Source organism: Streptomyces sp. NPDC034111, assembly GCF_055575375.1.
The window spans coordinates 169,638-223,087 of the sequence record NZ_JBVIST010000011.1 but is presented as its reverse complement, the minus strand read 5'-3'; the positions used below and the strand labels follow the sequence as shown (position 1 = coordinate 223,087).

Below are 53,450 nucleotides of genomic sequence, written 5' to 3'. Positions count from 1 at the left end.
GAAATTCACCTTGATACCGGTCTCCTTGGTGAAATGCTCCGCGGTCAGCCGCTGAAGATCCACCATCTGCGGATTGTTGACCATCAGCACATTGATGCTGCGGCCGGCGTCGTTGCCGGCCTCGCCGGCGCCGCGGTAGCAGCCGGTGGCGGCCAGCGACAGGGCCAGGGCGACGGCGGTCAGCGCGCTCGCGCGGGGACCGCGGCCCGGTCCGGGGGGTCGTGCTCTCACGGCTCTTGCCTCTCTGGGGACGGATGCGGGTACGGCGATATACGGGGATGTCGGTTCGATCAGCTTTTGAGGAGGTGCGGCGGCGCGCTACGGGCACGGCCGGATCACCGCACGAAGGCCGGGGGTGCGGCCTGCGGGCAGCGGCTGTGGGGTGTCGTTCGGTGTCGTTGGGGATGTCGTACGGGGCCGGTCGTCCGGGCGGCCCCCGCCCGGGTCAGACCCGGAGCACCTGTGGCCCCAGGAGGGAGTAGCGGTGGGCCTCCGGCGCGGACAGCCCCGCGTCGGTGACGATCGTGTCGAAGTCGCCCACCTCGGCGAACCGGCAGAAGCTGCTGGCGCCGAACTTGCTGTGCACCGCCACCAGCACCCGCCGCCGCGAGGAGCGGACCGCCTGCTCCTTCACCTCCGCGACCGCCGGATCGGGGGTGGTCAGCCCGTGCTCCCGGGAGATGCCGTTCGCCCCGAGGAACGCCAGGTCGATCACGAACCGGGCGAGCATGTCGCGGGCCCAGGAGCCCACCGTGGCCTGCGTACCGGAGCGGACCCGACCGCCGGCCAGCAGGACGGTGGTCGACTCCGACGCCGCGACCAGCGAGGCGGTCCGCAATGATGCGGTGATCACGGTCAGCGGGCGGTCGGTGGGCAGCAGCATCGCGACCAGCTCCGGGGTGTAGCCCTCGTCGACGAACACCGTCTCGGCCTCACCCACCAGCGTGGCCGCGGCCGCCGCGACCCGGCGCTTCTCGTCCACCTGCTGGGTCTGCCGACGGGCCAGCGTGGTCTCGAAACCGGCGCTCTCGACCGGATACGCCGCGCCGTGGGTGCGCCGGACCAGGCCCCGGCGCTCCAGCTCGCTCAGATCGCGCCGTACCGTCTCGCGGGCGACCCCGAACTCGGCGGCGGCATCGGCGACCTCGACCCGGCCGGACTGCCGGGCGAGCGCCAGGATGCGGTGCTGGCGTTCCTCGGCCCTCATGGCTCACTCCTGCCCGAGTTCTGGATACTTCCGGCTTCCGTTCGGTCACGGGACTGCCCGTTTCCGCCCGCATCAGGTTTATAGCAAGCAGAAGCACGGGGATGGCTGCCCGTTATCGGAAAAATCCTGCCCGTTTTTGCCCGCCTCGGGGCGCCTCCGGGCTGCCCCGAGGCCTCGAGGCGTGCCCGTACGGCCCGATGGGCACGTCCGTACGGGCCGCCGGCCCCTTCGCCGCCGCCGGGCGCGGGCAGGGCGGCGGTCACGGGTTGCGACGGTGGTGCCACGGAAAACACGCCCTAGGCTGGACGCCATGAGCTCGGAGATGCGGTCGTTGGCGGTCACTGCGATCGTGCAGGCGGAGGAGTGCGCGGTGCTGAGGGTCAGCGGTGAGCTGGACCTCCGCACCGAGCAGGCCTTTCTCGACGAGGCGCGGTCGGTGGTCTCGGCCGGCCACCGCTTCCTCGTGCTCGACCTGACCGCCCTGCGGTTCTGCGACTCCCGGGGGCTGAGCTGTCTGCTCGCCCTGGAGTGGCTGTGCCGGCGGCTGGAGGGGCGGCTGCTGCTGGCGTCGCTCGGCGTACGGATGCTGCGGCTGCTGGTCGGCACCCAGTCCCTCGGCGTCTTCTCCTGCTACCCCACGGTCGGCCATGCGCTGGCCGCCGTCCCCGACGGCAGCCGCCCGGTGTGGCCCCCGGAGGCGGCGGACCCGTCCGTGTGATGCGGTGGTTCATCCAGGTGACGGTCAGGGTGTGGGGCAGTGCAGTCCCAGCCACGCCTCGTCGAACCGGACAAAAGCGATCTTCTGGTACGGCCCGGCTTCGTAGAGCAGCCCGAACGTGCCGTCCTTGAGCCGGGTCAGCGTCGAGTAGGCCGCCGGCCCCGGTGTGACGGACCGGGCGACCGGCCAGCTCGCACCGTCGTCACAGGACGCCCGCACGGTGAGGTTCTGCCGCGCGCCGGTGCTCGCCGTATTGCTGAACAGCAGCCAGTGCGCCCGCCGCTGACGGGCCGGTGCGGCGGGGTCGTAGCGCAGGACCGAGGCGTTGTTGGCCGGATCGATCAGCTCGTCGTCCGCCGCCGGGACGCCGTAGGTCAGCCCGCCGTCCCGGGAGTACGCGACCAGCCGCCTGGGGGCGCTGCTGGTACGGCTGTTGAGCATGATGCGGCCATCGGCCAGCTCGACGGTCTTGTTCTCATCCATCCGCGGACCCACCGGCGTCCCCATGTGCCAGCTCGCCCCATGGTCGTCACTGTAAGCGCTGGCCGCCCACATGCTGCCGTCGGCCTTGCGGAACGCGTACTGCTGAAGCAGCCGGCCGCCCGCGAGCTGGGTGCCGGCACCGGACGAGGCGAAGATGCCGCGCCACGACGGGTCCTTGAGCTCACGGGTGATCCGCCGGTGGCGCCAGCTGCGGCCGCCGTCGTCGGAGTAGCTGTAGTCGGTGTGCAGCACGCTGGAGCTGTCATGGGCGTTGCCCGCGCCCGCACTGCCGAACCCCACGCCCTTGGGCGCATACGCGTGGAAGAGGAAGACCCGGCCGGTCGTCCGGTCGACGAGCAGACTCGGATCGCCCGCGCCCACCCCGCCGCCGTAGTCCACCGCCGCCCGGGGCGCGCTCCAGGTGCGGCCCTTGTCGGTGCTCCGCCGCACCATCACATCCACATTGCCCGGCAGATCGGCCGCACTGTCGTTGCGCCGGTCGTACGCCGCGAGGAGGGTGCCGTCCGGGAGCGTGGTGAGTGCCGGGATGCGGTAGGTGTGCGCGCCCTGCCCGGACACCGCCAGAACGGTGCTCTCGTACAGGGCCGGCCGGACGGTGGCGCGGTGCGCCGCCGGGCGCGGCTCGGCGGCCGGCGCCGAAGGGGCGGTCAGCAGGCCTGCGGTGAGCAGCGCGGCCAGCGCGCGGGGACGGGCGGCGTTCACCGGGACCTCCGGGGCGGGACGCGGCGGGGGCTCCAGGGTGCGGGAGGTCCCCGAGAGGGGCGCGGCGAGCGGGCCCGTCGGGGTGATCCGTACGCCCTGCGGCAGCGCGCGGGCACGTAGCGGGAACCCTACGGTCCCGCGCCCGGCCCGGAGCCCGGGCCATACGGCGCCGCCCCCTCCCGGAGCGCGTCGATCAGCGCCGCCACCGACGGCCGGCGGCGCGCCGAGGCACCGACCGCGACCACGATGTGCCGGACGACCGGCTCTCTGAGCGGCACCGACGTGATGCCCTCCGACCGCAGCCGCAGCATCAGCTCGGTCAGCGGCGCCACCCCCAGCCCGGCCCCGACCATCGCCAGCGAGGTGGCGGTGTCGGTGACCTCGTGGACCACCCGCGGTTCGAAACCGGCCCGTCGGCAGGCCGCGCGGACCGCCTGCCCGTAGTACGAGCCGGCCGCCGGCAGGATCCAGTCACAGCCGGCGGCCTCCGCCAGCCGCAGCGGCGGTCCGTCCGCTCTCCCTTCATATGCCTCCCAAGGCGGCCGCCCGCTCGGTACCGCCAGCGAGAACCGCTCCGAGCGCAGCCGCACCAACTCCACCGCGCCGTCCCGGGCGAGCGGCGCATCCGGATAGTCCAGCCCGAGCGCCAGCTCCACCCGTCCTGCGCACACCTCCGTATACGCCTGGTCCACCTCCACCTCACGGCTCTCCACCCGCACCCCCGGGTGCCGGGCGCCCAGCCGGTGCAGGGCCGGCGGCAGCAGCACGGCCGCCGCCGTACCGAAGACCCCGAGCCGTAGCCGCGCCCGCAGTTCGCCCCGGGTGCGCTCCAGCGCCGCCACCGCCTCGGCCTGCGCGGCCAGGATCCGCTCCGCATGCGCGGCGAGGGTGTGCCCGGCGTCCGTCAGCTCCACCCGGCGGCCGGCCCGCCGCACCAACTCCGTGCCGGTGGCCCGTTCCAGCGCCGCGATGTGCTGGGAGACCGCCCCCGGCGTATAGCCCAGCGCCGCGGCCGCCGCGGTCATCGTGCCGCTGCGGGTCAGCTCCAGCAGCGTCCTGAGCTGCACCCCTGGCAGTTCCATGGCGGCACCCTACCCACGGGGCGCCGCCCCACCGCGCCCCGTACTCCGTCTCGCGAAACCCCGTCACGCCCAGAAGTCTTAATAGATCGCCTCCAGCAACTGTGCATGGACGCGGCCCGGCCCGCCCGGCACCATCTGAACCACCGGTGAACGGCAGGAACAAGCAGACGGGAAGGCGGCCCGGATGGTTCCCACCCCGGCCTCGGCGAACGCCCTGGCACCCCTCCCCGAAGAGGCCGACGTCGTCATCATCGGCGGTGGCGTCATCGGGGCGAGCATCGCATTCCACCTCGCCGAGGCGGGCGTCGCGCGGGTCCTCCTCCTGGAGCGCGACCGGCCCGCCTCCGGCTCGTCCGGCAAACCCCTCGGCGGCGTCCGCGCCCAGTTCTCCGACCCGCTCAACATCCGGCTCGGCCTGCGCAGCCTGGACGCCTGGCGGGACTTCGCGCAGCGGCCCGGCGCCGATGTCGGCCTGGAGTCCGTCGGCTACCTCTTCCTCCTCGGCGACGACGCTGAACTGGCCACCTTCACCGAGGGGGTGGAGACCCAGAACGCCCACGGCGTGCCCAGCCGCATCCTCACCCCGGGCGCGGCCCACGCCCTGTGCCCCTACCTCGACCCGGGCAGCATCGTCGCCGCCGCCTTCTCACCCACCGACGGCTACGCCCTGCCCCGCTCCGCGGTGACCGGCTATCTGCGCGCCGCCCGCCGGCTCGGCGCGACCGTCCGCAGCCACTGCCCGGTCACCGCCCTCGACACCGCGGACGGTGCGCACGCGGTCCGCACCCCGCACGGCACCGTCCGCGCCCCCACCGTCATCTGCTGCGCCGGCGCCTGGTCCGCCGCCGTCGGCGCGATGGCCGGCGTCGAACTGCCCGTCATCCCGCTCCGCCGGCAGATCGCCTTCACCGGACCGCTGCGCCCCGCACCACCCCGCATCCCCTTCACCCTCGACTTCGCCTCCACCCTCTACTTCCACAACGACGGCGCCGACGGCCTGCTCATGGGGCTCTCCGACCCACGCCAACATCCAGGATTCCAGCGGGAGTTCACCCGCGAATGGCTCGCCCCGTTCCATACCGCGGCCGCCCGGCGGGCACCGGAGCTCGCCCGCCTCCCGGTCGTCGACGGCTGGGCCGGCCTCTACGAGATGACCCCCGACCGCAATGCGCTCATCGGCGAGGCCGCCTGCCCCGCGCGGTTCCTGTACGCCACCGGATTCTCCGGCCACGGGTTTCTCCAGGCCCCCGCCGTGGGAGAGCTCGTGCGCGACCTCTACTTGGGCCGGGAGCCGTTCCTCGACATCACCCCGCTCGCCGCCACCCGCTTCACCGACGGCGGGACCCGCCCGGTCCGTCCCGAGGCCCACATCATCTGACCCTGTCCGCCCGCCGACCCCGTCCCCGGAGCTGCGTATGGTCCCCACCTGGCAACTGCGCGCCGCGTTCGCCCACCGGCTGTCCGCGATGTACGGCACCGAAGTCCCCGCGTACACCACACTGCTGGAGGTCGCAGGACAGATCAACGACGAGGTCGCGGCCCGGGACCCGGACGCCGCCCGGTTCGGCAGCATCAGCCGGGTCACCGCCGAACGCCACGGCGCGATCCGCGTCGGCACCGAGGAGGAGCTGCGCCAGGCCGCCCAGATCTTCGCCGCGCTCGGCATGCGCCCGGTCGGCTTCTACGACCTGCGCGACGGCGACGAGGGTGCGGTACCCGTCGTCTCCACCGCCTTCCGGCCGACCGACGCCGAGGAACTGGACCGCAACCCCTTCCGCGTCTTCACCTCGCTCCTGACCACCGCGGACCGCCGCTTCTTCGACCCGGACCTGGAATCCCGGCTCGACGCCTTCCTCGCCCGCCGGCAGCTCTTCCCGCCCGAACTCCTCACCCTCGCCGAGCGCGCCGAGGAAGCCGCCGGGCTCCCGGAGGAGCAGGCGGAACGCTTCCTCACCCTCGCCGTCGCCGCGTTCGAACTCTCTCCGGAGCCCGTCGACCGTGCCTGGTACGCCGAGTTGGAACGGGTCTCCGCGGTCGCCGCCGACATCGGCGGGGTGACGGCCACCCACCTCAACCACCTCACCCCGCGTGTCCTGGACATCGACGCCCTCTACCGGCGCATGGGGGAGCGCGGCATCACCATGATCGACCGGATCCAGGGGCCGCCGCGCTGGGACGGCCCCGACGTCCTGCTGCGCCAGACCTCCTTCCGTGCGCTGGCCGAGCCCCGGAAGTTCCGCGAGCCCGACGGCAGCGTCACCGGCGGAGCGCTCCGGGTCCGCTTCGGCGAGGTCGAGGCACGCGGTATCGCGCTGACACGGGCCGGCCGGGCCCGCTACGACCACCTCATGGCCGAGACGGACCGCCGGATGACGCTGCGCCCCGACGCCGACCGGCAGGAGACGGCCCGCGCACTGTGGCGCCGGGGCTTCCCCGCCACCGAACACCAACTCGCCGTCTCCCACCAGGCGTTCTTCAGCTACCGGCCGGTGGCCGGGCGGCCCAGGGACGGCCGCTGCCCGCCCGCCGACCTGGCCGGTCTGCTCACCCACGGCTGGCTCACCGCCCACCCCCTCGTCTACGAGGACTTCCTGCCCCGCTCCGCCGCCGGCATCTTCCGCTCCAACCTCACCGGGGAGGGCACCCGCGACGCGCACCTGGCGGGCACCCCCTTCGACGCCCACCGCCTCTCCGAAGCGATCGGCCGCCCCGTACTCGACCCGTTCGCCCTCTACGCACAGCAGCAGGACCACGCGCTGCGGCAGGCCCTGTTCACCCTCCAGGCGGGCGCGGCGCTCCGGGCACTGGACGACGGGGAACTGATCGACCCGGACCCGGGCAACACCGCCCCGGACCCCACCCGCTGACCCCGCCCGCCCCCAAGGAGCCGCACCATGTCCGCCAGCCCCGCCACCGCCGCCCAGCTCCCCGCCACCGCCGCGCTGCGCGCCCGCGCGGCGGCCGCCCTCCGCCGCTGCGGCGTCGACCTCGACGGCTACCCCGCGGCATCGGACCAGGCCGTCCTCGCCCGTACACCGCTCACCGGCGGCGTCCTCGCCCGCCTCCCCGCCGCCACCCCCGAACAGGCCGACGCGGCCCTCGCCGAGGCGCACCGTACGTTCCAGGACTGGCGTACCGTGCCGGCGCCCCGCCGCGGCGCGCTGGTCAAGCGGCTGGGCGCACTCCTCACCGCGCACCGGGAAGACCTCGCCGACCTCGTCACCATCGAGGCGGGCAAGATCCGCTCCGAAGCGCTCGGCGAGGTACAGGAGATGATCGACGTCTGCGACTTCGCGGTCGGTCTCTCCCGGCAGCTCTACGGGCGGACCATCGCCGGCGAACGCCCCGGCCACCGGCTCTCCGAGAGCTGGCACCCGCTCGGCGTGGTCGGCGTCATCTCCGCGTTCAACTTCCCGGTGGCCGTGTGGTCCTGGAACACCGCCATCGCCCTGGTCTGCGGCGACACCGTCGTATGGAAGCCCTCGGAGCTGACCCCGCTCACCGCGCTGGCCTGCGACGGGCTGCTCGCCCGGGCGGCCGCCGAGGAGGGGGCGCCGGCCGGGGTGCACCGGCTGCTGCTCGGCGCGCGGGACTGCGGCGAGCGGCTGGCCGACGATCCGCGGGTGGCGCTGGTCAGCGCGACCGGTTCGGTCCGGATGGGGCGGCAGCTCGCGCCCCGGGTGGCCGCCCGCTTCGGCCGCTGTCTGCTCGAACTCGGCGGCAACAACGCCGCCGTGGTCACCCCCTCCGCGGACCTCGAACTCACCGTCCGCGGGATCGTCTTCTCCGCGGCCGGCACCGCGGGCCAGCGCTGTACGACGCTGCGCCGGCTGATCGTCCACGAGGACATCGCCGACCGCCTCCTGGAGCGGATCGTGCACGCCTACGGTCAGCTGACGGTGGGCGACCCGTTCGACCCGGCCACGCTTGTCGGCCCGCTCATCAACCCCGTCGCCCACACGGCGATGTCCCGGGCGCTGGCCGCCGCACAGCGCGACGGCGGCACACTGCTGACCGGCGGCGAACGGTGTCTGGAGGCCGAGGCGCCGGATGCCTGCTACGTCCGCCCGGCGCTCGTCCGGATGCCCGCACAGACCGAAACCGTCCGCACCGAGACCTTCGCCCCGCTCCTCTACGTGCTGACCTACCGCACCTTCGACGAGGCCGTCGCCCTGCACAACGACGTCCCCCAGGGCCTGTCGTCCAGCATCTTCACCCGCGACCAGCGCGAGGCCGAGCGCTTCCTCGCCGCCGACGGATCCGACTGCGGTATCGCCAACGTCAACATCGGTACGTCGGGGGCGGAGATCGGCGGTGCCTTCGGCGGCGAGAAGGAGACCGGCGGCGGCCGGGAGTCCGGCTCCGACGCCTGGCGTGCCTATATGCGCCGGGCCACCAACACCGTCAACTACTCCGACCGGCTCCCGCTCGCCCAGGGCGTCAACTTCCTGTGAGGCCGCGGTGGAAGGCGCGTGCTAGGTGGCCCGGCCGAGGTCCTGGACGAGGGTGGGGGAGGGGCGCGGAATCGCGCCGAAGTCCTCGTCGTCACTGTCCACCACGAGCCGGTTGATCACGTTCTCCAGCGCCGTCGGCAGCGTCGGCGCGAGCCCGCTGTGCCACTGGACGAGGAGGTTGTGCCGGGCGGAGTCCGGCAGTAACTGCCTCTCGTCGAACGCGGCCACCGACCGGCGCTCCTCGTCGGGGGCGTGCGCCGCCTGCTCGCGCCAGTAGGCGGCGTCGCGGTACTCGCCGTTGCGGCGGTGGGAGAGGTAGAGACAGTACGCCGCGGTCCGGCTGCCGGCGCCGGCGCCGAAGTGCCACCAGAAGTGCGCCGCGTCGGTGCGCCCGGTGATGTGCAGCAGACAGGCGAAGACCAGCGCGCCCTCGGGGTCGATGCGGTGGTCGTTGACCAGCCGCTCCAGACTGGCGGCGGCCGCCGCGGCGTTGACGACCAGCGCACAGGCCAGCTGGAGTTCATGGGTGGCCTCGTCGCGCGCGCTGGGGTAGGCGCTGGGCGCCCCACGGTCGGTGCGGGCCGGCAGCACCGCCACCCGTGGCCCCTCCGTCTCGGCCCCGGCCCGCACCGGACCGGCGTGCGTTCCGAGGCCGCCGAGCGCCCCCGCCTCGTCGAGGTCGCAGAAGCCGGCCAGGCCATCGATCCCGGACACCGCGGCGGCGGCGCTCAGCAGTGTCTCAACGGTCTCCCGGCGGCCGGCCGGACGGTTGTACGACATGGTTCAGTTCCCCCTGCAATTTCCCTGATCGATGCCGAGCGCCGCGGCGAGCTTGCGCTTGCCGCGGCTCGCGTAGGAGCGGACGGTGACCTCGTCGACGCCGAGCAGCGCGCCGATCTGGGCGTCGCTGTAGCCGATGACATGCCGCAGCACGATCACATCGCACTGCCGCTCCGGAAGTCTGGCGATGGCCGCATACAGCCCCAACTGGCTCTCCAGCACGGCGAACTGCTGCTGGCACTCGCGCAGCAGGGCGTGCGTGACGACGGCGAAGGCGGCGGTCTCGGTGAGCGCGGTGGGCTGCTGGTGGTCGTAGAGCCACTCCACCACCCGCTCCTTGAGCACCGACCAGGCGTACGCCTCCACCGACGCCTGCCGCAGCGCATGCGCCCACAGCCGGCCGAGCTGTTCGTACGCCGCCAGCGTGACCTCGCGGGCCGCGGCCTCGCTGCCCGTATGCAGATAGGCGTACGTCAGCCACTTACGGGCATGGGTGGTGAGGAACGCCTCGAAGGTGATCGACAGCTGGCGGTCGCACGGGACCAGTGGGAAAGCCGGAGGTGGGCAACGGGCGAGCGCCGCTAACTGCGCGGTGCTGACGTGCGCCGGGGCGCACGCCGGTAGAAGTCGGTCCCGGTCTGCGCTCACAGGCAGTCCTCGTTCCGTTCGCCGTGCACAACTGGCCGGGCGCCGAGCCGCGGGCGCCAGCGGGAGGGCGGGTTGCCCTCACCCTCCAATGAACAGGAAAACAGGCCCGTTTGTGGCATGAGGGGCGCAAAAATCTTCCGCTCCGTATTCATATGACTACTCGCGACCATGTCATGTGAGGAACAGTGGCACCCTTCGGAGGCGGTGTCACGGCGGTTGTCGGACGTGCGCCCCGCATGATCAGGGACGGACCGGGCAGTGCTTCCAGAACCGAGCACACGGTGGCACGTTGTGCATCGGGGGCGCACAGCTTATAAATGTGCGCCCCTTTCGTCGGATCATGCCGGGCCGGCATGCCGTAATGGGGAGGCAGCGGACGATGAGCGAGCACGAGCCCGTGGTGGACCTACGGCTGGACCGGGCCCACTCCTCCCGGATCTACGACTACTTCCTCGGCGGCAAGACCAACTTCCTGGCCGACCGGATGGCCGCCGGCAGCGTCCTCGGTGTCTTCCCCGCCGCGCTGGTCGCCGCCCGTATCAACCGCGAGTTCATGCACCGGGCCACCCGCTTCCTGGCCGAGGCCGGACTGCGCCAGTTCCTCGACATCGGCACCGGCATCCCCCTCGCACCGAACCTGCACGACATCGCCCAGGGCATCGCCCCCGACGCCCGGGTCGTCTACACCGACAACGACCCGATCGTCCTCGCCCACGCCGCGGCCCTCCTGCGCAGCACCCCCGAGGGCCGCACCGCGTACGTCCAGGCCGACGTCAACCACCCCGAGGGCATCCTCGGCGCACCCCAGCTCCTCGACACCCTCGACCTGACCCGCCCGGTCGCGCTCAGCCTCAACGCCCTGATGCACTTCGTCACCGACGACGGCCAGGACCGCGCCCACACCATCGTCGAAACCCTCAAGACCGCGCTCCCCAGCGGCTCCGCCCTTGCCATGACCCATGCGACGGCGGACTTCGACCCCGAGGCCATGCACAAGATCACCGAGATCTACGCCGACGCCGGAACCGTCCTCCAGTTCCGCTCCCGCCCCGAATTCCTCCGCTTCTTCGACGGCTGGGAGCTGCTGGAACCCGGCGTCGCCCTCTCCCACCAGTGGCGCCCCGACCGGCCCGGGGACGCCACCCACGTCACCGACGCGGAGGCCGCCTGCTACGCGGCCGTCGCCCGCAAACCCTGAGCACGGCGCGCGGGCGCCGGCCCGCCCGCCTGCTCCGGCGCCGTACGCCTCCGCCGCCGGCCGGTCACTCCTTCCGGTACCCGTACGCCTCTCCGGCCGCCGCCGCGACCGCGTCCAGATCAGCCCCCGCCGAGGCGGTGACCACGGCGGCCACCGCACCCTCCACGAACGGTGCGTCCACCAGCCGTGCGCCCTCGGGGAGTTCATCCCCCTCGGCGAGCAGCGCCTTCACCGTCAGCACCGCGCTGCCCAGGTCGGCCAGGATCGCCACCCCCGCACCACGGTCCACCCGCCGCGCCGCCTCGGCGATCAGCTCCGGGCTCGTCCCGAACCGGCCGTCCTCCGTACCGCCCGCGGCCGTCACCGGCGCCGTGGCACCGCCCCCGGCCAGCCCCACGGCCATGGCCGCCAGCGACTCGGCGACCGGCCCGCTGTGCGACACCAGCACCACACCGACCAGCGCCGCCCCGTCCCCCTGCGCCGCACTCACTTCGCCACCTCCGCCAGCGCGGCGAACAGCAGCGCCGACGACGTCGCGCCCGGATCCTGATGCCCGATGCTGCGCTCGCCCAGATAGCTCGCCCTGCCCTTCCTGGCCTGCATCGGTACGGTCGCCAGCGCGCCCTCCTCGGCTGCTTCGGCCGCCGCGTCGAACGAGGTCGCCAGCGCCGCCACCGCCGGCACCAGCGCATCGAGCATCGTCTTGTCACCCGGCGCCGACCCGCCGAGCTGACCGACCGCCGTCACTCCGGCGTCCAGCCCGGCCCGCAGCTCCTCCGCCGACACCTGCGGAGCAGTACCGAGCGCCTTCCCCGCGCGCCGCAGCAGCGTCCCGTACAGCGGCCCGGCCGCCCCGCCCACACTCGAGATCAACTGCCGCCCCGCGGCGACCAGCACCGCACCGGGCGTGGCCGGCGGCTCCGCCTCCACCCCCTTCACCACCGCCGCAAAACCACGCTGCATGTTCGTGCCGTGGTCGGCGTCACCGATGGCCGAGTCCAGCTCGGTCAGCCGCTCCGCCTCCCGGTCGATGACGGCGGCCGCCGCCGTCATCCAGCGTACGAAGAACGCGGCATCCAGGGCCGTTTCGGACACGGGCTACTCTCCTTCGGTCGTTCGCGTCGTGATGTCGTCGCCCTGCGGTCCCTCAGCGCCCCCAGCGCAGCCCCGCCGTCTGCACCGGTGCGTCCCACAGCCGCAGCAGCTCACCGTCGACCTGACACAGCGTCACCGAGCAGCCCGCCATGTCCAGCGACGTCACATAGTTGCCGACGAGCGTACGGGCCACCGCCACCCCGCGCTCGTCCAGCACCCGCCGCACCTCCGCATTGAACCCGTACAGCTCCAGCAGCGGCGTGGCCCCCATGCCGTTCACCAGAACCAGCACCGGCAGCCGCGGTTGAAGATCCTCCAGGATCGCGTCCACCGCGAAGTCCGCGATCTCGTGCGCGGTCATCATCGCGCGCCGCTCCCGGCCCGGCTCCCCGTGGATCCCCACCCCCAACTCCAGCTCACCCGGGGGCAGATCGAACGTCGGACTGCCCTTGGCCGGCGTCGTACAGGCGCTCAACGCCACCCCGAAGCTGCGCGAGGACGCCACGACCTGCCGGGCCAGCGCCTCGACCCGCTCCAGAGGCATCCCCTCCTCGGCCGCCGCCCCGGCGATCTTCTCCACGAACAGCGTCGCCCCCGTGCCGCGCCGCCCCGCCGTGAACGTCGAGTCGGTCACCGCCACATCGTCATCGACCAGCACGCTGGCGACCTGTACGCCCTCGTCCTCCGCCAGCTCCGCCGCCATCTGGAAGTTGAGCACGTCCCCCGTGTAGTTCTTCACCACGAACAGCACACCGTTGCCGCTGTCCACGGCCGCCGCCGCCCGCACCATCTGATCGGGCACGGGCGAGGTGAACACCTCACCGGGACACGCCGCATCCAGCATCCCGGGCCCGACGAACCCGCCGTGCAGCGGCTCATGCCCGCTCCCGCCCCCGGACACCAGCGCCACCTTCTCCGCCACCGGCGCATCCCGCCGCACCACCACCCGGTTCTCGGCATCCACCACCAGCTCGGGATGCGCAGCGGCCATCCCGCGCAGCGCATCGGCGACCACGGTCTCGGCCACGTTGATCAGCATCTTCACGGGTACCTCCTGGTGAGGGGAGTTGTTCCGAGGTCAGTATCTGTGCTCACGCCCCTCAAGGTCACGTGACGCGAGGGGCGCGCCCGACGAGGGCTGTGGCCCCGGTCATCGCGGTCTCGTCGCGATCATGGCTTCCCCGCACCGGCCCGCACACACATGAGCCCCGCCGCACTTCCCATGAGCGGCGGGGCTTGGTGCGTCGGACCGAAGGCCGACGTGGTGTGCGTCAGCCGAGCGCCGGGGTCTCCTGCTTCGCCGATCCGGTGCCGACTGCACGCGGGGCCACAAGGCGTTGGGCCAGAAGCCCGAAGACGACCCCGAAGACCGTCCACAACACGGCCTGGATCGCCAGCGAAGCGACCCTGAACTCCCACAGCAGGGCCGCGGGGAAACTGGCCTTGACCGCGTCGGAGTTGGCCGGGAGGAACACGAACGCGACAGCCACCGCGACGATGAAGCCCGCACCGGCGGCCAGCGTCGCGTTCCAGTTGCCCAGCCGCGGCGCCAGCCGGCGCCCGGCGATGACCGCGCCCACGCCGAGCAGCACACTGAGCAGGATCATCAGGAAGAACAGCGTGGTGCGCTTCCCGATCGTGTCCGGGTTTCCCACCGCCGGTGGGGTGGCCGGGTACTTCAGGAACGGCACCAGATAGACGGTGGTGAAGGCGGCCGCCGCCGTGAGCGCCGCGGTCGCCCGTGGGCTGAACCGGCCCACGCGTCCCAGCGCGAAGGAGAACACCAGGGAGGCGAGGCCACCCAGCGCAACCCCGTACACCAGGACGCCGGTGGCCAGACCCGCGGTCGACTGCACCGGACGGCTGACCGGTTCCTCTTCCTCCGCCGCTTCCTCGTGAGCGGCGGCGTCGCCGTGTCCGGCGTGGGCCTCATGGGCGGCCGCCTGGGCTTCCTCCACCGCGATCGCGCCGTCCACGGGCGGCTCGCCCACCGTGTAGGCCACGGCGAAGGCGAACAGCCCGGCGATCAGGCCCGCGAGCATCCCGCGGACCAGCAGTCCTCTGACAGTTGAGGCGTGCATGTGCGTCACACCTCTCAGTGGCAGGGGAAGCCGAGCAGATGACGTCCGTCGTGTACCCATTCGTGCACATCGGTGCCCGAGAGCACGGACGTGGCGCCCTGTTCGGCGCCGACGAAGTACAGGGCGACGAGCATCAGGAGGCCGGCGAACACAGCCCACGGCAGTACCGCGCGCACCGGGAGAGCGGTCGGCACGGGAACGGATGGGGTGGAAATGGCAGCGGACACAACGGCCTCGGCCATGGTGGAACCTCCTCGGGGAACACGCGTCCCATACGGTGGTACAGGACGACGGTCCACGGGTCTGACTCGCCACGACCTCACCCCTCTTGGGAGGTTTGCCGCGGCATACAGTGGCGCGACCGTGCCGGATTCCCACCGGACTTCCGTCTCGCCGTCGTCGCGTTGTTGAAATGTCGACATGACCGTACCGTGTGCCGGTTCTCCGGCCAAGGGCGTGAGGCCCGCATCACTCCCGCCCGCTCTCTTCGGCACGGGACTGCGCGCGCTCCAGCGCGGCGGGCGCGGAGCAGCCTCAGTTCCGCTCCGCGCCCGCCCGACGGCAACCGGGGCCCTCACCCCGGCGGCGTACCGGGGCCCCTCAGCCCCGGTCGTCGGTGTGGAAGCCCCGGCCCGGCTTCCTGATCCGGCCTGATCGGGAAGACACCCCCTGGTGGAACTGCTCCTCTTCGGTGGACCCGGTCAGCGCGGTCGTGGCGGAGGCGGGGTTGACGGCGGTGGAGACGAGGTCGAAGTACCCGGTGCCCACCTCGCGCTGGTGCCTGACGGCGGTGAAGCCGTGCTCCTGAGCGGCGAACTCCCGCTCCTGCAGATCGACATACGCCGTCATGCCGTGCTCCGCGTAGCCGCAGGCCAGGTCGAACATCCCGTGGTTGAGGGAGTGGAAACCGGCGAGGGTGATGAACTGGAAGCGGTACCCCATCGCCGCCAGCTCCCGCTGGAACTTGGCGATCTGGTCGTCGTCGAGGGCGGCCTTCCAGTTGAAGGACGGCGAGCAGTTGTAGGCGAGCATCTGGTCCGGGTGCTCGGCGTGGATCGCCTCCGCGAACTCACGTGCCTGGGCGAGGTCCGGGGTGCCCGTCTCGACCCAGATCAGATCGGCGTACGGCGCGTAGGCGAGGCCGCGGGCGATGACCGGCGCCATACCGTTGCGGACCCGGTAGAAGCCCTCGGCGGTGCGTTCCCCGGTGACGAACCGCGCATCGCGCTCATCGACGTCGCTGGTGAGCAGGCTGGCGGCCAGCGCGTCCGTACGGGCCACGATCACGGTCGGCACATCCGCGATATCGGCCGCGAGCCGGGCCGCGTTGAGGGTGCGGATGTGCTGAGAAGTCGGTACGAGCACCTTGCCGCCCAGGTGGCCGCACTTCTTCTCGGACGCGAGCTGGTCCTCGTAGTGGATGCTGGCGGCACCGGCCGCGATCATCGCCTTGGTCAGTTCGAAGGCGTTCAGCGGGCCGCCGAAGCCGGCCTCGGCGTCGGCGACGATCGGCGCCAGCCAGTCCGTGGTGTCGGTACCGCCCTCCGCCGTGGCGATCTGGTCGGCGCGCAGCAGCGCGTTGTTGATCCGACGCACCACCTGCGGCACGGAGTTGGCCGGGTACAGGCTCTGATCGGGGTAGGTGTGCCCGGCCTGGTTGGCGTCGGCGGCGACCTGCCAGCCGGAGAGGTAGATCGCCTGAAGGCCCGCCTTGACCTGCTGCACCGCCTGACCGCCGGTCAGCGCGCCCAGCGCATGGAGGTAGTCCTGCTCATGGAGCTGCCGCCACAGCCGCTCGGCGCCGCGCCGGGCGAGCGTGTGCTCCTCACGGACGCTGCCGGACAGCCGTACGACATCCTCGGCTCGGTAGGTCCGCTCGATCCCCTCCCAGCGCGGATCCGTAGCCCACCGCCGCGCCAGCTCCTCGGCCGTCGCTGTCGTGGTCCCTGCCTGCGTCATGACCGTCTCCCGAATCGCGTGAAGTCGCTTGTGCATGTGAAGGGTGCGAACGCCATGTCACTTGGTGCCGCTGGTGCCGCTGGTGCCGCATCGCTGGAGCACGGCCCGCCGCCCCGTCCGGTGTGTGGAACGGTGAGCAATGCGTCCGGAGAGCCGGGCCGGGACGCCAAGTCGTGCGACGTCAGGGCATGAAGTCGCTGCGGAGTCCCGGTCCCGTTGCCGGGGTCCGGCGGGCCGTACGAAGACTCTGGCAGTGGCACTGAGTGCCATCAAGCGTGGCCCGATGCCAACTTCTGCGCATCTTCGGAGGCTCCTTTGCCAAGTCTGCCAAGCTCGATCAGGGGTTGCCGCGCGCATAGGCTTGGGCGTCGTCGAAGGGGAGTTGCGGTGAGCAAGATCTATGCGGGCGCACGGCTCAGGCGGTTGCGTGAGGAGCGCCGGCTCAGTCAGGCCGAACTGGCGCGGCGGCTGGAGATCTCGCCCAGCTACCTCAACCAGATGGAACACGACTCCCGGCCGCTCACCGTCCCGGTGCTGCTGCGGCTGACCGAGACCTTCGGCGTCGACCCGGGCTTCTTCTCGGAGCGGGACACCACCCGGCTCGTTGCCGACCTGCGCGAAACCCTCGCGAACGAGGTCGCCACGGCCCAGGTCTCACCGTCCGACCTGGCGCAACTGGCCACCCGGCTGCCGGCCGTGGCGGCGGTCCTGCTGGAGCTCGGCCGACGCAACCACGCCCTGACCCAGCAGCTGGCCGTGGCCGCCGAGGGCCGGGACAGTGACGCGTTGGCTCTGCCACGATCGCCGCACGAGGAAATCCGGGAGTTCTTCTACCGGCGGCAGAACTACCTCCACGACGCCGACCTGGCCGCGGAGGATCTGGCCCGCGACATCGGCGTCCGTCCCGGCGAGGTCCTCCGGGTCCTGACCGCGCGGCTCACCGGACACCACGGGGTACGCATCGCGCCGGATTCCGAGCAACCGCATCACTACGACCCCGTGGCCCGCGTACTGCATCTGTCCAGCCGGCTGCGCCCCGGCCAGCAGGCGTTCCGGATGGCGACCCAACTCGCCCTGCTCGAACGCGGCGACGAGCTGTCGGCGCTCGCGGCGGAGGACTTCGCGGAGGGCTCCGTCACCTGGTCGCTGGCCCGGATCGGCGTCGCCAACTACTTCGCCGCCGCGCTGATCCTCCCGTACCGCGCCTTCCACGCCGCCGCGGAAGAGGCCCGCTACGACATCGAGCGGCTCACCGACCACTTCGGCCTGGGCTACGAGACCGTCTGCCACCGCCTCAGCACCCTTCAGCGCCCCCGACTGCGCGGAGTGCCGTTCTCCTTCGTACGCGTCGACCGGGCCGGCAATATGTCCAAGCGTCAGTCGGCGACCGGTTTCCACTTCTCCCGGGCCGGCGGCACCTGCCCGCTGTGGAACGTCTACGAGGCGTTCGCCGCCCCCGGCCGTATCCACGTCCAGATCGCCGCCATGCCGGACGGCCAGCGCTACCTGTGGACCGCCCGCGCCGTCACCCGCCACCGGGGCGGCTGGGGCGAGCCCGGCAAGACCTTCGCCATCGGCCTCGGCTGCGAGATCCGGCACGCCTCCCGGCTCGTGTACTCCGACGGCCTCGACCTCGACAACGCCTCCGCCGCCACCCCCATCGGTATGGGCTGCCGCATCTGCGAGCGCGTCGACTGCCCCCAGCGCGCCGTACCGCCCCTGGGCCGGCCACTGGTCATCGACGAGAACAGCAGCACCTTCGTGCCCTATCCGGTGGCGAACAAGTCGGCTTGAGCCGGCTTGTCGCCTGGTACCCGCACAGGACGTGGGCCAGGACGGCTGCTCGGGCCCGGGCGCATGATGGGAAGCGGGGAAGGGGGGCGCACGAAGGAGGTTCAGTGATGACAGCGACCACCAGGGATGCGGCACCCGTCGAGCTCACCGATGGTGAGCTGGAGCTACGCCTCCAGGAAATTGGTGGAGGCATGTCCGTCGGCTACATCAGGGTCCCTGCCGGAACCGACCTCGGCCCGGCCCTCAAGGGCCTGCCGGACGACCTGTGCCAGTGCCCGCACTGGGGCTTCGTCACCAAGGGGCGGCTGCGCATGCGGACGAAGGACGGCACGGAGGAGTACCAGGCGGGCGATGCCTACTACTGGGCGCCCGGACACGCCCCGGAAGCGTTGGAGGACACCGAGTTCATGGAGTTCTCGCCGACCGAGGAGTTCCACCAGGTGCTCGCACACATCAAGGAGAACGCCGGTTAGGCACCGGTGAAGGGCGTCGGCGGTCACCGCTGCGGAGGCTCGGCGCCGGGCGTGAAGGGTTGCGTGCGGCAGACGAGCAGGGCGACGTCATCCGGGTCGTCGGGACGCCGGAGTTCGCGAAGGAGCCGGTCGCAGGTCTCTTCCAGGGAGTGGTCGGGCACATCGAGCAGGTGCAGGAGGGTTTCGAGGCGTTCGTCGATGGGGTGGTGGCGGGTTTCGACCAGCCCGTCGGTGTACAGGACGAGTTGGTCGCCGGGGCCGATGCCGAAGGTGGTGGTCTCGAAGGGGACGCCGCCGACTCCGAGCGGGGTGCCGGTGGGCAGGTCGAGGAGTTCGGGGTGCTTGCCGCTGCGCACGAGGGCGGGCGGGAGGTGGCCGGCGTTGGCGATGTGGCATTCGGCGCGGCGGGGATCGTAGACGGCGTAGACGCAGGTGGCGATGTAGTGCTCCAGCCCTGAGGTGATCTTGTCGAGGTGCTGGAGGACCTGGTCGGGGGCGAGGTCGAGGTCGGCGAAGGCGCTGGTGGCGGTGCGCAGACGGCCCATGGTGGCGGCGGCGTCGATGCCGCTGCCCATGACGTCGCCCACGACGAGCGCGGTCTTGTCGCCGTCGAGGGAGAGGACGTCGTACCAGTCGCCGCCGATCTCGTAGGTGGCCTGCGCGGGCCGGTACCGGGAGGCGATCCGCAGGCCGGGAAGGCGCGGCGGGTGGCTGGGGAGCAGGCTGCGCTGCAAGGTCTCGGCGGCGTTGCGCACGCTCTGGTGCGAGCGGGCGTTGTCGATGCACACGGCGGCGCGGGAAGCCAGCTCACCGGCGAGGGCGAGATCGTCCTCGGCGAAGGACACCGGGTTGTGGGCCCGCGAGAGGCCCAGGAAGCCGAGGATATGGCCGCGGGCGGTGAGCGGGACCGACATGTAGGAGTGCACACCGGCGCGGGCCAGCAGGGTGGCGGCGTGCTCGTCGCGGGCGATACGCGCCAGGTCGTCGTCGTCCGTGTGGGAGATCAGGAGGGGGCGGCCGGTGCGTACGGTCTCGGTGGCCACGCGGTCGGCGGCATAGGCGGCGATATGGCCGGGGGGATCGGCGGCCTGGACCGCTTCCGTGGGGTAGGCGGCCTTCACCGCGAGGGCGCGGAAGAGCGCGGGGCCGTCTGCCGCGGCCGGGCGGTGCTCATCCAGGACCGAGTCGAGTACGTCCACCGCGACCACGTCGGCGAGCTCGGGAACGATGACCTCGGCCAGCTCCCTGGCGGTCTGTGCCACCTCCAACGTGGTGCCGATCCGGGCCGAGCCGTCGGCGATCAGGGCCAGGCGCCTCCGGGCCTCGGCGGCTTCCATGGCCGCCTGGTAGCGGTCGGTGACATCCACCACCAGCTCGGCCACCCCGAGAACCCGGCCCTGGGGGTCCTCCAGCCGGTACAGCGAGATCGACCAGGCGTGCTTGTCCAGGTCGGCGGGGGTGTGGCCGACGATGGTGGCTTCGTCGACCAGGGGAGTCCCGGTCGTCAGGACCTGCCGCATCGCGGCCTCGGGCACCCTGAACTTCTCGGCGGTCATGATCTCGCGGTAGTGCCGGCCGAGGTGATCCTTCGCGGGTATGCCGTGCATCCGCTCCAGCGCGGGGTTGACCGCCACATAGCGCAGGCCGGTGTCGAGGATCGCCACCCCGATGGGGGACTGGGAGATCAACCGGGTGGACAGCGCGACGTCCCACTCGACCTCGCGAAGGGTCGGTGAGTCGGTGGCGAGCCCGAGAGCGTAGAAGTCGCCGCGGTCGTCCAGCAGCCGCATGTTGCGCAGTTCCACCAGCCGCGAGGTGCCGTCCCGGTGCCGGACGGGGAACGCTCCGGCCCAGCTCTGGCCGGTCTCCATGACCTCGGCGAACTTCTTGACCACCAGATCCCGGTGCTGGTCGTGGACGAGCAGGGGCGCCGCGTACTGCCCGAGCGCCTCGTCGGCGGTGTAGCCGTACAGGTCCTCGGCCTGCGGGCTCCACAGGACGATCCGCCCCTCGGCATCCAGCAGCACCGCCGCGACCCCCAGGAGGTCCATCAGCCCGCTCGGCTGCGGTGACCTCCCCTGCGGCTGCCCGGCACCAGCCCGACGCCCCTCGGCTGCGCTCATCGCAGGCTCTCCTTCCGCCTGCCGCACCGCACGGGCCGTCCGCTGGCGACGGCCCGTGGCCTGCCTCCTGCGGCCCACAGGCGCTTCGGCTTCCATGGTCCCCCCGGAGCGGCCGACCGCACCATCCAGGGGCGCTCGGGTGCCTTGATCTTGCGCTTGTTCAAGTGGGGGCAGCCGGGGATGTACTCCCCTCCGCAGGTCTACGGGTGGAACTGCGGATGCCACACGTCGCGCACCTCTCCGTTGTCGTCGGTGACGGCGATGTCGGGCCAGCGGTCGAAGGCCGAGCAGGGGTGGGAGATACCGAGGTCGACGATGTCGCCCACCTCCAGGCCCTGGGTGTCGGTGAGGACCAGGTGGTGGTCGTAGATCTGGGCCGCGGTGGCCTGTGCCGCGGGGCGCGCGACGCCGGTTGCCGTGGATGCGGAAAGAAGGACGGGAAGCCCGGCGTCGTAGGGGAGTTCGCGTTTTCCGGCGCCGACGACGGCGGTGCCGGGCTCGGGTGTGGACAGTACGGCGGCGCGGACGGTGAGGGCCGGGCGCAGGCCGGGCAGGGGGGAGACCTGTGCGTAGGTGCCGTGGTCGTGGGTGACGTAGCAGCCCGAGCGCAGCACCGGCACCAGGGGCAGGTCGCGGGACCGGCGTACGAGGTCCGCCACGGTGGCGGCGACACGGTCGGGGAAGGCGGAGCCGCCCATGCTGAAGACCGGCCGCGGGGTCCGGTACAGCGGGGCGAGGGAGGCGAAGGCGTCGGCCGTCGTACGGCAGTGGGCGTCGACCGCGGCGAGCGTGTCGGCGTCCCGGCGGTTGGGCCGTACGCCCTCGTACCCGGCGACACCGGCCAGCAGCAGTCCGTCCCCCGCCTTCGCCACGGCTGCCCCCAGCTCGTACGCCTCGGAGACACCGCGCACCCCGGTGCGGCCGCCCGGCACGCCGACGTCGACCAGCATCCGGAGGGGGTTGCCGGCGCCGTCGAAGGCCGTGCGCGCGTACCGGAGCCCGGCCGTGGAGTCGACGAGGCAGTAGAGCTCGAGGTCGGGTGTGGTGTCGAGGCGCCGGCGCAGGAGCGTCAGGTCGGCGGGGTGCACGACCTGGTTGGCGAGGAGGATCCGGCGTACGCCCCAGCTCAGCGCGATGTCGGCCTGGCGGGCGGTGGCCACCGTCACGCCCCATGCCCCGGCGGTCAGCTGCCGCTCGACCACGGGGCGGGTCATCGTGGTCTTGATGTGGGGGCACAGTTCGAGGCGGTGTGCGCGGCACCAGTCCGCCATGAGGTGCACATTGTGCTCCAACGCGCCCAGATGGAGGCGGACTTCGGGCAGTGCGCGGGCTTGGTGGCGGGCGGGGGAAGCGGGGGCGGAGTCCATCTGTCCTCACAGGGTTCTCGGCGGTACGCCGGACGGGGCGTCCGATGAGGGGGCGTGCGATGAGCGGGCGTCCGATGAGTGGGCGCCGACTCTGACGTCTTCTATAGAAGACAGACGGTAGAGGATATGAGACGTCCGGGCAAACGATATAGTGGACGGGACGTCCTGTTTACTGGATGCGTGGAGAGGTGAGGGCGCGTGGCGAAGGATGGCGCGGACGGCGTTCAGGGCGCGGCAGCCGACGCGGAGGAGGGCATCGGCCGGCACCTGCGCCGCGAACGTCAGGCGCGGGGGCTGACGCTGGAACAGCTCGCCGAGAAGACCGGGCTGTCCCGGAGCTACCTCAGCAACGTCGAGCGGGACGTGAACAGCCCGACGATCAACACGCTGCGCACCATCGTCAACGCCCTCGGCACCACCCTCAGCCGGCTGCTGCACGCCGTCGACCGTGAGCAACGCGTCCTGACCCGCCCCGACCAGCGCGTCGAGCTGACCCGGGCCGGTGTGGACGGGGTCAGCTACACCCTCCTCAACCCCGAACACGGCGGCAGGCTGGAGATGATGCTGCTGGAGGTGGCCCCCGGAGCCTCCTCCGGTGACCGGCCGCACGCCCACACCGGCGAGGAGGTCGGCGTCCTGCTCAGCGGCGAACTGGACTACTGGGTCGACGGCGTCCACTACCGCCTGGGCCCCGGCGACTGCGTCAGCTTCCCCTCCGCCACCCCGCACCGCTACAGCAACCCCGGTGACGTCCCGGCCGTCTGCGTCTGGGCCGAAACCCCTCCAAGTTTCTGACCCCTCCGAGCTTCTGACCTCTGCGAGTTTCTGACCTCTGCGGCGCGGCCGGTGCGCGCGGCAGGGCCCCATGCTCGGCCCCTGCGCGCTACGACAGCGTGTCGGCCACCACGGAGGCCGCCTTCGCGATCAGTTTGTTGTCGTAGGTGGCGTCTTCCTTGCTGCGGTTCGACAGGATCGCCACGACGAGGGGGGCGGCGTGGGGGCGCCACACCACGGCGATGTCGTTGCGGGTGCCGTACGTGCTGCCGGCTCCGGTCTTGTCGCCGACCTTCCAGCCCTTGGGCATGCCCGCCCTGATGAGCTCGTCCCCGGTGGTGTTGGTCCGGATCCACTTGGTGAGCTGGGCGCGTTCGCCCTTGCCGAGGACGTCTCCGAGGACGAAGGCGCGCAGGTCCTTGGCCAGCGCCCGCGGCGTGCTGGTGTCCCGCTGCTCGCCCGGGGCCCAGCGGTTCAGCTCGGGCTCGCGACGCTCCATCCGGGTGTCGTTGTCGCCGATCTTCTCGAGTGCGGCGTCCAGGCCCTTGGGCCCGCCGAGCGCGTCGAACAGCAGGTTGCCCGCGGTGTTGTCGCTGAAGCGGACGGCGGCGTCGCACAGCTCGCGCAGCGTCATCCCGGTCTCGACATGCTTTTCGGTCACGGGGGAGTTCTCGACCAGGTCGTCCTTGGAGTACTTGATCACCTTGTCCATCCCGCTCGGCGCGTACTTGTCCAGCACGGCACCGGCGGCCAGCGCCTTGAACGTGGAGGCATGGGCAAACCGATCACCATCGTTGTAGGCCACCTCGCGCCCGGTGCCGGTGTCGACGGCGTAGACGCCCAACCGCGCATCGAATGTGCGCTCAAGTTCCTTGAACTCGCGGGCGAAGGGCCGAGCGGCCACGGTCGGCCTCGTCGCCGCGCTGGACGGGGACGACGAGGCCGCGGAGTTGCCTTGGCCGCAGGCCACGAGCGGGACGAGGGGGAGCGTGGCCAGCGCGGCGAGAACGGCGCGCCGGGAACGGGTGTGCTGCATGGTCCAAACCTCCAAGGCGCCCCGTACGCAGGGCGCGACAAGGGAGGGAGCGACACGGCTCCATCCGGTGTGTGGTCATGAGTGCCGGGACCAGCCTCATCGTCGGCGGCCATGCGATCCAATACGCTTCTGCGCTGTTCCATGCCGATCTGGCATAGAGTCCGGGCTGTGGATCTTGTGGGAGCGTGTCGCGCGTTCATCAATGTCAGCAAGCACGGCAGTTTCACCGTCGGAGCGGCCGCTGCCCGGATGTCCCAGTCGGTGGCCAGCCGTCGCGTAGCCGCCCTGGAGGAACACTTCGGTGAGCAGCTGTTCGAGCGCAGCTCGCGGCGAGCCGTCCTCACCCCCTTCGGCCGGGACATGCTTCCGGTGGCCAGGCAGCTCGTGCAGGCGGCGGATGTGCTGCTGCACGAGGCGGAAGCCGCCAAGCGCAAGCCGTGGCGGCTCGCGGTTCCCGGCATCTGCTCCACGGTCGATCTCGCGCGCCTCGTCGCCGATGCACGAGGGCACGGCGTCATCCTCGATCTTCGCGTCGCCGCGCCGGCGCAGCGCATGGAGCTCGTCCACGCGCAGCAGGTGCGCGCCGCCCTCGTCGCGGTGCCGCCGGACGAGGCGACGTGGTCCGTGCCGCTCGGGCTTGCCGGCGTCCAGGATCCCGGCGTGAAGCGCGTCTACCTCGACACGCTGCGGATGGGCCGCGCCTCCGCCGGCCCGGCCCGCCGCGTCTGGATCCAGCCGGAGGACGATGTGCCGCACATCCGCGACCCGCTGACGCGACTGCGCGACGCCATTGGCCTGCGGCCCGCGCAGGTCGTCGCCGGGGCCGACCTGACGACCGCCGCGGCAGAAGTCCTCTGCACCCGCGACCTGCTGCTGTGCTCCCCGGCACAGGCCGACGAACTCGCCCTGAACTGGCGGCCCATCGGCGAGACCACGCTCAGCCGGGGCTTCGCCCTCGCCGCCGCCGCGGACGGCAATCCGGAGCGGATCGAAGTGCGTCTGGGCGACGCCATCGCCCGCTGCCTCGGCGCAGACACCCGGGCGGGCACCGCGGGAGGGACGGCGGCATGAACACCGAGGCACTCCTTCGCGACCTGCGCCGGCAGCTGCGCGACGGCGGCCTGCACGGCTGCCTGCTCGTGCGGGACCTCCACACCGGCGACGAGCTGGGGATCGAGCCGGACACCCAGCTCCCCGCCGCGTCCCTGGTCAAGGTCCCGCTCGCGCTGGCCACGGCAGAGCGCATCCGGCGGGGCGAGCTCGACGGAGCCACGATGCTCGAGGTGCAACCCGGGCGGATCACCACGCCAGGACCCACCGGGCTGAGCCGATTCCAGCACCCCGCCCGCATCGCGATCGACGACCTGTTGTACCTGAGCACCTGCGTGAGTGACGGAACGGCCGCCGACGCGCTGTTCGGCCTCACCCCGCCCGCCCAGGTCGCCGGCATCCTCCACGAGTTCGGCCTCCACGGCATCACCGTGCGGCACACCACCCGCGAGCTGTCCGACACCCCCGTGGAACGCTTCGATGCCGCCCAGGCCCATCTCGCCCTTGCCCTGGCCATCGACTCCGGTACCAGCGGCCGCGGACACCGGGTCCCGCAGCTCGACGCCACCCGGGCCAGCACCGGTAGCGCACGTGCCTGGGCCGACCTGCTGCAAGCCCTCTGGACCCCCTCGGCGATCCCCCCTGACGTGGCCGAGCGGGTACGCGGCCTGATGGCCCACAACGTGCTACGGCACCGACTCGCCCCGGACTTCAGCTCCGACGCCACGACGTGGTCGTCCAAGACCGGCACGCTCCTCAACCTCCGCCACGAAATCGGTGTCGTCGAGCACTCCGACGGTCAGGCCTTCGCCATCGCCGTCCTCACCGAGTCACTCGTCCCGGCCACGACGCAGCCCGGCGCCGAAGCCCTCATGGCCCAGGCCGCCCGCAGACTCCGAGACCACCTTCGACAGTTCTAGCCGCGCAACGCGCTGGCCGCCGGGGCCGCCCAGAAGTCGGCCTGCGCATGCCGAAATGCGAGCACCTGGGGCCGGCCGCCGGGCTCCGGTGGTGGGGTCATGGTGACGGGCACGAACATGGAAGGAGCCGCAAGGAGGGAGCGCTGTCATGTCCGCCGAGGAGAACAAGATTCTCGTTCGCCGGTTCTACGCGGAGATCGACAAGGGCAATCTGAGCGCCATGGACGACCTCGTCGCCGAGGACTACCTCGACCACTCCCCACCGCCGTTCCCCGGGTTCGCCTCGGGCCGCGAGGGCCTCAAGCAGGCGTTCCAGCTGTTCTGGGAAGCCACCCCGGGCCGCCATGAGATCGAGGACCAGGTCGCCGAAGGGGACAAGGTCGTGACCCGGATGACCGCCTACGGTGTCCACAAAGGTGATCTCCCCGGCGCCCCGGCCACCGGGAATCCGATGAAGATGACGGCCACGGTCATCCACCGCATCAAGAACGGCAAGCTGGCCGAGAAGTGGTCGGACAAGGACCTCCTCGGCCTCCTCCAGCAGATAGGCGTCCTGCCAGAGGCTCCGACGGCGGGCCCCGGCCCGGATCCTGACGCCGCGGGCTGAGCAGCGGGAGGCTTCCCCGCCGACATGCTCAGGCACTCCGGCCGGGGGCGACGGCCCCGCCCCGACCCATTTGACGCGGGGCGGGAGAGGGGAGAGGCTGGGGCGGATGTTGCACCGCGACGGGCCCCCTCCGGGTGACGGGGAGCGACGCGCACGCAGGGCGAGGATGTCCGCGTGTGTGCAGCGCCTGGCCCGCTGGTTGCCCGTCCTCCTGATCGCCGGCGGCCTCGCCTTCGACTTCGCCACGCCGCCCAGGTTCACCGCCGCCCCCTTCTTCGCCGCTGCGCCCCTGGTTGCTGCGCCGCTCTGCTCCCTGACCGCCACGATGCTCACCGCGCTGGCCGCGGTGCTCAGCGAGTTCTCGGTGGTCGCCTTCCAAAGGGTGGCGCTCGGCTACCACGCGTCGCTGACCGAGATCGCCACGGTGCTCGTGGTCACCCTGCTCGCGCTCGGCATCAACCGGGTCGTACGGCTGGGCAATGCCCAGCTGGCGTCCGTACGGGATGTCGCGGAGGCCGCGCAGCGTGCCCTGCTGCCCCCGCCGCCCGAGCGGATTGCCGGGCTCTCGGTCGCCGCACGCTACGTGGGCGCGCGGGCGGACGCCCGGATCGGCGGTGATCTGTACGCGGTGCAGGACACCCCGCACGGCGTCCGGCTGATCGTCGCCGATGTGCGCGGCAAGGGCCTGGAAGCGGTGGAGTCCGCGGCGGTCGTCATCGGCGCCTTCCGGGAGGCGGCGGAGCAGGAGAGCACCTTGGAGGCGTTGGCGGGCCGGCTGGAGCGAGCGCTGCAACGGGAGAGCGCACGGCACCCGGGCCCCGACCGGTTCGAGGGGTTCGCCACGGCCGTACTGGCGGAGCTGCCCGCCGACGGGCAGCCGGTACTGCGCCTGCTGAACCGCGGCCACCCGGCGCCCCTGATGTTCACCCCGGACGGCGGGCTGCGCGAGCTGGCCCCTACGGCACCGGCGCTGCCCCTGGGGATGGGCGACGTGGCCGGCTGGCCGGACAGGCCCGACGAAATGTTCCTCCCGGTCGGCTCACTGCTGCTCTTCTTCACTGACGGGGTGACCGAGGCCCGCGATGTCCGGGACCGTTTCTACGATCCGTCCGTCCGGCTGCACGGCCGCCCGTTCCCCGGGCCGGACAGCCTCCTGGACACGCTCATCGAGGATGTACGCCGGCACACCGGCGGGGCGACGGCGGACGATATGGCCCTGCTGGCGGTGGAGCGGACCACGACGGCGTAGGGCGTGTCTCCCCGATCTCCGTGGGCCTGCGACGCTCCCCCAGCTAACGCTGGGAGGTGCCCCCAGGCACCGCACCTCGCGGCGTTGTCGCATCACCCACGGACACCCAGTCCGCGGGAGATGCTCCGCCTTGCGCTCCGCTTCGCTCCGCCTCGGCTCTTCAACTGGCCTCCGGATGCCGAGCTGCACGGCACCAGACGCCGCAGGCTGATCCACGGAGATCGGGGAGACACGCCCTAGGGCTTCTTCGCAGTAACTGTCGTGCTTGCCCTGGTGAGCCCGCGGCCGATGTCTGCGTTCGCAGCAGGTGCCGGCGGCTCGTACTGCGTTTGTGGCAGGCCAAGAGTCTGCGGACGGTCGACGACAGCCTCGGGACGGGACGGCACTGTTGGGGGTGCCGCAAGTGGCGCCGCACACACCGTCGTTGAGGAACCTGGAGCAGCCGTGGATCCTGAAGCACCCCCCGTGGACGACGGTGCGGACGCCGTCCGGGCGGCCGCACGCGAGCGGTTGCGCGCGACAGTGGTCGATGTCGCGCCCATCTTCGGATTCACCGTGAGCTACGCCCTCACGCACCGGCTCACCGTCGCGCTGGTACTCGCCCTGGCGGCAGCGGCCGGGGTGTGCGTCTACCGGGTCGTGCGCGGGGAATCGGTGTGGCGCGCGCTCGCGGTCCTCGGCTTCGTATGCGTCCAGGGTGCTCTGGCCGCAAAGACAGGGCAGGCCACCGACTTCTTCCTGCCGAACCTGGTGCTGCACAGCCTGGTCGCCCTGGTGAACGCCGTGCTGATGCTGCTCGGCCGGCCGCTGCTGGGCGTGGCGGTGGCGCTGATCACGAAGGAAGGGGCCGGCTGGCGCCGGTGCACGGTGCGGCGCCGCGCGTTCATCAAGGGCAACCTGGTCATCCTCACCACGAGCCTCACGATGCTGGCGATCCAGCTGTCGCTCTACCTCTCCGGCCAGGCAGTCGCCCTCGGCACGGCCGACGCCTTCGGGCCTCCCGTCCTGTTGCTCAGCATGCTGCTCGGCTGGCGCGTCTACCGGCGCGCCGCCGGGGACCACCACTGCGCCACCCACGACCGCACACACCCCGAGACACCCCTCCCTATGGAAAGGACTCTTCCGTGACGAACACCCAGCCGACCAGTACCCGGCCCACCAAGACCCAGCCCACCGTACGGAGTTGCCCCTTCGACCCGCCGGAGGAGTACCGGACGCTGCGTGAGCAGGAGCCGGTCGCGCCGGTGACCTTCCCGGACGGTTCCGCCGGCTGGCTGGTCACCAGGTACGAAGACGTGCGCAGCATCCTCGCCGACCCGCGGTTCAGCGCGAAGCGCACCCTCCTACGGCCCGGCGGCCCCGAGACGGACGACGTACCGGCACCGCCGCCGGGGATGTTCATCATGATGGACGCGCCGGAGCACACCCGGTTCCGGCGGCTGCTCACCGGGCAGTTCACCGTGCGCCGGATGCGGCAGCTGACGCCCGCGGTGGAGAAGATCGTCACCGAGCAGTTGGACGCGATGGCCGCGGCCGAGGGCCCGGTCGACCTCGTCCAGGCCTTCGCACTGCCGGTTCCCTCACTGGTGATATGCGAACTTCTCGGGGTGCCGTACGCCGACCGGGAGGAGTTCCAGCGGAACTCGGCCACGATCGTCCGGCTCGATGCGAGCCCCGAGGAGTTCCAGCAGGCCCAGGCGGCGATGCGCGGGTACATCCACCAACTGGCCCTCGCCAAGCGGGAGAACCCCACCGACGACATCCTCAGCGAGCTGGTCCACTCCGGCGAGCTGACCGACGAAGAGCTGGCCGGCGTCGGGGTGTTGCTGCTGATCGCCGGGCACGAGACGACCGCGAACATGATCGCGCTGAGCACCATGTGCCTGCTGCAGAACCCGGAGCAGCTGGCAGCGTTGCGTGCCGACCCCTCCCTGATGGACGGCGCCGTGGAGGAGCTGCTGCGCTATCTGACGATCATTCAGTTCGGGCTGCGCCGTACGGCGTTGGAGGACGTGGAGCTGCACGGACACCGGATCGAGGAAGGCAGCACGGTGGTCGCCTCCCTGGTGTCCGGGAACCGGGACGCGGCACACCTCGCCGACGACCCGGAGCGGTTGGACGTGAGCAGGCCGCACAGCCCGCACCTGGCGTTCGGCCACGGTATCCACCAGTGCCTCGGTCAGCAGCTGGCCCGGGCGGAGATGAAGGCGGCGCTGTCCGCGCTCCTGGACCGGTTCCCGACGCTGCGGCTGGCCGTTCCTGTGGAACAGGTGCCCATGCGCGACAACATGCTCGTCTACGGCGTCCACGAGCTGCCCGTGACCTGGTAAAGCCTGTACCGCCCCGCACGTTGTCGCGACACACACCCCACGGAGAATCCCCATGAAGATCCTCATCGATGAGGACAAGTGCGTCGGCGCGGGCCAGTGCGTACTGGCTGCCGCTGACGTCTTCGACCAGCGGGACGAGGACGGCATCGTCGTCATGCTCGACGCCGACCCGCCGCACGCGCTGCTGCCCCAGGTCCAGGACGCCGCCGCCCGCTGCCCCGCGCTGGCGATCGAGGTGGTGGAGTAGTGCCCACCATGGACCACATCGTCCTGGTGGGCGCGTCGGCCGCGGGTCTCACCGCGGCCGACGCCCTGCGGCGCGAGGGCTTCACCGGGACACTGACCATGATCGGCGACGAACTGCGGCCACCCTACGACCGTCCCCCGCTGTCCAAGCAGATACTGGCCGGCGACTGGGAACCGCACAGGTCCACCTTGCGGCAGGAGGCCGATATCCAACGGCTGCGGCTGACCATGAGACTGGGCTGCCGCGCGACCGGTCTGGATACGGCGGAACGCGCCGTCACCCTGGCGGACGGGGACCGGCTGGGGTACGACGGCCTCCTCATCGCCACCGGACTGCGGCCCCGCCGCCTGCCCTTCGGCCACGAACTGGCCGGCGTGCACGTGCTGCGCACCCTGGACGAGACCCTGACGCTGCGCGCCCAGCTGCTGGCCGGTCCCCGCGTCGTGGTGATCGGCGCCGGATTCCTCGGCAGCGAGATCGCCGCCACCGCACGCGGACTCGGCCTGGACGTCACCCTCGTCGACGTCGAGCCCACACCGCTGGCCAGACAAGTCGGCACATTCGTAGGCGGTTTGGTGGGTGAGATGCACCGCGACCACGGTGTCCGGCTGCGCATGCGCCACCATGTCACCGGCCTGACCGGCGAGAACGGCCGGGTCACCGCGGTGATGCTCGACGACGGTACCCGGCTGCCCGCCGACGTCGTCGTGGTCGCGATCGGATCGGAGCCGGCCACCGACTGGCTGGCCGGCTCCGGGCTCCCGCTGGGTGACGGGGTGCTCTGCGACATCACCTGCCGCGCCGCACCCGGGGTGTACGCGGCCGGAGATGTCGCCAATTGGCCCCACCCCGCGGCGGGCGGCCGGGTCCGCCTCGAACAACGGACCAACGCCACCCAGCAGGCCCTCACCGCAGCCAAGAACCTCCTGTCCACCCCGGCGGAGGCGGTGCCCTACGCACCGGTCCCGTTCGGCTGGACCGACCAGTACGACACCAAGATCCAAACCTATGGCTGGTGCCCCTCCGGCGCGACCGTCGAAGTCGTCGAAGGGGATCCAGGGGCACGTAAATTCGTCGCGCTCTACAAGAGGGACGACCGCGTGGTGGGCGCGCTCGGCTGGAACCACCCACGCGCCCTGCGCGGGTACCGCGGCCACCTCACCGAGGACCACGCCACCCAGTGAAACCGCCCGCACCCCAAGGCCGGACCGCCGCCTTCGCCGGTCCGGCCGGGGCTGCGTACCGTGGGAGAGTGCAGATGATCGACCGGCTCGGCGAGTGGCAGCGAACGGCCCGGCCAGCCGTGGTCGACCTGGCCGTCGCCCTGGGCTGCTTTCTCCTGGCCTCCCCGCTGTCCGTCGCCTTCGCCCTCGCCGACCATGCTTCGATCGCCTGGGCCGTCGCCGCCCTCGCGCTCTCGTGTGTGCCACTGCTCGCCCGGAGCCGCTGGCCGCTCGCCGTGGTCGCCATGACCGTGGCCGTGCAACTGGCCCAATTCGCCCTGCTCCCGCTCCCCAGGCCGACGCCCGCCGCCACGACCGTCGCGCTGTTCACCGCGGCCCTCCGCACCGACCGGCGGAGGGCCTGGCGCGTGGCCACCCTCGCAGCCGTCGTCCTCATCAGCGCGTCGCTGGTCTTCCGCCCGGACGCGGAAAGGCTCCCGCAGTCCCTTGCCCTGATTGCCTGGACGCTCATGCCGGTGGCCGTCGGCGACGCCGTCCGCAGCCGCCGCGAAGTGCTCGACGCAGCGGTGGAGCGAGCCGAACGGGCCGAGAGCACCAAGGAGGAAGAGGCCCGCCGCCGGGTCACCGCGGAACGCCTCCGGATCGCCCGAGAGCTGCATGACGTCGTGGCCCACCACATCACCCTGGTCAATGCCCAGGCGGGCGTCGCCCACCACCTCATGCGCACCGACCCCGAGCACGCCTACCAGGCACTCGAACGCATCCGGGACACCAGCCGGGCGGCGCTGGACGAACTGCGTGCCACCGTAGGACTGCTCCGGCACGGCGAAGACCCGGTCGAGCCCCGCGAACCGGCACCCGGACTCGCCGGTCTCGACAGTTTGCTGGACTCCTTCCGCCACTGCGGCCTCACCGTCACGCTGGAGCGCACCGGGCAGCCGGGCGAGCTGTCGCCGATCACCGATCTGACGGCCTATCGGATCATCCAGGAAGCCCTGACCAACACCCGCAAGCACGCGGGCCCGGCATCGGCGCGGGTCCGTCTGGACTTCCGCACCGATGTCCTGCGGATCGCCGTCGAGGACGACGGCCGTGGCCTCGCGGGCAGCAGCGGCACCACCCCCACCACCCCAGGTACCGACGCAGCCCGCGGCACCGGCACCGGCCACGGAATGATCGGGATGCGCGAGCGGGCCAAGGCCGCCGGAGGCACCCTCGCCGCCGGACCACGCCCCGGTGGGGGCTTCCGTATCGACGCCGAACTGCCGCTGCGCGCCGGCCGAAAGGGCTGACCATGACCATCCGTATCCTGCTCGCCGACGACCAGGCCCTGCTGCGCGGCACCTTCCGGATGCTCCTCGACTCCGCCCCCGACATGGAGGTCGTCGCGGAGGCCGCAACGGGACGCGAAGCCGTGGAACTGGCCCGCAGCCACCGCGCCGACCTGGTGCTGATGGACATCCGGATGCCCGACCTCGACGGCCTCGCCGCGACCAGGCTGATCAGCGAGGACGAGGATCTCGCAGGCGTGAAGGTCCTGGTGCTGACCACCTTCGAGAACGACGAGTACGTCGCGGAGGCACTGCGCGCCGGGGCGAGCGGCTTCCTCGGCAAGGGCATCAACCCGGACGAACTCCTCGACGCGATCCGCGTGGTCGCCGCCGGCGACTCCCTGCTCTCACCGACCGCGACCAAGGCCCTGATCGCCCGCTTCCTGGCCCAGCCCGCACCCCCCGAGCGCGCCGCACCACCGCAGCTGGCCGCCCTCACCCCGCGGGAGCACGAGGTGGTCACCCTGGTCGCCGCCGGCCTGTCCAACGACGAGATCGCCGAGCGGCTCTTCGTCACCCCGCTCACCGCCAAGACCCATGCGAACCGCGCCATGACCAAGCTGGGCGCCCGGGACCGGGCCCAACTCGTCGTCATCGCCTACCAGACCGGACTGGCCCGCCCCGACCACCGCTGAGGCACCTCAAGGGCGAGAGCCCCGGCGACGGAGGACGCTGCGGCTGCGGCACCGGACACCACCTCCACCGCCAGCAGGCCACGCCACGCTCCTCAGCCGGGAAACGGCACCCGAACGGCCGCTGGATACAGGGCGGGACATCGCGGGAGCATCGTCGTCACGGGGCCGGCACGTACGTCGAGACGCGACGCAGCCGGGTGCTGCCCCGTTCGGATTCCGTCAGGAAACCGACCACGGCATTCGCAGGGCGTCACGCCGGCCGCCACGGGGGAGCCGGTTCAGGGCGCGCAAGAAACAAGGAGGCCCGTGATGAGGCGTGCAGAGACGATGACGGCGGCGGTGTGGTGACCATGGAGCACATCGTGGGCATGCTGGTAGCGGTCTCCCTGGTCGGACTCCTGGTGGCCGTCGTGAAGTTCCCGGACCAGTTCTGAGACGGGTCGGGGCGCGCTCAGCGGATGCCTGGGCGGGGCGAGTGGTGTGCGGCCCGGGTTCAGGATGCTGCCGCGTAGCGGTGTGCCAGGGCGGATACGGCCCGGGCGACGGCCTGCCGTAGTGCGGGCGGGCCGAGGACCTCTGCCTCCGTGCCGAGTCTGAGCACGTCACCGACCGCAACGGCCTGCGCCTCGACCGGCATCTCCACCTGCACCCACCCTTCTTCGTCAGGCGGGCCGGCGCTTTCGAGGGCCCGTGTGCCCACCGCGCCGAACTGGGCGGGCAGCAGCCGTTGCGCACGGGGTGATATCCGCAAGCGCGCCGTTCCCTGGTGGAGAGCGGCTTCCAAACTCCGGGAAGCCTCCTCCCAGTAGGCGGCCAGATCGAAGCCGGCCGGCCGCTCGAAGACCTCCTCCGTCGCCTCCACGGCCAGGAACCGCGAGAGGCGATAGGTCCGTACGACCCCTTCCGCGAGCGCCGCCACGTACCAGATGCCGCCTTTGAGGACGATGCCGAGCGGACGCAGTTCCCGGTGTACCTCACCGCCCCAACGCCGGTAGTGCGTACGCAACACCCGCTGTTCCCACACTGCTTGCGCCACCGGCGCCAGACAGGACACCGGGTCCGAATCCCGGAACCATCCCGGCGCATCGAGGTGGAACCGGTCCTGAATGCGCCGGGTGCGCTCCGCCAGTTCGGCCGGGAGGGCGGCCTGTAGCTTCAGCTGAGCGGTCGCCAGCACCGCCCCCAGGCCCAGCTCACGCGCCGGCCCGGGGGCTCCGGCGAGGAAGAGCGCACCGGCCTCGGCATCGGTGAGCCCGGTCAGCCGCGTCCGGTACCCGTCCATGAGGCGGTAGCCGCCGGCGGGCCCGCGGTCGGTGCGGACCGGGACGCCGGACGCACCGAGCGCCTCGATGTCCCGGTAGACCGTACGGACCGACACCTCCAGCTCCGCGGCGAGTTCGGAAGCGGTCATCCGCCCGCGGTTCTGGAGCAGCAGGAGCAGGGCGAGAAGCCGGTCGGCACGCATGACGGCATTGTCCCTGGTACCTGACAGGAGGTGTCAGGTACGGCCGACAGGCTGGGCGTACAGCGCAACGCACAAGCTCGTGCGTCCGATCGAGAGGACAGCCATGCCCGTGCAGACCACCGGCCACTTCACCTTCGCCAACTGGGAGGAACGTACGGTCGGCCGGAGCGAGACCTGCCCGAAACTCGCCCATGCCTCCGTCACCAACACCTTCTCCGGTGGCATCGAGGCCGTTGACACCGCCTGCGAGTACGCCCTCGTCTACGTGACGGAGCAGACCGGTACCTTCACGGGGATGGAGGTGCTGACCGGCCAACTCGACGGGCGCGAGGGCAGCTTCGTCGTCGAGGAACGGGGCACGTTCGATGCCGACGGCACCGTGCGCTGCACCTTCGAAGTGGTAGCCGGAACGGGCACCGGAGCCCTGAGCGGGCTGCTCGGGACCGGCGCCTTCATCGCCAAGCGCGGTGAACCGACCGTCCCTTACACCTTCACCTACGACGATCTTGAGTGACCGCGGCGAGAGGGCCGATGCGGTCGGTAGCGTGCGCGGCACTCTGGGTCAGTATCGGTGTCTCTGGCCGTACTCGCGCACGCACATCATTCATTCGGTGCGAGCCAGCCGGGAACGCGGGGCGGTTCGCCGGCCGCGTCCCCCGCTGGGGCTCGGGGGAGGGTCAGTGGGCGAGGAGGGAATCGTCTTGCACGCGTGCGCCCGGCAGCCGGTGACGGGCAGCGATCAGCGCGGCGTCCACGTCGCCGGTCCCCGTGGAGATGCACAGCGTGTAGGCGATGTCATCCATCCGCCGACGCACGTCCGCGCTGCCCTGGTCCGCGTTCAGCAGCTGCAGGGCCTCGTACTCGGCGGTGAGGTCCTGGAGCACTGCGGGGTGTGCCATCAACACGGTGGGGCTCCTTCCGTCGCGCGACTGGGTTCACACCGTGCGGGTGCCCGATCTTGGACGGCTTACTCGTCCGGGGATGGCAGCGGGAGCCGGAGCGGGGCCGCATGATCGGGTTGTGCCGCCCGGCAGGAGTTGCCGCTGGGGCGATCCGGGATAAGAGTGAAAAGGGAACGTTTATGCGAGATCGGAGTGCGCCGTGCTCATTCTCGGAATCATTCTGCTGGTCATCGGATTCGTGACCGGACTCTCCATCCTGTGGACCATCGGGATCATCCTCGCCGTCATCGGAGCCGTGCTGTGGATCCTCGGTGCCGTAGGGCACGGGGCCTTCGGACGTAGGCACTACTGGTAGACGGAACGGAGAACATTTCCGACGGAGGGGTGACGGGCGGGCGGCCGGGCTACCTGCCGGGGTCGGCGGGGGCGTGTGCCAGGGCCGGGATGACGCCGCCGGCCAGGATCGCCTTGCGCTGGCGGGGGGAGAGGCGGTGACGGACGAGGTAGTCCTCGTTGCGGGTGGTGTTGCGGACGCGGAGAGCCGGCTCGCCGGTCGCGCCGAGGGCCTCGTGGAGTCCGGACAGGTACAGCCGGTCGCCGGTCTCGATACGGCCGTGGTCATCGGGGTCGTCGAATTCGAGGGGGAGTACGCCGAAGTTGACGAGGTTCTGCCAGTGGATGCGGGCGTAGGACTTCGCGACGACGGCTCGTAGTCCGAGGTAGCGGGGCGCGATGGCAGCGTGTTCGCGGGAAGACCCCTGCCCGTAATTGTTGCCGGCGACCAGGGCGTGGCCGCCGGATTCCCGCGTCTCCGCGGCACGCCGGGGGTATTCCGGATCGAGCCGGATGAGGGTGAATTCCGCAAGCTTCGGAATATTGGACCGGTAGGGCAGGGCTTTCGCGCCGGCCGGAGAGATCTCGTCGGTCGAAACGTCGTCGCCGGCCTTGAGGAGGACCGGGAGCTCCAGCTCGTCCGGCAGCGGGTCGAGATCGGGCAGGGCGGAGATATTGGGGCCGCGTTCCAGGTGAACGCGGGCCGCCTCGTCCGGCGGTACGGGCGGCTCCAGCATGGCGTCGTTGACCGAGGCCGGGTCGGGTGTCTGCGGTGCGGGAGGCTCCGCCAGGAGGCGGTCTGCCCAGTCGCGCGGGTCCGTGATGGCGCCGATCAGGGCGGACGCGGTGGCCGTCTCCGGCGAACACAGCCACACCGCGTCGTCCTCGGTGCCGGAGCGGCCGGGGAAATTACGGGGAAAGGTCCGCAGGGAATTGCGTCCCGCGGCCGGTGCCTGACCCATGCCGATGCAGCCCAGACATCCGGACTGGTGAATTCTGGCGCCGGCGGCGACCAGCTCGAACGTCGCCCCGGACCGCGTCAGATCCTGGAGAATTTCACGCGAGGTCGGATTGATGTCGAAGCTCACCCCGGCCGCCGTCTGACGCCCCTTGACCATCGCGGCGGGCACGGCGAAGTCGCGGTATCCGGGATTGGCGGAGGACCCGATGACCGCCTGCCCGATGGGCTCCCCGGCGACCTCCCGGACCGGCACAACATTTCCGGGGGAGGTCGGCCGCGCGATGAGCGGTTCCAGCGACGACAGGTCGATCTCCTCGTCGAGGTCGTAGACCGCGTCCGGTTCCGCGACGATCTCGATGAAGTCGTCAGCCCGTCCCACCGAGCCGAGGAAGTCGCGCACCGCCCCGTCGGCGGGAAAGACGGTGGTGGTGGCCCCGAGCTCGGCCCCCATATTGGCGATGACATGCCGGTCCATGGCGGTGAGGGAGGCCAGACCGGGGCCGTGGTACTCCAGAACGCGATGGACGCCGCCCTGGACCCCGTGGCGGCGCAGCATTTCCAGGATCACGTCCTTGGCGCTCACCCACGGCGGCAGTTCCCCGGTCAGCCGAATGCCCCAGATCTTCGGCATGGTGAGGTGGAGGGGGTGCCCGGCCATGGCGAGGGCCACCTCCAGACCGCCGGTACCGAGGGCCAGCATGCCCAGCGATCCGGCTGCGCAGGTGTGCGAGTCGGAACCGGCCAGGGTCTTGCCGGGGACACCGAAGTGCTGCATATGGGTCGGGTGTGAGACGCCGTTGCCGGGTTTTGAGAACCACAGCCCGAAGCGGCGGGCGGCCGAGCGCAGAAAGAGATGGTCCTCGGCGTTGCGCTCGTCGGCCTGGAGAATGTTGTGGTCGACGTACTGGACGCTGACCTCGGTACGGACCCTGTCCAGGGCGAGCGCTTCCAGTTCCTGCATCACCAGGGTGCCGGTGGCGTCCTGAGTGAGCGTCTGGTCGACGCGCAGTGCGATCTCCTCTCCCGGCTCCATACGACCGGACAGCAGATGCTCGCCGATCAGTCGCTGCGTCACGGTGCCTTGTGCGGGGCCGCGGAGCTGGGCCATGGGAAGTGCCGCCTTCCTGAGTGCGCAGCGGCCGGACCGTCCGGGCGCCACATAGCGGGTTCCCGGCAGCCACCGCCGGCGATACCTCATGGAGGCCGGATTCGCTGCTTGGAAGGTCCCCGGCTTGCGCCAGCTGATGGAGTCACGAGGCCGCTTCGGGCTTTGGGAGGGCGTTCACTCGTCGTGGTGGACGGTCCCGTCAGTCGTCGTGGTGGAGGGTCCCGTCCTCGTCCATCGTCGGGTGGATCTTCGTCGGCCCGTAGTCGTCCACGTCCGACGGGCGCGGCGGTTCAGGGCCGTCCGGGCCGGACCTGACCATCCGCTCGATGCGGCAGATCCGGAACAGCTTGTCGCCCACGCGCACTTCGTCGGCGCGGCCGGCGGCCGCGAACTTCTCGGCTGCCCGGGCGTACCGCTTCCGTTCCGGTTCGCCGAACTTGTAGAGCAGCGGCCAGATTTCGGCCATGCCGTCATGGAGCAGCCGGCGCGCTTCATGCGGGGTGGGCATGAGGGCGCCTCGTGACAGCCACCCCTGGTCGCTGCGTTCCACCACACCGAAGCCGACCGGGAGGAGCACGACGTCCGGATAGGCGGCGAGGGCCCGCTCGGAGTCCTTGCGCACCTCGGCGGGTAACGGGAAACCGGTGTAGGTGAAGTCCCGCAGTGCCAGTTTCATGGCCCCGGCCATGACGCCGGCCTCACGGCCGGAGGCGAGGACGAAACCCAGGTCCGGCGAGGGCGTCTCGCACCGGCCCTCCCATGAGCGGTCGGCCGGCTCCGGGTCGGTGGGCCGCGGCGGCTCAAGGCCGCTCTCACCCCGGCGTGCGAATTCGTCCCCGCGCACCACCCGGTACCGCACACCGAGAACCGTCAGCTCATCGACCGGCTCGCGCTCCAGCCTGGCCACCGCGGCCAGCAGGTCTCGCCGGACACCGGGGTCGTCGGTGTCGTCCTTGGCCTTGAACCACAGCAGGGAGTTCAGGCTGTCCCTGGCCTCTTGGGGCGCGCAACTGGTCAGGGGCCGCAACAGCCGCCACTCCCCGCCGGTTTCGGGGGAGTGCGCGGCGACCCCGAAGGCCGGGCCGCGAGGTGTCAGGTAGGGATAGCGGTAGGAGGCGTCCACGGCATCGGCCTCGGTCACCCATTCGGCCGGATCGTTGCGACGTACCAGTCCCGCGTGGAGCCGGTCGATCTGTTGCTTCCAGTCACTGTCCATGCGCACATTGTCATGCCTGGGTGGCGGCGGCCCGGCCCGAATTCCTCAAGTGCTCCCCGGCACGGGCGACCTCCGGCCGGTCAGGGCCCGGCGTCCGCGGGCGGGCGGGGGCGGCTGCCCGCTCGCCTCGCGGGCCACGTGCTTTGGGGGTGGAGTAGAGATACACGGCCCCAGATCAGTGGGATGCCCGCCATGGGGCGGGCGTCCGGTACGAGGGAGGAGCGGCACCATGCCCGCGGGTTCCAGCAAGAAGCGTGAGCGGCAGTACGAGCACATCAAGGAGAACGCGCTGGAGCACGGCGTCTCCGAGAAGCGCGCCAAGGAGATCGCCGCGCGCACCGTCAACAAGGAACGCGCCCGCTCCGGCGAGGCGGAGTCCGCCAGCAGGACCTCCGTGCGGGACCCCAAGTCCGCCCCGCAGCGGGGCGGCGAACGGTCCCACAAGGGGCCCCAGGGGCCGACGAAGGACCAGCTGTACGAAGAGGCCAGGAAGAAGAACATCGAGGGCCGCTCGACGATGAACAAGGAGCAGCTGCGCAAGGCCGTCGGCCGCTGACCGCCGGCCGGGCGGAGGCGGTTGCCCTCCGCCCGGCCCGGTCCGCGGAACGGCGGCCGTGAGGAGGGACGATGAGGGCTCTGACCTGGCACGGAAAGCGCGATGTACGGATCGACACGGTGCCCGACCCGAAGATCCAGGATCCGGCCGACATCATCGTCCGTGTCACCTCGACCGGTATCTGCGGGTCGGACCTGCACCTCTACGAGGTGCTCGGCCCCTACATCGACCCCGGTGACATCCTCGGCCACGAGCCGATGGGCCTCGTCGAGGAGGTGGGACCCGACGTCACGGCCGTCGCGGTCGGGGACCGGGTCGTCGTCCCGTTCAACGTCTCGTGCGGCACCTGCTGGATGTGCGAGCAGGGCCTCCACTCCCAGTGCGAGACCACCCAGGTCAAGGAGCGGGGCATGGGCGCCGCACTCTTCGGCTACACCAAGCTCTACGGCCAAGTACCCGGCGGCCAGGCCGAATTGATGCGGGTGCCGTTCGGCAACACCTTGCCCGTCAAGGTGCCGCACGGCCCGTCGGACCAGCGGTTCGTCTACCTCTCCGACGTGCTGCCCACCGCCTGGCAGGCCGTCGCCTACGCCGACATCCCGCCGGGCGGCAGCGTCACCGTGCTGGGCCTCGGCCCGATCGGGGACATGGCCGCGCGGATCGCCCTGCACCAAGGGGCCCGCCAGGTCATCGGCGTCGATCTGGTCCCCGAACGTCTCGCCCGGGCCCGTGAACGCGGCGTCCACACCCTCGACCTCAACGAGTACGGCAAGGACATCGGCGAGGAGGTCCGCCGGCTCACCGACGGCCGCGGAACCGACGCCGTCATCGAGGCCGTCGGCATGGAAGCGCACGGCGCTCCGCTGACGAAAGCCGCCCAGAACCTCACCGGGATGCTGCCCGACGCACTGGGGGAGAAGGTGCTGGGACGCGCCGGGATGGACAGCATGGCGGCCTTCAACACGGCCGTCGACGCGGTACGCCGCGGCGGCACGATCTCCCTCGTCGGCGTCTACGGAGGGGCCGTCGACCCGGTGCCGATGCTCAGCCTGTTCGACAAGCAGATCCAGCTGCGCATGGGCCAGGCCAACGTCAGACGGTGGGTCGATGACATCCTGCCGCTCCTCGACGACGAGGACGTCCTCGGAGTGGAGCACTTCGCCACCCATACGCTGCCCCTGGAGGACGGCCCCCAGGCGTACAAGACCTTCCAGGCCAAGGAAGACGGCATGGTCAAAACGCTCCTGACGCCATGAAACGCCCCTGACACCATGACGGGTGCCCTGGCGACGGGGCGGCCGGGCCCCTGCCGCGGTGCCACGGACGGCCGGCTACGGACCGTCGGTGGCCTCGCGGGGTTCGAGCGGCGCGGTGGCCGGGCCGTGCAGGACGGCGCCGTCGATGCCGAAGCGGGACCCGTGGCACGGGCAGTCCCAGGTCCGTTCGGCGTCATTGAAGCCGACCAGGCACCCGAGATGGGGACAGACCGCGGAGACCGCGTGCAGCTCCCCGCCGTCATCGCGGTGCACCGCACAGTGCCGGCCCCGGAGCCGTACGACGGCGCCGCCACCGGGCGGGATCGCGGCGACGGCGTCGGGCTGCGCCGGCCGCAGCCGGTCGGCGAGGAAATGGCGCGCGGTCGAGAGGTTGGCCTTGACGAAGGTGCCCGCCTCGGCGACCGGGTGGAGCCGCCGCGGATCGTACAGGCCCGACCAGGCCGGCTTCTTGCCCTGGATGAGGTCGCAGAGCAGCCGGCCCGCCATGACGCCGCCGCTGAGGCCCCAGCCGCCGAAGCCGGTCGCGACATAGACGTGCTGGGTCGCGGGGTGGAAGAGCCCCACGTGCGGGACCTTGTCGGTGGTCCAGTTGTCCTGGGTGGCCCAGTGGTGGGTGATCTCGTCCACCGGGAAGTGCTCGCGGGCCCAGGCGATGAGGCGGGTGAACCGCTCCGAGACCTGGGCCTCGCCGGGGGTGAACTTCTCACCCGTCACGAGGAGCAGCCGCTTCCCCTCCCCGTAGGGGGCGCTGCGGACCGACCGGGTGCCCCCGTGGGGCGTGAGGTACATCCCGTGGGGCGCGCGGGCCTCGTCCAGCGGAGCGGCGACCACGAGTTCGCGCTGCGGGCTGAGCCGGGTGAACGCCAGGGACCGGTCGAAGACGGGGTAGTGGGTGGCGAGGACGACGTCCCCGGCCGTCACCGAGGCCCCGGACCGGGTGGTCAGCCGGCACGGACGGCCCTCCCGCAGGCCGGTGACACGGGTGTGTTCGTAGATCCTCCCGCCGTGCCGGGCCAGATCACGGGCGAGACCGAGGAGGAACCGCCGTGGGTGGAACTGCACCTGGTGGTCCACCCGGATGGCCGAGCCGGTGGGGAACGGCAGCCCGGTGTCGGTGACGAGCGACGCCTCCAGCCCGGCCGCGCGGGCCGCGTCGACCTCGGCCGTGATCTCGTCGTCGTGGTCCGGGTGCGCCGCGTAGGTGTAGGCGGGCCGGCGTTCGATGTCGCAGTCGATTCCGAGTTCGGCGGCGGTTGCCACCGCATGCTCCACGGCGTCGCTCTGCGACTGGGCGTACAGCCGCGAGGCCCCGACGCCGTACGTGGCACGCAGATGCGCGTAGATGAGGGAGTGCAGGGCGGTGAGCTTGGCGGTCGTACAGCCGCTCACGCCCGCGGCGATGCGTCCGGCTTCGAGCAGCACCACCGAACGCCCGGTCCGGGCCAGCTCCCACGCCGTGCAGAGCCCCGCGATGCCGCCGCCGGCCACCGCGACATCGGCCCGCAGGTCCTCGCCGAGTTCCGGGTACGCGGTCGGTTCGGCCGTCTCCATCCAGTAGGACCTGGGTACGCCAGGAATGGTGTCCATAACGCCCGTATACCCGTATACGCGTGGTGTTGGGTTGTGCCTCGCCGTGATCGGTGCATACGGAGGGCGGCGAGCCGGGCGGCCCCAGGACGCCGGCGCGACGAGCGGGCGTCGGTCAGCCCCGGTGCGCCCCGTGTGGGTGTGCCCGCCGCCGGCCGGTGCTGGGCGTCCTGATCAGGACGCCCACCAGCTCCGCCAGATCGGCAGCGCCCGCCGGATCGTCCGCGTAGCGGGTGGTCCGGAGGGGGCCGACCTCGGCCGGTACGACACCTTCCCGCGCCAGCACGAACAGCAGGGTGAGCAGGGCCGCCCTGGCGTTGCCGTCGGTGAACGGGTGGAAGAACGCCACGTCCAGGTAGGCCCGGGCGGCCCGGGCGGCGAGCGCCACCCCCGGCTCGTCGCTGCCGCGCAGACAGCGCGCGAAGTCCGCCTCGGTGTGCGGGGTCAGCCGGTAGCGCTCGCGGCCACCCTTGGCGTACGCATCGCCCGACCGGAACGGCGCCCCGGCCGTCCCGAGGAGCAGCCGCTGCCAGCCGGCCAGCAGACCGAAGGTGAGCGGTGCGTGGCGTACGGCGTCCGCGCGGGCCAGGGCGTAGGCGGCCAGCAGACGCGCCGCACGGTCCGGATCGCGGCGGCGGACCGGCCCCTCGCACCAGCTGAGAAAGCCGTCCACGGCCGGCGCGACCGGGCCGGGGGTCTGGTCCGCCGCGCCGGTACGCGCCCAGTCGACCTGCTGTCTGACCCGGCACCATACGGCCAGCGCATCGGCCTCACCCGCGGTCATACCGTTCCTCCAGGTCGGCGCGTTCCGGCTGGTCGCGGTAGGGCAGCTGCCCGGTCAGCCCCACGGCCAGGTCCTCGCTCACCGCGTCGATCAGCGTCGTCCGGGGCGCGGCCCAGCTCCTGAACCGCCCGCCGATGGCCTCCTCCACCGCCCCGCGGGCCGCTGCGGGAGCCATCCCGGTCGAGGTGAGGAACCACTCCAGGGCCAGGGCGCACTGCCCGTACCAGCCGCTCTCCGCACCGGTGCGGTCCAGCACCCGCGTCACCAGCCGCACCGAGGCCCGCTCCAGGTGCCAGCTGCGGTCCTCCGGCCCGGCCTGCGGGGGCGGCGCCAACTCCGCGAAACGACCGGCCAGTTCGGTCAGCCAGTCCCGCCACTCCAGCAGGCCCGCCACGGCCCGGGCGGCGGTCTCGTCCGGTGTGGTCACCGAGCAGGGGCCGCAGCACCAGCTGCCGACCACGCCACCCCCTTCGCCGACACTCCAGTTCCAGTGCCGGGCCCACGGCCCGTAGCGGTCCAGGAAGAGGTCGCCCACCTCCCTTTCGCACCATTTCTCCGCCTGCCACCAGCCCTCGTAGCGGGACAGCACGGGCGGCACACACTCCTTGATCAGGGCGGTGACGCGGGCCTCCTCGGCCTCGTCCCAGCCGAACGGGTTCCGCTCCGGGTCCACCTCGTGCCAGGTCAGCGGGCGGTAGGGCGAGTCGGGCCCGGTCTCTTCGGTTGACGTGGTGCACTCCCTGCGCGCGACGGATCGGACGGTCGCGCGATTATGCCCGGCCCTCGTCCGTACCGCTTCCGAATTACGGGGCGGGCGGTCCGAGGGGGAGGACACTCCCTCGGCGGAGGGGAGTTGTACCGGGTTGGGCAGTGCCGTGGCTGCGACCACTGCCCAACCCGGGGTTTCAGGCCTGCGGCACCAACTCAGGGTGCTCGTGTGCGCAGGCATCGCCCGCTCCGCCCGCGCCGCCGTCGAGTCCGTAGGCGTCCCATACGGGGAACGGGTCGTCGCAGAGCGCTTCCCCGTCGGCCGCGAGGCAGCCGGTCAGCGCCGCCCGAAGGGCCTCGGCGCGCAACCCGGTGCCGATGAAGACCAGTTCCTGGCCCTGGCTGTCGCCGGCCTCGCGGGCGCCGGAAGGCTCGAAGCGGGCGACCGCCCCGGCCTGGGACCACAGCCCGGTGATGTCCGGGCGGCTGGCCAGCCAGAAGAAGCCCTTGGAGCGCAGGATCCGGCCGTAGGCGCCGCTGTCGAGTCCTTCGGTGACGAAACTCCAGAGCCTGCCGGGGTGGAACGGCGCGGACGCACGGAAGACCGTGCTGGAGATGCCGTACTCCTCGGTCTCCGGGACGTGGTCGCCGTTGAGCTCCCGCACCCAGCCCGGGGCCTGCTGGGCCCGGTCCAGGTCGAACAGTCCGGTGCCGAGGATGTCGCCGGCGTCCACCCGCCCGTGCCGGGCAGGCACGATGCGGGCGGCCGGATTGAGGCGGGCGAGGGTGGCCCGGAGCTGGGCGGCGCTGCGCTCGTCGACGAGGTCGGTCTTGTTCAGGACGAGGACATCGGCGAACTCGATCTGGTCCATCAGCAGGTCGCTGACGGTGCGTTCGTCGTCCTCGTACTGGTCGAGCCCCCGCTCGGCCAGCCCGTCGCCTCCGTTCAGCTCCGGCAGGAAGTTGGCCGCGTCGACGACCGTGACCATCGTGTCGAGCCGCGCCACGTCCCCCAGGGTGGCCCCGTCGTCGCGTGGGAAGGCGAAGGTGGCCGCGACCGGCATCGGCTCCGAGATGCCGCTGGACTCGATGAGGAGATGGTCGAAGCGGCCCTCGCGCGCCAGCCGGTCGACCTCTTCGAGGAGATCGTCGCGCAGGGTGCAGCAGATGCACCCATTGGTCATCTCGACGAGGCGTTCCTCGGTGCGCGAGAGTGCGGCCTGGCCGCCGCGGACCAGTGCCGCATCGATGTTGATCTCACTCATGTCGTTGACGATGACCGCGACGCGCAACCCCTCCCGGTTGGCCAGGACATGGTTGAGCAGTGTGGTCTTGCCCGCGCCGAGGAAGCCGGACAGCACGGTGACGGGCAGTCGGTCGAGCGTCATACCGTCTCAGCGCTCCGGGTGGAGCAGCCCGCGTTCGTACGCCTTGGCCAGCCGCTGCGGAACCAGGTACGAGGAGCCGTCGACGGTGATCGGCACCAGCTGGGGCGTCCTGGCCTTCCACTGGGCGCGGCGGTGCCGGGTGTTGCTGCGGGACATCTTCCGCTTGGGTACGGCCATGACGAACTCCTCATGAGTAGGCGGCGGGTGGCAACGACGACCAGGCTATATGAAAACGGAATCCATTTTCAAATATTGCGGTGGTCAACCCGCGCGCACGGCCCTCACCGGAAGGCGGCGATATGGCGCCGCGCCCAGTCGGCGAACGAGCGGGGCGCACGCCCGAGCACCTGCTCGATGTGAGGACTGATCCGCTGCTCGGCCGCGGTGGGCGCGCCGAGGATGTCGAGCGTGGTCTCCACCACCGGCTCCGGCATGAACTCCAGCATCTGCGCGCGGGCCTCCGCACGGCTCTGCCCGACGAACCGGACGGGCTCGCCCAGTGCCTCGCCGATCGTCTCGGCCCGCTGCCGCGGCGTACTGAGCGCGGGCCCGGTCAACTCGTAGACCTGCCCCGCGTGCCCGTCCCCGCGCAAGGCCGCGGCGGCGACCTCGGCAATGTCGGCCGGATCGACGGTCGGCAGCCCGACGTCACCGAACGGCGCCGCGACGCTCCGCAGGACCCGCACCGACTCGGCCCAGGCGTACGCGTTGGAGTCGAAACCGCTGGGCCGCAGAATCGTCCACTCCGCCCCCGACTGCCGGACGGCGTCCTCAAGCGCCCGCGCCCTGCCGCCATGAGAGGGCGACTGCGGCCGGGTGGCGACCCCTTGGGAGGACAGCAGCACGATCCGCCCGATACCGCCCGCTCGCGCGGCGCCCAGGATGTCCGACGGGCTGATCCGGTGCGCCGACGCCCCGGTGTCATGCAGAAACAGCGCATCCGCGCCGTCGAAAACCGGCCGCAGGCTCTCCGGGGCGGTCAGGTCCGCCCGGCGGTTCCGGACGCCGTCCACCGGCACGGCCCCGTCCGAGGCGCCCCGGGACACCGCCGTCACCTGCTCACCGGCTGCGGCCAGTGCCTGCACAAGCGGTCGGCCGACATTGCCGGTTGCTCCCGTCACCACGATCACAAACAACAACTCCCCTGTCATACCAGCATGGTTGGTCACGCCCGAGCGGGCGGGAACGTCGCGCGGGCGGTCCGGCCTCGCTACGACACGGGGACGCTAACACCGCCCGTATAGTAGGTACCTAGAGGAAAGTGACCAGGCCGAGGGAGAGTGGTGACCGTGGTGGCCGGTGACACAGGAGCCCAGCGGGCGGGCGCTACCGACCGGACGCCGCTCGCGTCGGCCGATCCCGAACAGGCCTGCCCGGTCAGCCCCGTTGTGGACATCGTCTTCAGCCGGTGGACCACACCGATCCTGTGGACCCTGCACGCACACGGCCGGCAGCGGTTCGTCGAACTCGAACGACGGATCGCCAGGATCACACCGAAGGTACTGACCCAGCGGCTGCGGCAACTCGAACGCGACGGCCTGGTCGTGCGCACCTACCACCCGGAGGTTCCCCCACGGGTCGAGTACACCATCAGCGAACTCGGCCGCAGCCTCGCCCCGCTCTTCGCCCACCTCACCGAATGGGCCACCACCCACCTCGACGAGGTCGAACGGGCCCGTCACGCCTACGACACCGATCCCGGGCGTTAGGGGGTGTCTTGTCGATCAGGCCGGGCTCCAGCCTGATCGACAAGACACCCCCTAACGGCCGCGGCCCGGCCCTTCTGCTCCGCCTCCGGTCGGCCGTCCTACTTCGCCTCCGGTTCCGGTGCCCGCTCCGGCGCGGACAGCTGCGCCGAGGCGTCCACGAGTGAGGCCGTGAAAGCGTGACGCGGCGCGGTGAGCACCTGACGCGTCGGCCCCTGCTCCACGAGCGTGCCACCGTCCAGCACGCCGATCCGGGTGGCCGCGGCGGCAGTGGCCAGATCGTGCGTGATCAGCACCAGAGAGAGGTCCTGACGCTCACACAGCAGCCCGGCGAGCGTGTCGAGCAGCCCGCGCCGGGTCACCGCATCGAGACCCGATGTGATCTCGTCGCAGATCAGGACGCGGGGCCGGGCGAGCAGGGCACGGGCGAGCGCACTGCGCTGCAACTCGCCCCCCGACAGCCGGCCCGGCCTGCGCCGCACCACGCCCTCGGCGAGACCGAGGCCGGACAGGGTGCGCAGGGCCTCGGCCGACGCCTCCGCCGGGTCCGCTCCGCGCAGCCGCACCGCCGTCCGGGCCACCTGGTCCAGGACCGGCCGGTGCTCGTCGAACGCCGCCCGCGCATCCTGGAAGACGTACTGGACCGCGGCCAGTTGGGCACGCGTCCGGGCACGCAGACTACGCGGGAGCGGCGCGCCGTCGAGCAGCAGCTCGCCCTCCTGATCCCGGTGGAGCCCGGCCAGACAGCGAGCGAGGGTGGTCTTACCGCTGCCCGAACGGCCGATCAGCGCGAAGAACTCGCCCGAATGGAGGGTGAGTTCAGGGATGCGGAGCGCCGGGGGCGGGCTGCTGCGGGCGGTCGTATCGCGGTAGCGCGCGGAGAGGTGACGTATCCGGAGCACCGGGTGGGCACGCGTCCGGGCTTCGGGCTCAGGTGCCTCGGGTTCGGGATCGGGTGCCTCGGCGCAGCGTTCACGCTCGCTCAACTTGGCTTCCGGCGCGACGAGTTCGGCCGCGAGGAGTTCGGCCGTCCAAGGATGCTGCGGTGCCAGGAACAGCCGGTCGGTGGGGCCGGCCTCCACCACCCGGCCGTTCCGCATCACCAGCACCTCATCGGCGAGCGCCCGCACCACATCCAGATCATGACTCAGCAGGACCACGGCGATGCCCTGCCGGGCAATCGCCGCCAGCCGGCCGACGATGCGCCGCTTGGTCACCGCGTCCTGCCCGGTGGTCGGCTCGTCCGCGACCACCACACCCGCGCCGGGCAGCAGCGCCTGAGCCAGAACGACACGCTGCTGCTGGCCGCCCGAGAGCTGATGCGGATAGCGGCGGAGCAGGGCCTCGCCCTCCGGGAGTTGGGCGAGGGAGAGGGCCTGCCGCAGCCGCGTACGGGCCGCTGCCCGGCGCTCGGCCCGGGGCAGGCTGCGTACCTGGCCGCGCGCGATGTCGTGGAGCAGCGCGCCGGCCCGGCGCACGGGGTTGAGCGCCGCACCCGGGTGCTGGGGTACGTACCCGACCAGGCCGTCGGGCACCCGCACGTTGCCCGTCACCCGTGCGCCCGGCGGGTACTCGCCGAGGAGGGCGAGGCCGGTCGTGGTCTTGCCGCTTCCGGACGCACCGACGAGCGCCGTGACCTTCCCTGGCACGACGGAGAGGCTGACCCCGTCGACGACCGTCCGGCCGCCGACCTCGATGCGCAGATCCTTGACCTCGGCAATCGCGTCCGCGCCCATGCCCGGGCCCGCTCCCTTGATGTCAGCGGCCGCATCCACGTCCGTTTCCCCTTTCCCGGTACGGCTTTTCCAGCACGGCGTCGAAGAGCAGATTGGTTCCCGTGGTCAGGGCCGCGATCAGCAAGGCCGGCACCACCACCGCCCAGGGCTGGAGGAACAGCCCCGTACGGTTGCGGTCCACCATCACCGCCCAGTCGGCGGCGTCCGGCGCGACACCGACACCGAGGAAGGCCGCCGTGGCCACGAGGTAGAGCACGCCCGTCAGACGCACGCCCGCATCCGCGACGAGGGTGCGGCCGATCGTCCGGCCGACGTAACCGAACGCCATCCGCCGCCAGGTCTCGCCCTGCATGCGCAGCGCCTCGACGGCGGGGCGGGCGGCCGCCTCGGACGCGGCGGCGCGCACCATCCGCGCCGCGTCGGGGATGTTGACCAGGGCCACCAGCAGCGCGAGCCCCACCGGGCCCGGCGAGGCCACCGCCGCCACCAGCAGGATCAACAGCAGCGACGGCACGGCGAGCAGCACGTCGAGGGGCCGTATCAGCAGTTCGTCCAGCCACGTCCGGTGCGTGAGCGCCGCCAGCAGTCCGAGCGGCAGCGCCACCAGATAGGCCAGGGCCGTTGCGGTCAGCGCGACCAGGACCACGGAACGGCCGCCGAGCAGTATCTGCCGCCAGACGTCCCGGCCGATGAAATCCGTGCCGAGCCAGTGCCCGTCGGCGAGCGTGAAGGAGGTCGCACGGGGCCCCGGCCCACCCGCGAACACCGGCCCGAGCAGGGCCAGGGCGAGCGGTACGGCCACGATGAGCAGAGCCGGAACGAAGCGTGCGGGACGGGCGCAGACGAGGCGTGCGGGACGGGCGCGGACGAGGCGGTGGAGGAGGACGGCAACGAGACGTGGGGGACGAAGGGTGAGGACGAGGCGAGGGGGACGAGTGCGAGCGGGGAGTGGGGGACGAGAGGTGGGAACGCGGCGTGAGCGACGAGGATCGGTTGGGCGGTGTCCGGGGCCGGGGCCGGGGCCGGTGCCGCTGCCGGGCAGGCGTTTCATGCGGCCACCCCCGCCCGCGGAGCGAAGCGATGGGCGACCAGATCCGCACCGAGATTGAGGACAACGGTGGTCAGACCGAACACCACCGCGAGCCCCTGCACCACCGGCACATCGCGCTCCGCGACCGCGTTCATCAACACCGTGCCCAGCCCGGGGATCACATACAACGCCTCGACGACGAGGACACCGCACAGCAGCCAGTCGATCGTGCGGGCGAGCTGCTGGGCGGCCGGCGCAAGGGCGTTGGGCAGCGCATGCGCGTACCGGATACGGACGGCCGGGACGCCGTAACGGCGGGCCTGGGCGGCGTACGGCGAGGCGAGGGCGTCGATCATGCCGGCGCGCACCAGACGGGTCAGTGAGCACACCGGGCGCGACAGCAGTACGAGGACGGGGAGCACCAGCGCCGCCGGGTGGGCGAGCAGATCGGTGCCGTAGCCGACGGCGGTCGGTGGCAGCCAGCCCAGGCGCAGGGCGAACACGGCGACCAGCAGCACGCCGGACGCGAACTCAGGGACCGCGTACACGGCCAGCGTCACCGAACTGACGAGCCGGTCCACAAGCCGCCCTTCGTGCCGGGCCGCCAGCACACCGAGGCCCACTCCGGCCGGCACCAGCAGCGCCAGCGTGAGCACGGCGAGCAGCACGGTCGGCCCGAAGCCGTCCGCCAGGTACGTACTGACGGGCCGCCCGGAGGTCAGGGACGTACCGAGGTCGCCGTGCAGCAGCCCGGCCGCCCAGACGGTCAGCCGCTCGTACGCCGGACGGTCCAGATGCATCGCCGTACGGATGGCCGCGATCCGCTCCGGATCGGGCTGGTCGCCGGCGAGCACCACCGCGGCGTCACCCGGCAGCGCCTCGGTCAGGGCGAAGACGAGCAGCACGACGGCCGCGGTCTGCGCCACACCGAGCAGCAGCCGCCGGACGACCCAGGAGCGCAGCCCGCTCACACGCCCGCGCGAGCGCCGGCCCAGGCGCCCGCCCACACGCCCGCGCAAGCACGGGCCCAGGTATCCGCCCACGCGCCCGCTCACGCCAGCCAGACCTTGTCGAAGCGCGCCCAGTCGAGGGAGTTGGCGGGGGCCTGCCGGTCGACGCCCCGGACCCGGAGGCCGGTCCCCAGGATCCAGTCCGCGAACCCCCAGACCAGGAAACCTCCCTCGGCATACAGGCGCCGCTGCATACGGGCGTAGACGGCGGCCCGGTCCTTCTTGTCCTTGGTGGACTGGGCCTGCCGATAGAGGGCGTCGAAGTCCTTGTGCCGCCAGCCGGTCGCGTTCGTGGTGGAATCCGTCAACAGGCGCTGGGAGATATGCGACTCGATGGGCATGGCGCCGGAGCGGTAGCAGCACAGCGTCCCGGAGTCGAGGATGTCCGTCCAGTAGCTGTCCTTGCTCCCGGTCCTGACCTCGACGGTCACGCCGGCCTTGGCGGCCTGATCACGGAAGATCGCCGCTGACTCGGTGAATCCGGCGGCGACCGGAGAGGTGTCGAGCGTGACCTTCAGCCCCTCCGCACCGGCCTGCTTCAGCAGATGACGGGCCCGGCCGAGATCCTGGGCGCGCTGCGGCAGCCCGTCGGCGTAGTACTCATAGCCCTTGCCGAAGAGGTCGTTGCCGATCTCGCCGGCGCCCGACAGCGCGCCGTCGACCAGCTCCTTCCGGTCGGCGATCAGAAAGAACGCGGCACGGACCCGCTTGTCGTCGAACGGCGGCCGGTCGGTCTTCATCGCGAACGCCTGCATCGAGCTGTTGCGCAGCCGGACGATCCTGATCTGCCCCTGGTCCTCATGGGCACGGGCGGTGGCGGGGTTGAGCTCATGCGCGTACTCCACCTGACCGCCCAACAGGGCGTTGGCGCGCGCCGATTCCTCATTGGCGATGACGAACTCCAGCTCGTCGAGGTAGGGCGCGCCGTCCCAGTAGTCGTCATTGCGGCGGAAGACCGCGGACTTACCGGGCGCGAACGACACAAAGCGGAAAGGGCCGCTGCCGACCGGCCGCCGGTCGAAGTCCTGCGCGCCCTCGGGAACGATGTACGCGCCGAACGCGGCGAGCACATTGGGGAATTCGGCCGTCGGACGCTTGAGGACGAACTCGACGGTCCGGGCGTCCACCGCCCGGCTGGCCTTGAGGTCGATCGGCTCCAGTGATGCCTTCGCCCGGAAGGCCTTCTTGGGGTCGGCGATCCGTCGGTAGCTGTAGAGCACGTCCCGGGCGGTCACCGGCCGCCCGTCGTGAAAGGTGGCCTTACGCAGCGAGACCCGCCAGCGGTCCAGGCCGGCGTTCGGCTGCCACGCCGAGGCGAGCCGGGGCCGGGCGGCGAGGTCGGGGCCGAAGTCGGCAAGCTTGTCGAAGAGCGCCTTGGCGCGGGCGGCATCGGCGAAGAGATTGCCGAGGTGCGGGTCGAGGGTCTCGCTCGCCCCACCACCCGCAAAGGCCGCCCGAACGCGCCCGCCACGGCGCGGTCTGCCCGCGGAGGCATCCCGCAGCCCGGAATCCCCGCCATCACTGCAACCGGTGAGCCCCAGCGCACCGAGACCGACCGCCCCACCGGCCGCAGCAAGCAAGGCCCGCCGGGCCACACCGGCCGGGTGGGGTGATGCGGACGACGGACGAGGGGAGTTGAAAGGTACGTGCGGCACGGCGGTGTCCTTACCGGAATCGATGGGAAGAATGTCCAACGCTCCTCACGGAGCGTGACAACGCGGGGAACTAACTACTCTCCGTAATCGTTGCCGAGTTGAAGGAGGAAGCGAGCGCGGGGGCGTGGCGTCAACGGAACGCACTCACGCGGGCGACGCAGTCACGTGAGCGACGAACCGACGTGAGCGACGAACTCACGCGAGCGACGAACTCACGCGAGCGACGAACCGACGCGAGCGACGAACCGACGCGAGCGACGAACTCACGTGAAAGTGGGCGCCTTTGAGTTCTGACTTCGTCAGGTGTCACTCCTGAGGCGCGCGACAAGATGCAGCCGGTCTCCGTCGGCCTTGGGGGGTCTGTCGGCCGTATCGGGTCTGTCGGCCGCGGCGGGTCTGTGGGCCGCGGCGGGTCTGTGGGCGTCGGTCGTGGCGGGGCCATCGGTCGTGTCGGGCCCGCCGGGCGTGGTGGGCCCATCG

The 53,450-nt window shown here is 71.7% G+C and carries 51 protein-coding genes and 2 pseudogenes; 24 read left to right on the top strand and 29 right to left on the bottom strand.

Annotated features, from left to right (window positions below):
* Positions 1-231 (bottom strand): annotated as a pseudogene (locus tag ACZ55A_RS24445) (sugar ABC transporter substrate-binding protein); the annotation flags it as partial.
* A gap of 214 nt (positions 232-445) precedes the next feature.
* Positions 446-1,207, bottom strand: coding sequence for a DeoR/GlpR family DNA-binding transcription regulator (locus ACZ55A_RS24440; protein WP_468843714.1), 762 nt, complete (start codon positions 1,205-1,207; stop codon positions 446-448).
* Positions 1,208-1,517: 310 nt separating this feature from the next.
* On the opposite strand from ACZ55A_RS24440, the gene ACZ55A_RS24435 reads away from it, so the two are divergent.
* Positions 1,518-1,925, top strand: coding sequence for an STAS domain-containing protein (locus tag ACZ55A_RS24435; RefSeq protein ID WP_468843711.1), 408 nt, complete (start codon positions 1,518-1,520; stop codon positions 1,923-1,925).
* Positions 1,926-1,949: 24 nt separating this feature from the next.
* Here the strand turns inward: ACZ55A_RS24435 and ACZ55A_RS24430 are convergent, their stop codons facing one another.
* Positions 1,950-3,131, bottom strand: coding sequence for a sialidase family protein (locus tag ACZ55A_RS24430; RefSeq protein WP_468843708.1), 1,182 nt, complete (start codon positions 3,129-3,131; stop codon positions 1,950-1,952).
* Positions 3,132-3,259: 128 nt separating this feature from the next.
* On the bottom strand, positions 3,260-4,213 hold the full coding sequence (locus ACZ55A_RS24425) for a LysR family transcriptional regulator (RefSeq protein WP_468843706.1): 954 nt from the start codon (positions 4,211-4,213) through the stop codon (positions 3,260-3,262).
* Positions 4,214-4,397: 184 nt separating this feature from the next.
* Between ACZ55A_RS24425 and ACZ55A_RS24420 the strand changes: the two genes are divergently transcribed.
* Genes ACZ55A_RS24420 through amaB form a run of 3 tightly spaced genes read left to right on the top strand, consistent with a single transcriptional unit; the run spans position 4,398 to position 8,667 of the window.
* The gene (locus ACZ55A_RS24420) at positions 4,398-5,591 is read left to right on the top strand and encodes an NAD(P)/FAD-dependent oxidoreductase (protein ID WP_468843704.1); all 1,194 of its coding nucleotides are present in this window, start codon (positions 4,398-4,400) and stop codon (positions 5,589-5,591) included.
* Positions 5,592-5,628: 37 nt separating this feature from the next.
* The gene (gene hglS, locus ACZ55A_RS24415) at positions 5,629-7,080 is read left to right on the top strand and encodes a 2-oxoadipate dioxygenase/decarboxylase (protein WP_468843701.1); all 1,452 of its coding nucleotides are present in this window, start codon (positions 5,629-5,631) and stop codon (positions 7,078-7,080) included.
* Between the two features lie 27 nt (positions 7,081-7,107).
* On the top strand, positions 7,108-8,667 hold the full coding sequence (amaB, locus tag ACZ55A_RS24410; protein ID WP_468843699.1) for an L-piperidine-6-carboxylate dehydrogenase: 1,560 nt from the start codon (positions 7,108-7,110) through the stop codon (positions 8,665-8,667).
* 21 nt (positions 8,668-8,688) lie between these two features.
* On the opposite strand, the gene ACZ55A_RS24405 is transcribed toward amaB, so the two are convergent.
* Both ACZ55A_RS24405 and ACZ55A_RS24400 read right to left on the bottom strand, forming a co-directional pair.
* Positions 8,689-9,447, bottom strand: a complete 759-nt coding sequence (locus tag ACZ55A_RS24405) for a hypothetical protein (RefSeq protein WP_468843696.1) — start codon at positions 9,445-9,447, stop codon at positions 8,689-8,691.
* 3 nt (positions 9,448-9,450) lie between these two features.
* Positions 9,451-10,095: an RNA polymerase sigma factor gene (locus ACZ55A_RS24400; RefSeq protein WP_468843694.1), complete on the bottom strand. Its 645-nt coding sequence runs from the start codon at positions 10,093-10,095 to the stop codon at positions 9,451-9,453.
* A gap of 379 nt (positions 10,096-10,474) precedes the next feature.
* Here ACZ55A_RS24400 and ACZ55A_RS24395 point away from each other — a divergent pair, with 379 nt between their 5' ends.
* Positions 10,475-11,293 (top strand): SAM-dependent methyltransferase, encoded by an 819-nt coding sequence (locus ACZ55A_RS24395; RefSeq protein ID WP_468843691.1) that lies wholly within the window; start codon positions 10,475-10,477, stop codon positions 11,291-11,293.
* Between the two features lie 64 nt (positions 11,294-11,357).
* Here ACZ55A_RS24395 and ACZ55A_RS24390 read toward each other — a convergent pair whose 3' ends face one another.
* The 6 genes and pseudogenes from ACZ55A_RS24390 to aceA form a co-directional block, all read right to left on the bottom strand.
* On the bottom strand, positions 11,358-11,783 hold the full coding sequence (locus ACZ55A_RS24390) for a PTS-dependent dihydroxyacetone kinase phosphotransferase subunit DhaM (RefSeq protein ID WP_468843688.1): 426 nt from the start codon (positions 11,781-11,783) through the stop codon (positions 11,358-11,360).
* Positions 11,780-12,388 carry a dihydroxyacetone kinase subunit DhaL gene (dhaL, locus tag ACZ55A_RS24385; RefSeq protein ID WP_468843686.1) on the bottom strand — a complete coding sequence of 203 codons (609 nt, stop codon included), beginning with the start codon at positions 12,386-12,388 and terminating at the stop codon, positions 11,780-11,782. The genes ACZ55A_RS24390 and dhaL overlap by 4 nt, the downstream gene beginning before the upstream one ends.
* 52 nt (positions 12,389-12,440) lie before the next feature.
* A complete protein-coding gene (gene dhaK / locus ACZ55A_RS24380) occupies positions 12,441-13,433 on the bottom strand; it encodes a dihydroxyacetone kinase subunit DhaK (protein WP_468843683.1) in 993 nt (330 codons plus the stop codon).
* A gap of 226 nt (positions 13,434-13,659) precedes the next feature.
* Positions 13,660-14,469 (bottom strand): CbtA family protein, encoded by an 810-nt coding sequence (locus tag ACZ55A_RS24375; protein WP_468843681.1) that lies wholly within the window; start codon positions 14,467-14,469, stop codon positions 13,660-13,662.
* A gap of 14 nt (positions 14,470-14,483) precedes the next feature.
* Complete coding sequence (locus tag ACZ55A_RS24370) at positions 14,484-14,711, bottom strand: CbtB domain-containing protein (RefSeq protein ID WP_468843678.1); 228 nt, start codon at positions 14,709-14,711, stop codon at positions 14,484-14,486.
* 430 nt (positions 14,712-15,141) lie between these two features.
* A pseudogene (gene aceA / locus ACZ55A_RS24365) lies at positions 15,142-16,428 on the bottom strand (isocitrate lyase); the annotation flags it as partial.
* A 387-nt stretch (positions 16,429-16,815) separates the two neighbouring features.
* On the opposite strand from aceA, the gene ACZ55A_RS24360 reads away from it, so the two are divergent.
* A complete protein-coding gene (locus ACZ55A_RS24360) occupies positions 16,816-18,222 on the top strand; it encodes a short-chain fatty acyl-CoA regulator family protein (protein WP_468843675.1) in 1,407 nt (468 codons plus the stop codon).
* A 107-nt stretch (positions 18,223-18,329) separates the two neighbouring features.
* The gene (locus ACZ55A_RS24355) at positions 18,330-18,695 is read left to right on the top strand and encodes a cupin domain-containing protein (RefSeq protein WP_468843672.1); all 366 of its coding nucleotides are present in this window, start codon (positions 18,330-18,332) and stop codon (positions 18,693-18,695) included.
* A gap of 23 nt (positions 18,696-18,718) precedes the next feature.
* Here the strand turns inward: ACZ55A_RS24355 and ACZ55A_RS24350 are convergent, their stop codons facing one another.
* Both ACZ55A_RS24350 and ACZ55A_RS24345 read right to left on the bottom strand, forming a co-directional pair.
* The gene (locus tag ACZ55A_RS24350; RefSeq protein WP_468843670.1) at positions 18,719-20,818 is read right to left on the bottom strand and encodes a SpoIIE family protein phosphatase; all 2,100 of its coding nucleotides are present in this window, start codon (positions 20,816-20,818) and stop codon (positions 18,719-18,721) included.
* Positions 20,819-21,018: 200 nt separating this feature from the next.
* Complete coding sequence (locus tag ACZ55A_RS24345) at positions 21,019-22,185, bottom strand: alanine racemase (protein ID WP_468843668.1); 1,167 nt, start codon at positions 22,183-22,185, stop codon at positions 21,019-21,021.
* A gap of 198 nt (positions 22,186-22,383) precedes the next feature.
* Here ACZ55A_RS24345 and ACZ55A_RS24340 point away from each other — a divergent pair, with 198 nt between their 5' ends.
* The gene (locus tag ACZ55A_RS24340; protein WP_468843666.1) at positions 22,384-22,980 is read left to right on the top strand and encodes a cupin domain-containing protein; all 597 of its coding nucleotides are present in this window, start codon (positions 22,384-22,386) and stop codon (positions 22,978-22,980) included.
* An 88-nt stretch (positions 22,981-23,068) separates the two neighbouring features.
* Here ACZ55A_RS24340 and bla read toward each other — a convergent pair whose 3' ends face one another.
* Positions 23,069-23,995: a class A beta-lactamase gene (gene bla / locus ACZ55A_RS24335; protein WP_468843664.1), complete on the bottom strand. Its 927-nt coding sequence runs from the start codon at positions 23,993-23,995 to the stop codon at positions 23,069-23,071.
* Positions 23,996-24,163: 168 nt separating this feature from the next.
* Here bla and ACZ55A_RS24330 point away from each other — a divergent pair, with 168 nt between their 5' ends.
* The 11 genes from ACZ55A_RS24330 (at position 24,164) to ACZ55A_RS24280 (ending at position 33,982) form a co-directional block, all read left to right on the top strand.
* Positions 24,164-25,066 carry a LysR family transcriptional regulator gene (locus ACZ55A_RS24330; protein WP_468843661.1) on the top strand — a complete coding sequence of 301 codons (903 nt, stop codon included), beginning with the start codon at positions 24,164-24,166 and terminating at the stop codon, positions 25,064-25,066.
* Positions 25,063-25,965: a serine hydrolase gene (locus ACZ55A_RS24325; RefSeq protein ID WP_468843658.1), complete on the top strand. Its 903-nt coding sequence runs from the start codon at positions 25,063-25,065 to the stop codon at positions 25,963-25,965. The genes ACZ55A_RS24330 and ACZ55A_RS24325 overlap by 4 nt, the downstream gene beginning before the upstream one ends.
* A gap of 148 nt (positions 25,966-26,113) precedes the next feature.
* Complete coding sequence (locus tag ACZ55A_RS24320; protein ID WP_468843656.1) at positions 26,114-26,572, top strand: ester cyclase; 459 nt, start codon at positions 26,114-26,116, stop codon at positions 26,570-26,572.
* Positions 26,573-26,678: 106 nt separating this feature from the next.
* Complete coding sequence (locus tag ACZ55A_RS24315; protein ID WP_468843654.1) at positions 26,679-27,821, top strand: PP2C family protein-serine/threonine phosphatase; 1,143 nt, start codon at positions 26,679-26,681, stop codon at positions 27,819-27,821.
* Positions 27,822-28,265: 444 nt separating this feature from the next.
* Positions 28,266-28,949, top strand: coding sequence for a DUF3159 domain-containing protein (locus ACZ55A_RS24310; protein WP_468843652.1), 684 nt, complete (start codon positions 28,266-28,268; stop codon positions 28,947-28,949).
* Complete coding sequence (locus tag ACZ55A_RS24305; RefSeq protein WP_468843650.1) at positions 28,946-30,151, top strand: cytochrome P450; 1,206 nt, start codon at positions 28,946-28,948, stop codon at positions 30,149-30,151. Before ACZ55A_RS24310 ends, ACZ55A_RS24305 begins: the two co-directional genes overlap by 4 nt.
* Positions 30,152-30,203: 52 nt before the next feature.
* Positions 30,204-30,398, top strand: a complete 195-nt coding sequence (locus ACZ55A_RS24300) for a ferredoxin (RefSeq protein WP_468843647.1) — start codon at positions 30,204-30,206, stop codon at positions 30,396-30,398.
* Between the two features lie 8 nt (positions 30,399-30,406).
* Positions 30,407-31,582 (top strand): NAD(P)/FAD-dependent oxidoreductase, encoded by a 1,176-nt coding sequence (locus tag ACZ55A_RS24295; protein ID WP_468843644.1) that lies wholly within the window; start codon positions 30,407-30,409, stop codon positions 31,580-31,582.
* Between the two features lie 74 nt (positions 31,583-31,656).
* Positions 31,657-32,874, top strand: a complete 1,218-nt coding sequence (locus tag ACZ55A_RS24290; RefSeq protein ID WP_468843797.1) for a sensor histidine kinase — start codon at positions 31,657-31,659, stop codon at positions 32,872-32,874.
* A 2-nt stretch (positions 32,875-32,876) separates the two neighbouring features.
* The gene (locus ACZ55A_RS24285) at positions 32,877-33,548 is read left to right on the top strand and encodes a response regulator transcription factor (RefSeq protein WP_468843641.1); all 672 of its coding nucleotides are present in this window, start codon (positions 32,877-32,879) and stop codon (positions 33,546-33,548) included.
* 344 nt (positions 33,549-33,892) lie between these two features.
* The gene (locus ACZ55A_RS24280) at positions 33,893-33,982 is read left to right on the top strand and encodes a K(+)-transporting ATPase subunit F (protein WP_468843639.1); all 90 of its coding nucleotides are present in this window, start codon (positions 33,893-33,895) and stop codon (positions 33,980-33,982) included.
* A gap of 59 nt (positions 33,983-34,041) precedes the next feature.
* Here the strand turns inward: ACZ55A_RS24280 and ACZ55A_RS24275 are convergent, their stop codons facing one another.
* A complete protein-coding gene (locus ACZ55A_RS24275; RefSeq protein WP_468843637.1) occupies positions 34,042-35,013 on the bottom strand; it encodes a helix-turn-helix transcriptional regulator in 972 nt (323 codons plus the stop codon).
* Between the two features lie 103 nt (positions 35,014-35,116).
* Between ACZ55A_RS24275 and ACZ55A_RS24270 the strand changes: the two genes are divergently transcribed.
* On the top strand, positions 35,117-35,527 hold the full coding sequence (locus ACZ55A_RS24270; RefSeq protein ID WP_468843634.1) for a DUF3224 domain-containing protein: 411 nt from the start codon (positions 35,117-35,119) through the stop codon (positions 35,525-35,527).
* 163 nt (positions 35,528-35,690) lie between these two features.
* Here ACZ55A_RS24270 and ACZ55A_RS24265 read toward each other — a convergent pair whose 3' ends face one another.
* Complete coding sequence (locus ACZ55A_RS24265) at positions 35,691-35,918, bottom strand: DUF5133 domain-containing protein (RefSeq protein ID WP_468843631.1); 228 nt, start codon at positions 35,916-35,918, stop codon at positions 35,691-35,693.
* Positions 35,919-36,114: 196 nt separating this feature from the next.
* Here ACZ55A_RS24265 and ACZ55A_RS24260 point away from each other — a divergent pair, with 196 nt between their 5' ends.
* Positions 36,115-36,270, top strand: a complete 156-nt coding sequence (locus ACZ55A_RS24260; protein ID WP_468843629.1) for a hypothetical protein — start codon at positions 36,115-36,117, stop codon at positions 36,268-36,270.
* A 49-nt stretch (positions 36,271-36,319) separates the two neighbouring features.
* Here ACZ55A_RS24260 and ACZ55A_RS24255 read toward each other — a convergent pair whose 3' ends face one another.
* Together ACZ55A_RS24255 and ACZ55A_RS24250 are read right to left on the bottom strand one after the other, a co-directional pair.
* A complete protein-coding gene (locus tag ACZ55A_RS24255) occupies positions 36,320-38,317 on the bottom strand; it encodes an aconitate hydratase (protein WP_468843627.1) in 1,998 nt (665 codons plus the stop codon).
* A 199-nt stretch (positions 38,318-38,516) separates the two neighbouring features.
* Positions 38,517-39,533, bottom strand: coding sequence for a DUF5954 family protein (locus tag ACZ55A_RS24250; RefSeq protein WP_468843624.1), 1,017 nt, complete (start codon positions 39,531-39,533; stop codon positions 38,517-38,519).
* A gap of 229 nt (positions 39,534-39,762) precedes the next feature.
* Between ACZ55A_RS24250 and ACZ55A_RS24245 the strand changes: the two genes are divergently transcribed.
* Together ACZ55A_RS24245 and ACZ55A_RS24240 are read left to right on the top strand one after the other, a co-directional pair.
* On the top strand, positions 39,763-40,089 hold the full coding sequence (locus ACZ55A_RS24245; protein WP_468843621.1) for a plasmid stabilization protein: 327 nt from the start codon (positions 39,763-39,765) through the stop codon (positions 40,087-40,089).
* A 71-nt stretch (positions 40,090-40,160) separates the two neighbouring features.
* Positions 40,161-41,345 (top strand): zinc-dependent alcohol dehydrogenase, encoded by a 1,185-nt coding sequence (locus ACZ55A_RS24240; RefSeq protein WP_468843619.1) that lies wholly within the window; start codon positions 40,161-40,163, stop codon positions 41,343-41,345.
* A 75-nt stretch (positions 41,346-41,420) separates the two neighbouring features.
* On the opposite strand, the gene ACZ55A_RS24235 is transcribed toward ACZ55A_RS24240, so the two are convergent.
* From ACZ55A_RS24235 to ACZ55A_RS24210, 6 genes are all read right to left on the bottom strand, one after another.
* A complete protein-coding gene (locus ACZ55A_RS24235; protein WP_468843616.1) occupies positions 41,421-42,953 on the bottom strand; it encodes an FAD-dependent oxidoreductase in 1,533 nt (510 codons plus the stop codon).
* 115 nt (positions 42,954-43,068) lie between these two features.
* Positions 43,069-43,737 carry a Fic family protein gene (locus ACZ55A_RS24230; RefSeq protein WP_468843614.1) on the bottom strand — a complete coding sequence of 223 codons (669 nt, stop codon included), beginning with the start codon at positions 43,735-43,737 and terminating at the stop codon, positions 43,069-43,071.
* Entirely contained in the window at positions 43,724-44,410 is a 687-nt protein-coding gene (locus ACZ55A_RS24225) for a hypothetical protein (RefSeq protein WP_468843612.1), read from the bottom strand. Before ACZ55A_RS24225 ends, ACZ55A_RS24230 begins: the two co-directional genes overlap by 14 nt.
* Positions 44,411-44,642: 232 nt before the next feature.
* Positions 44,643-45,833, bottom strand: a complete 1,191-nt coding sequence (locus ACZ55A_RS24220; protein WP_468843610.1) for a GTP-binding protein — start codon at positions 45,831-45,833, stop codon at positions 44,643-44,645.
* Between the two features lie 6 nt (positions 45,834-45,839).
* Complete coding sequence (gene rpmF, locus ACZ55A_RS24215) at positions 45,840-46,010, bottom strand: 50S ribosomal protein L32 (protein WP_468843607.1); 171 nt, start codon at positions 46,008-46,010, stop codon at positions 45,840-45,842.
* A 104-nt stretch (positions 46,011-46,114) separates the two neighbouring features.
* Positions 46,115-46,963, bottom strand: coding sequence for an NAD(P)H-binding protein (locus ACZ55A_RS24210; protein ID WP_468843795.1), 849 nt, complete (start codon positions 46,961-46,963; stop codon positions 46,115-46,117).
* A 162-nt stretch (positions 46,964-47,125) separates the two neighbouring features.
* Here ACZ55A_RS24210 and ACZ55A_RS24205 point away from each other — a divergent pair, with 162 nt between their 5' ends.
* Entirely contained in the window at positions 47,126-47,542 is a 417-nt protein-coding gene (locus ACZ55A_RS24205) for a winged helix-turn-helix transcriptional regulator (protein ID WP_468843605.1), read from the top strand.
* A 98-nt stretch (positions 47,543-47,640) separates the two neighbouring features.
* On the opposite strand, the gene ACZ55A_RS24200 is transcribed toward ACZ55A_RS24205, so the two are convergent.
* The 4 genes from ACZ55A_RS24200 to ACZ55A_RS24185 all read right to left on the bottom strand — a co-directional run bounded on the left by ACZ55A_RS24200 (position 47,641) and on the right by ACZ55A_RS24185 (position 52,970).
* Positions 47,641-49,275, bottom strand: coding sequence for an ABC transporter ATP-binding protein (locus ACZ55A_RS24200; protein WP_468843793.1), 1,635 nt, complete (start codon positions 49,273-49,275; stop codon positions 47,641-47,643).
* A gap of 22 nt (positions 49,276-49,297) precedes the next feature.
* Positions 49,298-50,080 (bottom strand): ABC transporter permease, encoded by a 783-nt coding sequence (locus ACZ55A_RS24195; protein ID WP_468843790.1) that lies wholly within the window; start codon positions 50,078-50,080, stop codon positions 49,298-49,300.
* Positions 50,081-50,322: 242 nt separating this feature from the next.
* Positions 50,323-51,276 carry an ABC transporter permease gene (locus ACZ55A_RS24190; protein ID WP_468843603.1) on the bottom strand — a complete coding sequence of 318 codons (954 nt, stop codon included), beginning with the start codon at positions 51,274-51,276 and terminating at the stop codon, positions 50,323-50,325.
* Positions 51,277-51,356: 80 nt separating this feature from the next.
* Complete coding sequence (locus tag ACZ55A_RS24185) at positions 51,357-52,970, bottom strand: ABC transporter substrate-binding protein (protein WP_468843601.1); 1,614 nt, start codon at positions 52,968-52,970, stop codon at positions 51,357-51,359.
* Positions 52,971-53,450 lie beyond the last annotated feature (480 nt).

Coding starts and splice junctions, on each gene's coding strand:
- ACZ55A_RS24440 (WP_468843714.1), bottom strand. CDS start 1,207: ATGAGGGCCGAGGAACGCCAGCACCGCATCCTGGCGCTCGCCCGGCAG.
- ACZ55A_RS24435 (WP_468843711.1), top strand. CDS start 1,518: ATGAGCTCGGAGATGCGGTCGTTGGCGGTCACTGCGATCGTGCAGGCG.
- ACZ55A_RS24425 (WP_468843706.1), bottom strand. CDS start 4,213: ATGGAACTGCCAGGGGTGCAGCTCAGGACGCTGCTGGAGCTGACCCGC.
- ACZ55A_RS24420 (WP_468843704.1), top strand. CDS start 4,398: ATGGTTCCCACCCCGGCCTCGGCGAACGCCCTGGCACCCCTCCCCGAA.
- hglS (WP_468843701.1), top strand. CDS start 5,629: ATGGTCCCCACCTGGCAACTGCGCGCCGCGTTCGCCCACCGGCTGTCC.
- amaB (WP_468843699.1), top strand. CDS start 7,108: ATGTCCGCCAGCCCCGCCACCGCCGCCCAGCTCCCCGCCACCGCCGCG.
- ACZ55A_RS24405 (WP_468843696.1), bottom strand. CDS start 9,447: ATGTCGTACAACCGTCCGGCCGGCCGCCGGGAGACCGTTGAGACACTG.
- ACZ55A_RS24395 (WP_468843691.1), top strand. CDS start 10,475: ATGAGCGAGCACGAGCCCGTGGTGGACCTACGGCTGGACCGGGCCCAC.
- ACZ55A_RS24375 (WP_468843681.1), bottom strand. CDS start 14,469: ATGCACGCCTCAACTGTCAGAGGACTGCTGGTCCGCGGGATGCTCGCG.
- ACZ55A_RS24370 (WP_468843678.1), bottom strand. CDS start 14,711: ATGGCCGAGGCCGTTGTGTCCGCTGCCATTTCCACCCCATCCGTTCCC.
- ACZ55A_RS24355 (WP_468843672.1), top strand. CDS start 18,330: ATGACAGCGACCACCAGGGATGCGGCACCCGTCGAGCTCACCGATGGT.
- ACZ55A_RS24350 (WP_468843670.1), bottom strand. CDS start 20,818: ATGAGCGCAGCCGAGGGGCGTCGGGCTGGTGCCGGGCAGCCGCAGGGG.
- ACZ55A_RS24345 (WP_468843668.1), bottom strand. CDS start 22,185: ATGGACTCCGCCCCCGCTTCCCCCGCCCGCCACCAAGCCCGCGCACTG.
- bla (WP_468843664.1), bottom strand. CDS start 23,995: ATGCAGCACACCCGTTCCCGGCGCGCCGTTCTCGCCGCGCTGGCCACG.
- ACZ55A_RS24325 (WP_468843658.1), top strand. CDS start 25,063: ATGAACACCGAGGCACTCCTTCGCGACCTGCGCCGGCAGCTGCGCGAC.
- ACZ55A_RS24320 (WP_468843656.1), top strand. CDS start 26,114: ATGTCCGCCGAGGAGAACAAGATTCTCGTTCGCCGGTTCTACGCGGAG.
- ACZ55A_RS24315 (WP_468843654.1), top strand. CDS start 26,679: ATGTTGCACCGCGACGGGCCCCCTCCGGGTGACGGGGAGCGACGCGCA.
- ACZ55A_RS24300 (WP_468843647.1), top strand. CDS start 30,204: ATGAAGATCCTCATCGATGAGGACAAGTGCGTCGGCGCGGGCCAGTGC.
- ACZ55A_RS24295 (WP_468843644.1), top strand. CDS start 30,407: ATGGACCACATCGTCCTGGTGGGCGCGTCGGCCGCGGGTCTCACCGCG.
- ACZ55A_RS24290 (WP_468843797.1), top strand. CDS start 31,657: ATGATCGACCGGCTCGGCGAGTGGCAGCGAACGGCCCGGCCAGCCGTG.
- ACZ55A_RS24285 (WP_468843641.1), top strand. CDS start 32,877: ATGACCATCCGTATCCTGCTCGCCGACGACCAGGCCCTGCTGCGCGGC.
- ACZ55A_RS24275 (WP_468843637.1), bottom strand. CDS start 35,013: ATGCGTGCCGACCGGCTTCTCGCCCTGCTCCTGCTGCTCCAGAACCGC.
- ACZ55A_RS24270 (WP_468843634.1), top strand. CDS start 35,117: ATGCCCGTGCAGACCACCGGCCACTTCACCTTCGCCAACTGGGAGGAA.
- ACZ55A_RS24255 (WP_468843627.1), bottom strand. CDS start 38,317: ATGGCCCAGCTCCGCGGCCCCGCACAAGGCACCGTGACGCAGCGACTG.
- ACZ55A_RS24250 (WP_468843624.1), bottom strand. CDS start 39,533: ATGGACAGTGACTGGAAGCAACAGATCGACCGGCTCCACGCGGGACTG.
- ACZ55A_RS24245 (WP_468843621.1), top strand. CDS start 39,763: ATGCCCGCGGGTTCCAGCAAGAAGCGTGAGCGGCAGTACGAGCACATC.
- ACZ55A_RS24240 (WP_468843619.1), top strand. CDS start 40,161: ATGAGGGCTCTGACCTGGCACGGAAAGCGCGATGTACGGATCGACACG.
- ACZ55A_RS24235 (WP_468843616.1), bottom strand. CDS start 42,953: ATGGACACCATTCCTGGCGTACCCAGGTCCTACTGGATGGAGACGGCC.
- ACZ55A_RS24230 (WP_468843614.1), bottom strand. CDS start 43,737: ATGACCGCGGGTGAGGCCGATGCGCTGGCCGTATGGTGCCGGGTCAGA.
- ACZ55A_RS24220 (WP_468843610.1), bottom strand. CDS start 45,833: ATGACGCTCGACCGACTGCCCGTCACCGTGCTGTCCGGCTTCCTCGGC.
- rpmF (WP_468843607.1), bottom strand. CDS start 46,010: ATGGCCGTACCCAAGCGGAAGATGTCCCGCAGCAACACCCGGCACCGC.
- ACZ55A_RS24200 (WP_468843793.1), bottom strand. CDS start 49,275: ATGGGCGCGGACGCGATTGCCGAGGTCAAGGATCTGCGCATCGAGGTC.